Below are 56,817 nucleotides of genomic sequence, written 5' to 3'. Positions count from 1 at the left end.
TCACGAGCTGGCTCAGCGTTGCCAGCGACAGCTGGTGATGGCGGCGGGCCGACTGGCGGCGGCTGTGTCAGCATCCGAAGCCGCCTCTGCAGCAAGAGTCAGGGAGCTGTCATGAGTCAGTGGCGACTGGGATTCAAATTATTGCGCAGGGAAGGATTCAACGGCGAGCTGCGCTGGTTCGTGCTGGCGCTGGCGCTGAGTGTGGCCTGTGTGCTGAGTGTGGCCCTGGTGGCGGATCGGCTGGATGCCGGGCTCAAAGCCTCCGGCCGCGACTTTATCGGTGCCGACCGGGCGCTGCGCTCGGCCACGCCGGCGCCGGCCGCCTGGCTCGAGCAGGCGGCAAAAACGGGCCTGGCGGTGCAGACCACGGTCAGCTTCAACAGCATGCTGTTTCATGGCGATGCCCTGCAACTGGCGTCCATCCGCGCCGTGCCTGAGGATTTCCCCTTCTACGGCAAGCTGGAGCTGAGCCCCCAGCGGGCGCCGGCACCCGGCGAGATCTGGCTCTCCGCCCGGGTGATGCAACTGCTGGCGGCCAAGCCGGGGGATGAGCTGGAAGTGGGCAATACGGTGCTCAAGGTGGCGGGGGTACTGGGTCAGGAGCCGGATCAGGGCTTCAGCCCCTTCCTGCTGGCGCCACGGGCGCTGATCCACAGTGCCGATGTGGAGGCGACCGGTGCCCTGCTGCCGGGCAGCCGCCAGCAGTGGCGCTACCTGTTCAAGGGCAGCCGCGAGCAGGTGGCCGACTATGAACGCTGGCTCAAACCCAGACTCAAGGCGGGACAGAAGCTGATCAAGCCGGACGACCAGGGCTCCCAGGTGGGCCGCTCGCTGGCCAATGCCGAGCGTTTCTTCCGGCTCGCCTCCCTGGCGGGAGTGCTGCTGGGGGCGCTGGCCATGGGCATCGCGGTGCGTCACTTCGCCGAGCGCCAGACCAACATGGTGGCGCTGCTCAAGACGCTCGGCGCGTCGCGGCGCTCGCTCTGGCAGTTGATGGGCACCCTGCTGCTGTCGCTGACGCTGGTCGGCGCCTTGCTCGGTCTGGTGGCGGGCAGCGCCATGCAGTGGCTGACCCTGCATCTGCTGGGCAACCTGCTGCCAGCTGATCTACCTCCGCCGTCGTGGCGACCCTTTGCACTGGGGTTGGCGGTGGCCTTCTTCATCACCCTGCTGCTGGCCTTCGTGCCCTTCCTGCGCCTGCTCAAGGTGCCGCCGCTGCGGGTTCTGCGGCGCGAGCTGGAGGCGGGGATCCCGCCCTGGCTGGCGTTGCCGGTGGCGCTGCTCGGCCTGTTTGGGTTGGTATGGGGCTTCACCGCCGATGCGACCCTGGCGCTGGGGCTGATCGGCGGCATGGGCTTACTGATGGGGCTGCTGGCGCTGATCGCCTCCTTGCTGCTGCGGCTGGGGCGTCGGGTGCAGGGGCCCCACGCACTGCGGCTGGCCATCAGCCATCTCTCCCGCGAGCGGGGCAGCGGTCTGTTCCAGCTGGCGGGCTTTGCGCTGGCACTCATGCTGTTCGGTCTGCTGTGGGCGGCGCGGGTCGACCTGCTCGGCGAGTTCTCGGCTAGGCTGCCGGCAGATGCCCCCAACCGCTTCCTGGTCAACGTGGCAGACGGGGAGCGGGGGGGGATCCTGGCCGATCTGCGCCAGGCGGGGGCCGTGACCTCGGACTTCTACCCCATGGTGCGCGGCCGGCTGGTTAGCATCGCCAGCGAGGCGGTGCGCGACACGGATGAAGATGGCCGCGAAGGGGTCAATCGCGAGCTCAACTTCACCACCACCGCCACCCTGCCGCCGGACAATACCCTGACCGCAGGGCGCTGGCTGGATGGCCCCGGCCAGGTATCGGTAGACAAGGATCTGGCCAAACGGCTCGACATCGCCCTCGGCGACACCCTGGGCTTTACCATCGAGGGGCACAGCTTCAAGGCGCAGGTGACCAGCCTGCGGGCCATCAAGTGGGACAACATGCGGCCCAATTTCTACATGATCTTCTCGCCGGATGTGCTGGCTCCCTTCTCCCAGACCTGGCTCGGCAGCTATCGTCTGCCGGAGCAGGGGCGGGTGGCCGAAGTGGAGCTGATCCGCCGACACCCCACGGTGAGCCTGATCGATGTGGACGATTTGATCGTGCGGCTGACGGCGGTGTCGGATCAGGTGAGCCGCGCGCTGGGGCTGATGCTGGGGTTGGTGACGGTGGCGGCGCTGCTGGTGCTGCTGACCCAGACCCAGGCCAGCATGGCTCATCGGCGCCGGGAGCTGCTGCTGATGCGCACCCTGGGGGCCGGCAGCGAGCTGCTCCGGAAGATGCTGCGCTGGGAGCTGGTTGCCAGCGGCCTGCTGGCGGGGCTGTGCGCCGCCATGGTGGTCGAACTCTGCTCCCTCGGCCTGCAGTGGTGGTGGTTCGAGGGGCAGTGGCAGTTCCACTGGGCCATCTGGATTGGTCTGCCGTTACTGGGGGCCGTGCTGGTGACGCTGGCGGGGCAGGGCATGCAGCGCCAGCTGCTGGCGGGCACCCTGAGCGATCGGCTGCGTGGATTGGGGCAGGGCCTGCTCTGATCACCGCATCCTGTGCGGATGCCGCAAGGCACAATGACAATCAGCCCGGCCATTGGCCGGGCTGATTGTCATCCGGTTGGCTGATGAGCCGAGTCAGCGGGCAGTGCTCAGCAGATTGGCAAGGGCCTGGGGCAGCGCCGGGTAGGTGAAATGGAAGCCGGCCTGCTGCAGACGGGTCGGCAGCACCTTCTGGCCGGTGAGCAGCAGATCGGCCGCTTCGCCCATCAGCAACTGCAGCAGGGGGGCCGGCACGAAGAAGAGGTGCGGCCGGTGCAGGGTGCCTGCCAGGGTCTGGCTGAATTCGCGGTTGCTGACCGGCTGCGGCGCCGTGCCGTTGAACAGGCCGTCACACTCGTCGTGTTCCAGCAGAAACAGGATGGCGCGCACCAGATCCTGGATGTGGATCCAGCTCATGATCTGGTGCCCCGTGCCCATGGGGCCACCGAGACCGACGCGATAGGGAGGCAACATTTTGGGCAGGGCGCCGCCGTCGGTGCCGAGCACCAGCCCGATGCGCACGATGCAGACCCGGGTATGCTTGCTGCGGGCTTCGCGGGCCAGGGTTTCCCACTGCTGACAGAGCTGATGGGTGAATTCGTCGTGAGGGGTCTGGCACTGCTCGTCCAGCGGCTCATCGCCCTGACGGCCATACCAGCCGATGGCGGAGGCGTTGATAAGCACCCTGGGCGGCGTATCGGAGAGCTTGACCAGGTCGACCAGCTGTTCGGTCAGCAGCCAGCGGCTGTCACACAGCAACTGCTTGCGCCGCTCGCTCCAGCGGCCGTTGGCGATGGGCTCCCCCGCCAGGTTGATGACCGCGTCCACGTCGTTGAGGTTGTCGAGCCGATCCAGGCTGTCGAGCAGCTTGACGTCGTGGCCGAGCAGATCATAGGCGCGGCTGCCCTGACGGGTCAGCACCAGCACCTCGTGGGCCACCTTGAGATGGGCCACCAGACGGCGACCGATGAAGCCTGTCCCTCCCGTGATCAATATTTTCATATGCAGACTCCCTGACGCTGTTGGCTCTACTCTAGTGGGCCGGCACCAGATGAACAAGCAGCTGTTTTTGCAAAGATTATAATCGTCACAGCAGGCATCTGGCGCATCGCGCCAGGGGGCGTGCAGCGAGCACTGCGCACATGTGAAGGGATGGCTGCGACTGCCGCTGTCGCCCCGCTGCAGACGCGATATAGTGTTGGTCAGAGCGCCCCGCTCTGCCGTCAGAGTTGTCAGAAAGGGTTGTCAGAGAAGGGGATAGGAGTAGACTCGTCCGCTTTTTCACCGTTGCCGCGAGGGTGGGTATGCCGTTTCGTCGTTTGAGGTTGCGCCAGTTTTATACCAGGCTGGGGGCGGCGTTGCTGGCCGGCCTGCTCCCCTTGCTGCTCGGGGTATTGATCGTCTCCTGGCAGACCTTTGCCGGCATGAAGCAGGATGCCGAAGAGCGCCTGCTCCATGCCAGGGAGATGCTGGAGCGTACCCTGGATCACGCCCATCAGGCGGCGGCCATGGTGCAGGGCAGCGTGGGGCGCCCCTGCGAGGAGGTGGTGCAGGGGCTGCGGGATCAGGTGGCGACCGTGCCGGACGTGCGCACCGTCAACCTGGCCAAAGGGGAAGTGGTCTACTGCTCCTCGCTCTACGGCCCCTATCAGGGCCCCTTCAAGCTGGCCGATTATGCCAATGGCCAGCTGGATCTGATGCGGGGCAATCCGGTGACGCCGGGGCGGCCTCTGGTGGTCTATCGCCAACCGGTGGGGGAGTACAGCGTGCTGGTCGGCATCGATGGCTACTACCTGCACAACATCCTCGACATGCTCAGCCGCAACTCGCCGCTGACCCTGGTGATCGGGGCGCAGAGCATGCTGGCCGATGGCCAGATCCACGACGAGGTGCCGCCCGTGGCGCTGGGATCGCTGGAGCAGACCTCTGGCAAGTATCCGTTTCGGGTGGTCACCGATCTTTCCCACGACGAGTACGGCAGCCATATCTGGAACTACTCTCGGGCCAGTCTCATCATCTATCCATTGCTGGGTCTGCTGGCGGGCTGCCTGGTCTACTGGCTGGCCGGCCGTTCTACCTCGCCCTCCCAGGAGCTGCGGCGGGCGCTGGATCAACGGGAGTTCATCCCCTACTTGCAACCCGTGGTGACCGGTGACGACGCCCACTGGAGCGGCTGCGAGGTGCTGATGCGCTGGCAGCATCCGCGCCAGGGCCTCATCTCGCCGGACCGCTTCATTCCGCTGGCCGAAGACAGCGGCCTCATCGTGCCCATGACCCGGCTGCTGATGGAGCAGGTGCGCGAGCAGTTCGCAGGCCGAGTGCACAGCCTGCCCAGAGGGTTCCACTTCGGCTTCAACATCAGCGCCAGCCACTGCAAGGACATGAGCCTGCTGGAGGATTGCCGCGACTTCATCAACGCGTTTCGGGAGAACCCCATCAAGCTGGTGCTGGAGCTGACCGAGCGGGAGCTGATCGTGGCGGACGAGACGACCGACCGCTTGTTTGCCGAGCTGCATCAGCTGGGGGTCTTCATCGCCATCGACGACTTCGGTACCGGCCACTCCAGCCTCACCTATCTGCAGCAGTTCCAGGTGGATTTTCTCAAGATCGACCAGAGCTTCGTCGGCATGATCGGCTCCGATGCCCTCTCCAGCCACATCGTCGAGAACGTCATCGATCTGGCGACCCGGCTCGGTCTGCTGCTGGTTGCCGAAGGGGTGGAGAACGAGGTGCAGGCCGCTTATCTGCGGGCGCGTCAGGTGAACTTCCTGCAGGGCTATCTGTATGGCAGGCCGATGCCGATGAAGGAGTTTGCCGGCCTGCTGGCGCAGGGCTGAGCCAACTTGCGCGCATAAAAAAACCAGCGACCGAGGTCGCTGGTTTTTTTCGCCCCGAGGCTGGTCAGAGCATGCGGGCGAGGGCACGGCACAGACGCTTGACCCCCTCCTCGATGGTGGCCTCATCCACGCAGGAGAAGCTCAGGCGCAGGGTGTTCTGGATCTCGGGGCGTACGTAGAAGGGGGCGCCCGGTACGAAGGCCACCTTCTCCTTGATCGCCTCGTCAAACAGCGCCATGGCACTGACACTGGCGGGCAGGGTCAGCCAGAGGAACATGCCACCCTCGGGTCGGGTGTAGCTGACGCCGGGCGGGCAGTGACGGGCCAGGGCAGCCTCCATGGCGGCACGCTGGCGGCCATAGACCTCCTTGATCTTCTCCAGATGGGCATCCAGCGAGTTGTCGATCAGGAAGCGATGCAGCACCTGCTGGCTGAAGGCGTTGCTGTGCAGGTCGGTGGCCTGCTTGGCGATGGTGACCTTCTTGCGCAGCCAGTCCGGCACCAGCATCCAGCCGAGGCGGAAGGCCGGGACGACGGTCTTGGAGAAGGAGCCGAGCAGCACGGTATTGTTCGGCGCCAGCTTGGCGATGGGGGGCAGGTGTTCGCCCTCGAAGCGCAGCTCGCCGTAGGGGTCGTCTTCCACCATCAACAGCTCGTGGCTGACCAGTCGCTCGGCCAGCGCCTCGCGGTTGGCACGGCTGTAGGAGACGCCGCTCGGGTTCTGGAAGTTGGGCACGCCGTACAGCAGCTTGGCGTTGGAGCCGCTCGCCAGCAGCGCATCCAGCGCCGCCAGATCCAGCCCCTCTTCACCCAGGGTGATGGGCTTGAAGGTAGGTTGATAGACGGAGAAGGCCTGGATGGCGCCAAGATAGCCCGGCTCCTCTATGATGAGATCCTGTCCCTCGTCGATCAGCACCTTGCCCAGCAGATCCAGCGCTTGCTGGGAGCCGCTGGTGATGAGGATGTTGTCCGGATTGACCTGCATGCCGTGGCGGGCCAGATAGCGGTCGGCGATGTACTGGCGCAGCGGGGCGAAGCCCTCGGTGGCGGCATACTGCAGGGCTGCGGCGCCCTGTTCGCGCAGCACGTCCTGGCAGGCCTGGTCGATGGCTTTGACCGGGAACAGGTGCGGATTGGGCAGACCGCCGGCGAAGGAGATGATCTCCGGATTGGCGGCGACCTTGAGGATCTCGCGGATGAAGGAAGGCTCTACCTTCTCGAAGCGCTGGGCAAAAAACGGCTGCATAGGATTCTCTCTGGCATGGTGAGCGGTCGCTCCATTCGACCGCCAAGTTATCCGTTTGTATCAGATTTAAAAAATGAGGCAATGGCTGTAACAAAAATCGATAAAAAAGGGCAGGTTTGGCACCTGCCCGAATTTTATCGGTCGGGGACGGCCATGAGGCGCAAAAGCCCCGGCGTGACCCGTTACAGTCCCGGCTCCTTGAGGAAGCGGATCATCAGCTCGGTGTTGGCACCGAGCTGCTGTTGCACCCGGCCCGGGAACAGTTCGGCCATCTTGTCGAGGCGGTCATACTGGGTATGCCAGATCTTGCCCCACTGGGTTTCGCTGTCCCGATCGCAGGCGCTCTTGGTGGCATCGTCGTAGCAGTCCCACAGCGCCGGATTGGTGGTCTGGGAGTAGCCGTCGTAGCCATCTGCCCCGTTGATGGTGAAGTTGGTGGCCTCCACGTAGGCGATGGGCACCCCGAGGCAGGCGAACGGCGCATGATCGGACCAGCTGCCGGTCTCCCCTTCCGGGTAGCCGCTGTAGCTAGGGTGGATGGCAAACGGGGTGGCGGTCTGCTTGGAGATGGCCAGCAGGCGATCCCGTACCTTGGGATCGAAGCTGTAGCGGCTCGGATCGGCGCAGTTGTACTCGGCCACGTCGGAGTGGGCCGAGTGGACGTAGACGATGTCGCCCCCGGCGATGGTGTCGTAGTTCACCATGGCCAGCAGCTTGGCGACGGCGGTGCTGTCGAGGCTGGCGGCATAGGCTTTGGAGCCGTTGAGGCCGTTCTCCTCGGCGCCGAAGAAGGCGAAGCGCACCGTGTAGGGCAGGGTCTGCCCCTTGAGCGCTTCGGCCACCGCCAGCAGGGCGGCGACGCCGGCACCGTTGTCGGTGGCTCCCTCGGAACCCTTCTTGTCGCCGGTGCTGTCATAGTGGGCACCGATCAGGATCACCTTGTCGCTGCTGCCCTTGAGCTCGGCGACCAGGTTCTGGGAGGTCTTGCTGGCCCCGCTCTTGGTGTAGGTGAAGGGCTGGTTCTGCACCTCGTAGCCCCAGCCGGCCAGATGGTCCTGGATCCAGGCGGCGGCGCGGGTCTCGGCCTCGCCGCCGGTGGGTCTGGCGCCGATCCCCTCGGCGGTCGAACTCAGCTGCACCAGGTATTCATAGGCCTGCTCGGCGGCGGAGGGGGCCTGTGAATCGTTGCTGGAAGTGTTGCACCCGGCCAGCAGGGCTGTGATGGCAAACGCCAATGCGGTGTGTTTCATACTGCAATCCTTTGTTGTGTATGGTTTTATTTGCGCAGGTCAGCATGCACCCGGCGCCTGGCAGATTCTGTGAAGGGGGTGGCATTTGTCAATCGCAGTGGCGGAATTGGTCAGTGGCGGGGGATTTGTTGCGCGAAACACTTGCGCCCTGAGCCTATCTTGGGATAATTCGCTACCCTGTTTCGCCGAGCGATGAAATGACGAACAATTTCGCGCCTCGTCGGCGAGGTGGAACGATGAAACAACGAGCAATTCATCTCGGTCGTCTGTGACCAGCACGACGAGATAACGAGCAATCCATTTATGTGGTCTGTGACCCAGACCGATGCAATAACGAGCAATTTGATTATGCCAGTGACCCAAGATGTGTTTAACGAAGACGGCAAGTTCATGCGCAAGATCCGCAGCTTTGTCCGTCGCGAAGGCCGCCTGACCAAAGGGCAGGAGAAGGCCCTGGAAGAGCTCTGGCCGGTCATGGGTATCGATTTCGCACCGGAGCCGCTCGATCTGGTTGCCCTGTTTGGCCGCGAGGCCCCGGTGGTGCTGGAAATCGGCTTCGGCATGGGCGCCTCCCTGGTGGAGATGGCCAAGAATGCCCCCGAGAAGAACTTCATCGGCATCGAAGTGCACTCGCCGGGTGTCGGTGCCTGCCTCGGTACCGCCCAGGAGGCGGGAGTCACCAACCTGCGTGTCATCTGCCACGACGCGGTCGAGGTGCTGGAGCACATGATCCCGAACGGCTCGCTGGCCTGCCTGCAGCTGTTCTTCCCGGATCCCTGGCACAAGAGCCGTCACCACAAGCGCCGCATCGTGCAGCCGGCCTTTGTCCAGGACATTCGCCAGAAGCTGGCTATCGGTGGCGTGTTCCACATGGCCACCGATTGGGAAAACTACGCCGAGCACATGCTGGAAGTGATGAGTGCCGCCGAGGGGTATGAGAACACCTCCGCCACCGGCAACTGGGTGCCGCGTCCCGACTGGCGCCCGCTGACCAAATTCGAACAACGTGGCCACCGTCTCGGCCACGGGGTGTGGGATCTGATTTTCAAACGTGTCAACTAACTGAAGGAGCTATCATGGCCAATCGTAGCCGCCGCCTGCGCAAGAAACTGCGCGTCGATGAATTCCAGGAAATGGGCTTCGACATCAGTTTCAACTTCCCGGTCGGTACCGCCGAAGAGACCATCGATGCGGTAGTCGACGCGATGATCGATGAAGTGATCGAACCCCGCAAGCTGGCCTTCGCCGGCTCCGGCCACCTGGCCTGGGAAGGGATGATCTGCACCCAGCAGCTGGGCAAATGCAGCGAAGAAGACCGCGCCGCCGTCAAAGCCTGGCTGGAAGGCAAGGGGATGGAAGCCGTGGTGGTCACCGAGCTGTTCGACCTCTGGTACGGTGAACCGGCCTGATGACAGGCTGGCTGTGGCAGGCGCCCCGGTGTCGACAGCCTGCGACAGCAGATAGACAAGTCCCGCCGCTGGCGGGATTTTTGTCGGTGGTGATGGGATCGCCACGTTAGTTATGGAATCGCTTATGGTGTTGTCATCCGAATTACTGACCAGCATCCTGGATGAGGTGCGCCCGCTGCTCGGACAGGGCAAGGTGGCCGACTACATTCCGGCGCTGGCCCAGGTGCCGGCCGATCGGCTCGGGATCGCCGTCTGTACCGTGGAAGGGGAGCTGTTCACCGCCGGTGACGCCAGCGAGCCCTTCTCCATCCAGAGTATCTCCAAGGCCCTCAGCCTGACGCTGGCGCTCACCCTCTATCAGGAGGAGGAGATCTGGGCCCGGGTCGGCAAGGAGCCCTCCGGCCAGCCCTTCAACTCCCTGGTGCAGCTGGAATTCGAGCAGGGCATTCCCCGCAACCCCTTCATCAATGCCGGTGCCCTGGTGGTGAGCGATCTGCTGGAGACCCGCCTCACCGCGCCGCGCCAGCGTACCCTGGAGCTGGTGCGCCGCCTCTCGGGCAACCCGGCCATCATGGCGGATCAAGTGGTGGCCCGCTCCGAATATCAGCACTCTGCCCGCAACGCGGCCATCGCCTATCTGATGAAGGCGTATGGCAATTTCGAGAACGAAGTGGACAAGGTGCTGCAGAGCTACTTCAATGCCTGTGCGATCCGCATGAGTTGCGTCGATCTGGCGCGGGCATTCATCTATCTGGCCAATCGCGGGGTGCCGCTGGGCGCGACGACCCCCTTGCTGCCGGCCCGCACCACCAAACAGGTCAACGCCCTGCTCGCCACCTGCGGCCTCTATGACGAGGCGGGGGATTTTGCCTATCGGGTCGGCATGCCGGGCAAATCCGGGGTCGGTGGCGGCATCATCGCCCTGATCCCGGGGGAATTGTGTGTCTGTGTCTGGTCGCCCGAGCTCAACAAGGCGGGCAACTCGCTGGCGGGCACGGCGGCGCTGGAACTGCTGGCCGAGCGTCTGGGCCGCTCCATTTTTTAACCTTGTCACTCTGAATCGAGAGATCACCATGAAACGAATAATGAGCTTGTTACGGGCCACCCTGGCAACCTTGCTGCTCTGGCATGCCCTGCCGACCCTGGCTGCCGAACTGCCACCGCTTTCGCTGGCGGATGCCAACGCCAAGCAGGCGGTCATTCTGGATACCCGCGCCAGTTACTTCTATCAGGGCTGGCCGATGGAGGGCGAGCAGCAGGGCGGCCACGTGGTCGGCGCCGAGAACCTCTCCGCCGAATGGAAGTACAGCGATGAGGAGTGGCCGGCGGCACTGGCGACCAAGGGGCTGAAGGCCGATCGGCCGGTGGCGCTCTACGGTGCCCCGCGCGAGGTGGCCGAAGTGGCCCGCCTGCTGCGCCAGCAGGGCATCAAGCAGCTGTTCGAACTGCAGGGCTGGAAAACCGCGCCGCGCGAGCATCTGGCCCGCTGGCAGCAGCTGGTCTACCCGCGCTGGCTGGCCGACCTGCAGGAGGGCAAGCCGGTGGTGGCTGCGCCCAAGGGCGACTGGAAGCTGTTCGAGGTGGCGTGGGGTTCACCCAAGGCCTATCTGCTGAGCCACATTCCGGGGGCCGGCTACATCGACACCAACCGGCTGGAAGAGGAGCCGCTGTGGAACAAGGTCTCTGACGAGGCGCTCAAGGCGCTGCTGCTGGAGAACGGCATCCGCCACGACACCACCGTCATCCTCTACGGCCGCAACACCATGGCGGCGGCCCGTGCGGCCCACCTGATGATGTATGCCGGCGTGCAGGACGTGCGGCTGCTGGACGGCGGTCTGGATGCCTGGTTCGTGCAGCATCTGCGCACCGAGACCGGGCTGGCCAACAAGTTCACTCCGGCCAAGGAGTTCGGCGTCGCCATTCCGGTCCATCCTGAGTACTACACCACCCTGAGCCAGGCCAAGGAACTGCTCAAGCAGCCCGACGGCGCCCTGGTCAGCGTGCGCACCTGGGACGAGTTCGTCGGCAACACCTCCGGCTACAGCTATATCAAGCCGAAGGGCGACATTCCCGGCGCCAAGTGGGGTCGTGGTGGTGTCGATGCCAACAGCATGAGCGACTTCCACAACCCGGACGGCACCATGAAGCCGGCCCGCGAGATCCTCGCCATGTGGGACGAGTGGAATATCGAGCCGACCCAGCAGGCTGCCTTCTACTGCGGCACCGGCTGGCGCGCCTCCGAGGCGTTCTTCTACGCCTGGCTGATGGACTGGAAGCGGATCAGCGTCTACGACGGTGGCTGGTACGAGTGGAGCGCCGATCCCAAGAACCCCATCGTGACCGGCGAGCGCAAGCCCGCCAAGTAACGGATACAGATCGCAAAACAGGCCGGCCCCATGTCCGGCCTTTTTGTACCCGCTCGGGCCTGCGCCAGCCGGACACTACACTTTGCGAGTGACAATCAGGTCGATGCAAGGAGTGACTGATGAGACGGATATGGCTAGGCCTGCTGGTGGCAGGCGTGCTCGGACAGGGGGCGATGGCCGCCGAGCGGGATCGCTATTTGGTGCAGCTGAAACCGGGGGCGGAGGCTGCTGTGCTGGCCCAGAGCAAGGGAATGGGGGGCGAGCTGGCCCTGTCGCTGCCTGAGCAGCATGCGCTGGCGCTCTGGTTGCCGGCGGCGGCGGCCACGGCGCTGGCGCACAATCCCAACGTGCTCTGGGTGGAGCCGGACGCCAAACGCTATGCCAGCGCCGAGACCCTGCCCTACGGCATTCCCATGGTGCAGGCGCCGCAGCTCAGTGACGCGGCGGCGGGAGAAGTGCTGGTGTGCATCATTGACTCAGGCTACAGCGGCGGCCACCCGGACCTGCCCCACGGGGCCCAGGTGCAGGGCAGCAACGATGCTGGCACCGGCAGCTGGAGCAGCGACGAGAACGGCCATGGCACCCACGTGGCAGGCACCATCGCCGCCGTGGGCGGCAACGATCAGGGGGTCGTCGGGGTGTTGCCGAACCAGAGCGTGCCGCTGCAGATCGTCAAGGTGTTCGGGGCCAACGGCTGGGCCTACTCCTCCAACCTGGTGGGGGCGCTCAATGCCTGCAAGCAGGGGATGAGCAACCGGGGATTCACCCACATGGTCATCAACATGAGTCTGGGGGGCAGCGTGCCCAGCAAGACCGAGGAGCAGGCGTTCAATCAGGCCTATGGCCAGAACGTGTTGAGCGTGGCGGCGGCGGGCAACGCGGGCAACACCAGCAAGTCCTATCCCGCCTCCTACGGCAGCGTGGTGAGCGTGGCCGCCATCGATGCCAACAAGCAGCTGGCCTACTTCTCCCAGCGCAACGATCAGGTGGAGCTGGCGGCCCCCGGTGTCTCCGTGCTCTCCACCGTGCCGACCGGCTACGCCTACTACAGCGGCACCTCGATGGCGACGCCGCACGTGGTCGGGGTGGCGGCGCTGGTCTGGTCACAGCGGCTGGAGTGCAGCAACGATCAGCTGCGCCAGACCCTGCGCAGCAGCGCCCAGGATCTGGGGGCGTTGGGGCGTGACAACAGCTATGGCTATGGCCTGGTGCAGGCGAAGGCGGCGGCAGACCGAATGGCGCTCGGCTGTGGGCCGGGAACCGGTGGCAGTGGCAAGCCGGGTGGGCGCAAGTAGCTGATTGTTGACGTTGATCCCGTTGCAGCAATGGCGGCAAACGGGCTCATCTGGTTGAACTAGGCTTCAGACACCACCCTCGTGGTGAGGGTGAAGCGGGAGGCAAAACAGGCGATGAAGCAACTGATGATGATCCTGGTGTGTGCCCTGGCACTGGTGGCGTGCAGCTCTCAGTACATCATGAGCACCAAGGATGGCAAGATGATCACCACCGACAGCAAACCCAAGCTGGACGAGAGCACCGGCATGTACCGCTATTACGATACCGAAGGGCGGGAGGTGATGATCAAGAAGGATGACGTCACCCAGATCATGGAGCGTTGAGGCCCTCCTCAAGCAACAAGGGCTGCCCGTGGGCAGCCCTTGTCATTTTCAGCCCTCACACCGTCTGGGGCACCTGGCGGTTCACCTGACCCACGAACAGCTGGTGGAAGCGGGAGTGGGAGTTGGCCAGCAGGCTCACCGGCGAGCCCTGCTCCACCACGGTGCCGGCCTCCATCACCACCACCCGGTCCACCGACAGCAGCGGCTCCAGATGGTGGGCGATCACCAGATAGCTGGCCTCGGGCCGGTAGCGATAGAGCAGCTCCGCCATCTTGCGCATGCCGATGTGATCGAGATCCGAGGTGGCCTCGTCCAGCACGATGAGCGGGCGGCGCGACAGCAGGATGCGGGCGATCACCAGCAGCTGGGTCTCACCGGCGGATAACTGCAGCTTGTCGAGCTCCTCGTCCAGCCGGCCGGCACAGCGCTCGGCCAGCCCCACCCGGGCCAGCGCCTGCTCCAATGCCGCGTCGTCGTGCTTGGTCAGGGGAGCCAGATTGGCACGCAGGGTACCGAAGAAGGTGAGCGGGATCTGGGAGACAGTGTCGTAGAGATCGCGCACCGCCTCCGGTGCCAGCCGGGACAGCGGCTGTTCACCGTAGTAGATCTCCCCCTGGGAGGCGGGATACATGGCTTGCAGCACCCCCAGCAGCGAGCTCTTGCCGGCGCCGGTGCGGCCGCACACGCCAACCTTCTCGCCGGGGGCCAGCTCGAAGTTGACCTTGTGCAGTGCCCACTGACTGGCCTGCGGATAGCGCAGCCCCAGGTTGTCGAAGCGCACCGCAGGGTGAGGGGTGGCGAGGGCCTCCCCCTCCTGGCGCTCGCTCTCTATTTCGCTGTATTCGCGCACCCGCTCCACCGCGTTCATCACCTGCTCCACCTCGGCGAAGGTGCGGATGAGGGAGTTGAGCATGGCCGAAGCGGTAAAGGCGTAGGTGATGGCCACGGCCCCCAGCAGCGAGCTGTTGCCAAAGGCCACCATCAGCGCCACGGCGCCCACCAGGGCGGCGGAGAGCAGGGTCTGGTGCATGCCGAGCCAGCGGTTGATGGAGGTGGTGGTGTACCAGCTGCGCAGGTTGTTGTCATAGTGCAGCAGCACCTGATCCAGCGCGAAGCGCTCGGCCCCGGCCAAGCGCAGGGCGGGGGCGCCGCGGATGGTTTCGCTGATGCTGATGTAGAGCGGCGAGCGCAGCACCGACGCCTGTCGCCGCAGCTTGAGCTGCACCGCCCGGTAGCGGCGCTGCAGCACGTAGAGGGCCCAGCCTACCAGGGGGGCGATGAGCAGCAATAGCGGCATGTTGACGCCGATCACCACCACCTGCAGTACCACCGACACCAGCATGCCGAACAGCCCCATCAGCATCGACAGCAGGATCTCCTGGGCTTCCCCCAGATCCCGATCGAAGCGGTTGAGGATGCGCCCCTGCGGCACCTTGTCGAAGAAGGCCATGGGGGCGCGGCTGATGCGTCCCAGCATGCCGTCAAACAGGGTCCAGGCCAGCTTGAGGCCGAGTTTGTAGTTGATGACCCGCACCACCATGATGCAGGTGAGAGAGCCCGCCCCCAGCAGCACATAGATGCCGAGCAGCTCGCTCACCCCGGTCACCCCGGCCTTGCCGCCGAGCCAGAGATCCGAGGCGATGCGCAGCCCCTCCTGGCCCAGGGTGAGCAGCAGGGCGAGCAGGATGGCGCCGGGGGCGGCCAGACGCTGCCACATGAAGCCGAACAGCCCCCAGTCCACCTTGCCCTCCACCATCTTCTCCTCGCTGAACTGCTCCGCCTCCTGAGGCGGCACCGGCGGGGTGGGGCGGGGATGCTGGATGAGATCCGCCAGCTGGTGGGCATCGAGTTCCACCAGTCGGCCCTGCTCGATGCGGATCACCCGATCGCAGTGGGCCAGCACATCCGGATCGTGGCTCACCAGCAGCCGGGTCGGCCCCGGCTTGAAGGCGAGCCCCTGCTCCAGCACCTGGGCCGAGACGATGGGATCGAGCGCCGAGAGCGGGTTGTCCAGCAGCAGGATGTCGGCCTGGGCGTAAAGGGCGCGGGCCAGCGCGACCCGCTGTTGCTGGCCGCCGGAGAGGCGGGTGCCGAGCTCCCCCACCAGGGTCTGGTCGCCGTGGCTGAGCAGGGTGAGGTCGGCGCCCAGCGCACAGGCTCCCAGCACCCAGCGATAGCGCTCGCCATGCCAGGGCTGACCGAACAGGATGTTGTTGCGGATGGTGTCGTTCATCAGCCAGGGCTTGTGGCCCAGATGGGCGACCCGGCCGTGGCGACGGATGCTGCCCTCGAAGCCGTTGTCGAAACCGGCGATGAGGTGCAGCAGGCAGCTCTTGCCCGCCCCGGTGGCACCGGTGATCCCCACCAGTTCCCCCGGCTCGATGTGCAGACTGATCCCCTCTAGCACCGGCTTTTGCTGGTGCAGGGCGGTGACGTTGTCGAGCCGCAGGCCCCCCACCGGCAAGCTGGGATCGGTGAGATCCCGGTGCTGCTCGGGGCTGTTGAGGAACTCGCACAGCCGGTTGAAGCCGGTGTTGAAGTTGATCAGGGTGCGGATGAGGTAGGGCAGCCGCATCATGGGGATGCGCAGCACGGTGAACAGGGCGATGGTGGTGAACACCTGGGGCAGGGTGAGCTCTCTGCCCGAGACCAGATAGGTGGTGAAGGTGGCCAGGGTCACCAGCAGCGGGGTGCTCAGCATCAGGCTCTCGTTGATGGCATCGAGCCTGAGCACCCGCCCCAGCACCCCCAGCTCCTGCTGGCGCTTGTGGCCGGCGGCCCGGGTGAAGAAGGCGCCGAGCCCGTTCTGGCGCACCAGCCGCAGCTTCTTGATGTACTCCGCCAGGATGCCGTTGCGCTCGTCCTGTTGACGCTTGAGCTGCTGCTCCTGCTGGTTCATGCGCCTTACCACCCGGGTGGAGATGAGCAGCAGCAGGGTGAGCACGGCGAAGCCCACCAGGCCGGCGCTGCCCACCTGCCACACCAGCAGGGCGATGGTGCCGAGCAGTTGCAGCAGCATGGTGAGCGGCATGGCGGGGTCCGCAAGAATCCAGGTGATGTCCCACACGTCCCGGTTGATGAGGTTCTGCACCCGGCCACCGGCCCGGTCGTCGAAGCTCTTGCCACCCAGCTTCATCACCTTGGCGAGCAGGGACTCGGCCAGCAGGCGGCGGATGGGTACGTGCATCTTGAGTGCCAGCTGCAGCGAGTGCTCCGCCAGCATGCCGGAGGCGAGCACCGAGGCAAACAGGGCGAACGCCAGCAGCAATTTCTGCTCGGTGGGGGCGCCGGCACCGAGCTGGGTCATGCTGTGGTTGAGCAGCCAGGGGCTGGCCAGGGTGGCCAGCATGCCGAGCATCTGCAGCAGGGTGAGCAGGCCAATGCGCCCGCGGTAATGGCGCCAGATGAAGGCGGTGATGGGCCAGGGGCGCACCGGCTGGGCGGCGGTGAGGGCGAGGAAGGCGTCGGCGCGGCCATCGCGCCTGTCTTCCGGCAGCAGGGGATAGAGATCGTCGAGGTTGACCTGGGGCTCGCTCAGCCCCTTGCGCTGCAGCGGGCCGGTCCAGTGATAGAAGAGGCGGCTCAGCCAGCCGGCCGAGATTTCCGGATGATCCAATGGGTGTCCTTATTATTTTGTGCTGCTTCCAGAGGGGCGGGGCGACTCATGGGTCGCCCTCGATATTGTCGTCTTGCTGCGGGCGCGCGCCCGGCGGGATCAGCGATCCCGATTCATGCGGATGAGCCGGTCCAGGATCTGCTCACCATCGACCCGCAGGCCGTTGTGTTCGTATTCGTTGGTGATCCAGGCGCGGCTGTTGCCAAGCCCCTTGAGGGTGTCGCGGCAGTAGTCGAACTCCACGTACATGTCCTCGGCATAGACGGCGCAGGCCACCGGCACGGTGTTGCGGGCCAGCTGCGCCGGGTCGTAGAGGGGGCCCCAGTCCGCTTTCTTGGCCAGCAGGTGGGCGGCTTCCTTCAGCGGGATGAGCTCGCGGAACTGCTCGAACATCCAGGGGAAGATCATCTCGCCGGTGAAGGCGAAATCCTTGCCCGGCGCCCAGGCCAGGGCCGGGTATTCGCTTCTCACCCGCTCGGCCGCCCAGTTGCTGGCGCTCCCTTCGCAATAGATGGACTCGTGCAGGATGGCGAACACCGGGTTGGTGTTGAACGGCTGCATCACCTGCAGCTGATAGAGGAAGGCGGGGTTGAGCCGCTCGCCGATGAAGGCGTCCTCCAGCAGGTAGTAGAGCTCCTCGAAGGCGCCGCTGGCACCCAGATCCAGCCCCTGCTGCTGCAACTGCTCCACCGTCAGACGCTGGCCGTTGGGCAGGCGCACCTCATGGCTGTGCAGGTGGTTGGCCAGCCGGTTGGCGATGGCCTGGGCGTGGGGAAAACGGGCGAAGAAGGCGCGGTTCTTGTCCGCCACCCGCCGGTAGGTGGCGCGGTAGACCTCGTCGGCACGGCGACCGATGGGGGCCACCCCGCCGGTGAGGTAGACCTCGTGCAGGCTGTCCGGGAACAGGGAGAGGTAGGTGAGGCTGCAAAAACCGCCGAAGCTCTGGCCGAGCAGGCTCCAGGGGCGCCCCGGGCTCAGCACTTCGCGAATGTACTCGGCGTCGCGCACTATGCTGTCGGCGCGAAAGTGGCCGAGGTACTCCGCCTGCTGTGGGGCGGTGAGCTGGGCCAGCGCCTCGGCGCTGATGGGGCTGGAGTGGCCGGTGCCGCGCTGATCGAGCAGCAGCACCCGAAACTCTTGCAGGGCACGCTTGATCCAGCCGCTGTCGGCGGTCGGACGCGGCGCACCAAAGCCGGGCCCGCCCTGCAGGAACAGCAGCCAGGGCAGATCGTCGTGCAGCCGGTCTTGGCGACAGAGGGTGCGGCCGAACAGGGTGAGGGTCTCCTCGTCATCCGGTCGCAGGTGGTCGAGGGGCACGGTGAAGAAGCGGGGCTCGCAATGGATGCCATCCAGCACGTAACGCAACGGGCTGCTCATCTGGGGTCTCCCTGAGGGTAGGAAAATCGTCGGCCTCATCATAGCCCCGGCGTGGGAACGGGTCACGCCGGTTTTCCAAATTGTTAACATTGTCACGAAGGGAAAACGGACGGTAGCAGCGTGATGAATTTATTGTCGGCAAGGGAGTTGACGGCGCCGGGCGGCTGCACAAAGATGGCTCGCCTGCCGACGGGGCAGGGGTCGTAACAGGACGAGGTGGGCTTGATGAAGCCTAAGTGGATACGATTTCGCAAAAAAGAGAAACGGGTAAACCCGGAAGGTGTGCTGCAGACCGGCTTGCTGCTGTTCAGTGCCACCTGCGGAGCGACCCTGCTGCTGGCAACCTGCAACGGCAGCTGACCGAAATGAAAAAAGCCCGCTCGATGAGCGGGCTTTTCAAATTTGGCTCCTCCTACTGGACTTGAACCAGTGACATACGGATTAACAGTCCGCCGTTCTACCGACTGAACTAAGGAGGAATTGTGGTGCCCAGAGACGGAATCGAACCGCCGACACGGGGATTTTCAATCCCCTGCTCTACCGACTGAGCTATCTGGGCAACGGCGCGCATTAAACCCTTTCTGAACGGATGTGTCAACCGCAGGGCGCAGATAGTCGGACTGTTCGCTCGACAAGTGAGCAATCAGGGTGTTTGTTGGGCGGTTTGGCCCGTTTTCACCTCAGATCACGGGTCGACAGATGAAAAAAGGGGGCCTGAGGCCCCCTGCTCACAACTGTCGTGCTCAGTGGCGGCTGACGATGATCCGCCCGGTGCTCATGTCACGGGCCTGGCCGGTGACGCTGATCTTGAGCCCGTATTCGGGCAGCAGGCGACCGGCATCCGGGATCTCCTTGCTCTGATAGCTGCGGGAATCCTTGAACACCCGGTTCGGGGTGATCCAGAAGTCGCGCAGCAAGGAGCCGCTCGGGTGTTTGAGGTTGAGCGGCTGCTGGAAGCCCAGGCTGAAGGTGGCGTCGTGGATCTGGTAGCGGGTGCCGGCCACGGCGCCATCGCTCCACTTGAGGGTGCGCTGATCCGCATCCACCACCCCGAGGAAACCCTCACCCGGGTGGACACCCACCCAGTTGTTGGCCTGGCTGTTGTCCACGTACCAGAGCAGCATGCCCGGCTCATAGCGCATCAGCTGGTCGGCCACGTTGATGTGGGCCAGTCCCTTGTCTACCCCGGCGTGGTTGCGCCACTCGGCCAGGTAGTAGTGATCCTTGGCCTCGTTGCCGTTGCTCTTCACAAAGCCGGCCAGGGTGAAGGGAGTGCCGCCCTCGGCGCCGTCGCTCAGCAGGGTATCGCCATCGGCGAGGATCTGCAGCTCGTCCACGAACAGCCCGTTTTCGGCCACGCCGCCATCGCTCTGGTATTGCAGAGTGAGGGTGACCTGCTGACCGGCCCAGGGGGTGAGATCGAACTCGGCATCGGTCCAGCCGTTGGAGTTGCCGGTGATGCCGATCCCAAAGCCCACCCCGTTGGGATCGTCGCTGGTGGTCAGGTTGCCCGCGATGGGCTGGCCGTTGACCAGCACCCTGGCGTAGTCGTACCCCTCTTCAATCTGATACCAGGCCTTGAAGCCGAGGCTGGCGCTCTGTTTGCCGCTCAGATCCAGCTTGAGGCTCATGCGGTTGTCGAGGTTGTTGCCCTTGCCGCCATGGTATTGGTACTGGCCGGCGTAGGGCGGGTTGAGCGGGATCTGCTTGGCCGGCAGGTTGATGCGCACCACGTCGTCGTTACGCCCCTTGTCGTTGGCCTGATCCAGCATGTAGACGTTGCCGCGGGGGCTGAGATCGGCGAGCTGCACGTTGCTGCCGTGCAGCCAGTTGCCGCCAAGGGAGGCCTGCAGGAACTCCTTGGCCCAGGCGGAGAACCCGGTTGGCTCGGTGCCGCCGATGACCCCGGCCCAGGAGCCGGAGGACATGATGGACCAGGTTGCCACCGGTTCCCCCTTGCCGGTGTACTTGGTGTCGTACTCGTCCGGCAGCCCCAGATCGTGGCCATATTCGTGGGCACAGACCCCGGCCGCCGCATCGATGGGCTGGATGGTGTAGTCGTAGGCGGCAAACTGGCCGCCGAAGTTCTGGCTCGGGCTGCTGGTGCCGGGGATGGGGTAGGGGGCGCCCAGATTCCAGCGATGGGCCCAGATGGCGTCTTCGCCGAGATCGCCGCCACCGGCCTCCTCGCCGACGCTGGAGTGGAAGATCATCAGGTGGTCGATGAGTCCGTCCGGCTCGTTGCGGTTGCCGTTGCCGTTGAGATCGTAGCGATCCTCCTGGTCAAACTGCGCCAGATCGATGGATGGGTCGTTCGCCACCTGGATCAGCGCCTCCTTCACCAGCTCCCGGATGGTGTTCGGGGTAGCGTTGGCGCCGTAGTAGGCCGCGTTCTTGTCGGCGGTATACCAGCCCGCCACCTGACCACGCACGCTGTAGCTCTGGCCGGACTGCTGCTCGTAGAACTGGCGCATGGAGATGAAGCGCTCGCCGTTCGGGCCGGCATAGCCCTTGGACGAAAACAGCAGATCGTTGTAGTGCGCCGGGGTGTAATCCGGGTAGTACATCTTGGTGAGCTCGGGGCGCACGCTGTTCTTCGGGTAGTCGGGGAAGTCCACCAGGATGGCGAGGATCTTGTCCTTGCGCATCTGGCCCTGGTAGTGCTCCCGCTCGATGGCCTTGAGCAGCAGGGTGGGTACCCGATCACCGGGGCGGGAGGTGCCGTTGAGGCGGATCTTCTTGAGGATGGTCTCGCGCACCTTGCCCTCTTTCACCGCCAGGGTGCCGCTGTTGCCCTGATAGGCCCGCGACTTCTCGCGATAGTAGCTGGCGAGGGCTGCCTGCTCCTGCTCGGGGGAGGCCAGGGTGGGGATGCGGCCGCTTTTTTTAAGCATCTCCAGCACCTTCACCTCGTCGGCCAAGGGGGCATCGAACGGACCGTGGACCGGGGCGGCCATGGCCTGGTTTCCAATCATAAGGGTTGAGCCGACAAGCAGGCTCATTATTGTTTTTTTAGGCATTATCTATGTGCTCCTTCACATGATAAAAAGGGAGCCTGGCTGGCTCCTCTTTCCGTACGGGCAGTGCTCCGCCCGCGTCCCTTGATACACCTCGTTCATGGCCTTTGTCACCGGGGCACTGCTGGTGGATCCTGCTGATTTCAAACGGCTTGTTGCGGGGGTTGTGCGGTTTTCCTGCGCCCCGCTGAAGCTCCATATGGAGCAATTCATTTCCGGCAAAAGATTACGCTTTATTAACCTTTTGTGATGGCACCCCATTTGGGGTGGCCGCCGCCAGCTGCTTATCTTGGCTTGCCGCATTGAGCCAAGGTGGCTGTGCGGGTATGCTTTGCCGCAACCATGCCTGCGGGGCAGGGGCGCAGTCGATACGGCACTCGCCCGCGCGGGCATTTGATACCAACACAGTCGCATCTGGGGTTAATATGAGTCTTGATATGCAAGAGTGGCGCGAAGAGACCACCGCCATCGTCAACGAGTTGCTGGCCGATGGCAGCAACCCGGATCTGGAATACGAGATTGAGCACCACTTTGCCTGCCAGGATTTCGATCTGCTGGAGAAGGCGGCGGTCGACCTGTTCAAGGCCGGTTTCGAAGTGACCGATGCCGAAGAGATGGAGCTGGATGATGGCGCCACCATCTTCTGCTTCGACGCCACCACCGAGTGCAAGCTGGACATCGAGACCATAGTCGCGGACATCGCCAAGATGCTGCCCATCCTCGAAAAATACGGCGTGGATTACGACGGCTGGGGCACCTACTTCCAGGAGTAAGGGCGCCAGCTCATGCACGCGTTGCAAAAACAACAAGGCCACCCTCGGGTGGCCTTGTTGTTGCTGGCTTACAGCTCCGGCAGCTGGTAACTGCGGGCAAATTCGGCGGGGGGCAGGGGACGGCTGAACAGGTAGCCCTGCAGCCGATCGCAGCCGGCCTGCACCAGCCACGCTTGCTGCTCCTGCGTCTCCACCCCTTCGGCGGTGATCTTGATGCCGAGCTCGTGGCCCAGCCCGATGACGGAGCGCACGATGGCGGTGGTCGCCTGGTTGGTAGCCAGTCCCTGGGTGAAGCTGCGGTCCAGCTTGAGGGTGGCCACCTGCAGTCTGGGCAGATAGGCGAGCGAGCAGTAACCGGTGCCGAAGTCGTCGATGGCGAGCTGAAAGCCGGCCTCGATCAGGTTGGCCAGGTTGCTCTCAATCTCGTCGGCATTCTCCATCAGCACCCCTTCGGTGATCTCCAGCTCCAGCTGCCAGGGGGCGAGCCCGTGACGTTCGATGCAGGCGAAGATCTGCGGGCAGAGCTCGGGGTCGCGAAATTGCAGCGGCGACAGGTTGATGGAGAGCACCAGATCCGGCGCCGCCACCTGCCAGTGGGCCAGCTGGGCACAGCCCTGCTCCAGCATGTGGCTGCCGAGCAGGCCGATGAGCCCCAGCTCTTCCGCGAGCGGGATGAACTCGTCCGGCGAGATCATGCCGAGCTCGGGGTGGGGCCAGCGGCAGAGCAGCTCGGCCCCGTGCAGCTGGCTGGTGCGGGTGCTGATGATGGGCTGGTAGACGGCGGTCAGCTGGCCAGACTTGATGGCCAGCGGCAACTGGGCGGCGATCAGCTGGCGGCGCTTGAGCTTGGCATCGAGTTCGGGATCGAACAGGGTGCAGTGCTGCTGCTGGCGCTTGCCCTGGGCCAGCGCGGCTTCGGCGTGGCTCAGCAGGCGCTCGGCGTCGTTGGCCTTGCCGTGGGCGATGCCGAGGAACACCGGGATCTGGATCCTGTGCTCTTCCACCTGGTAGGGTACCATCAGTGCCCCCTGCAGGCGGCGGCTCCAGCTGGTCAGCGGCTCGCTCAGCTCGGGCAGCAGCATGGCAAAGTCGTCGGCGGCGACCCGGCACACCAGCGACTGGGGCGGGGCCAGCTGTTGCAGGCGGCGGGCCACCTGATTGAGCAGCCGGTCGGCGACCCGGATGCCGAAGCGGTCGTTGATCTCGCGAAAGTGCTGCAAATCGACCAGCACCAGGCTCGCCTTGCGTGCGCCGAGATGGCGGCTGGTCTGCAGAAAATGGGAGAGCTTGAGCAGGCCGGTCAGGCTGTCGTAGTGCTGCTCCTGCTGCAGCTGGGCCTGGGTGGTGCGCAGCCCGGTGATGTCGCGGCTCAGGGTGAGGATGCCGAGGGAGTTGCCCTCATCGTCCGGCACATCGACCCGGGTCACTTCCAGATGGCGGCCCTGGCCGTTGGCGTCCACCAGGCAGTATTCACCGCGTCCCATCGGCAGCTCGGTGGATAGACGGTGGGCGACCCGCTGGCCGAGCGCCTCGCTCGCCACCATGCCCATGAAGTCGAGAAAGGCCTGGTTGCAGTCGATCAGCAGCCCCTGGTGGTCTTCCAGCCGGATCGGATCCGGGATGGCGTCCAGCAGGCGGCGCTGCAGCAGCTGCTGCTGGCGGAAGGTCTGCTCCAGCTCCTTGCGCTGGCCAATTTCATTGACCATGCCAAACAGGGCCACCGGTTTGCCGTGCGTGTCGTAGAGCGGGATCTTGTGGATCTCCATCCAGCTGGTGGCATCACCGCTGCTGCAGTGCAACTGCTGATAGAGCAGCGGTTTGCCTTCCGCCAGCAGGCGCAGATCCTCTTCCCGAAAGATGTCGCCCCAGGGCATGTCGGCATCGGTCTTGCCGATGAGATCCGCCGGTTGCGACAGGCCCGCCTGCTCCGTGAAGGCGCGGTTGGCAAACAGGTAGCGCCCATCCGTATCCCGGCAGAAGATATTCATGGGTAGCTGGTCGATGATCTGCTGCAGCAGGGGCAGGGTGAGCAAGGAGTTCACACAGACACTCACGGGGGAAATTTCGAGCAAATCTATGATAGCAGGCTGGTTTTGTAAAGCTTGGGTTAAGGCTGACTCATTTCTGCCGATCCCTGCTGACAGTCTGTGTCGCTGACGCCATAATAGCCGCCGGTCGGCCGATGGCCGGATTATATGGATGAGAGAAGCAGCATGAAAAAGATTGTGGGAGTAGCACTGGCCCTGTTGATGGCCGGTTGTGCCAGCGACAACAATGGCGGCGAACAGTACCGCTATACCCCGCCGGTAGCCAAGGCGACCAACAACACCCAGGAGATGCAGATCCCGGTGGATCTGGTGTGGGCCCGTGCCGAGAAGTGGTTTGGCGATCACGGTCTTAACATCGAGAACAGCCAGCGCGGTTCCGGCCTGATGACCGCCAACGTCGAGAATTCGGCCGACGGTCTGGAGTGGCTGGATTGCGGTACCATGGGTTCCAAGGTCGCACTGGGCAACCCCAACCTGCAGATCAACCTGATCATCACCCAGAGCGGCAACAACAGCGTGGCGACCGTCAACGTCAAGGGCAACACCCAGCTCTACTTCGTCGAGTCCTCCGGCGAGCGGGTGCTGGCACCCTCCATCACCCCGGTGTGCGTCTCCCGCGGCAGCCTGGAACAGAGCCTGTTCTCCACCCTCGGCAATTAAGTCGCGCCGAGTGCCAGCAAAAACCCCGTTGCCTGCAACGGGGTTTTTGTTTGTGGGCCGTTAGCCGGGCAGGGCCGGCCAGCCCTGCTGGCGAAAGCGGCCTGGTGCCATCCCGCTCGACTGCTTGAATGCCTTGGCAAACGAGGCCTCCGACTGATAGCCGACCCGCTGTGCCACCTCGCCGAGGGGGAGCTGATCCGGGTGGCGCAGCAGCTCGGCCGCCCGCACCATCCGCACCCGCACCATGAACTCCCAGACGCTGCAGCCCAGCCGTTGGCGAAAGTGGCGAAAATAGGTGGCGCGGGACATGGCGGCCAGCGCCGCCAGTTCATCCACGCTCCAGGGGTGGGCCGGATCGGCCAGCATGGCCTGCAGCGAACGCCCCAGCCTGGGGTCCTGCAGGGCGCCGACCAGCCCGAGCGCCCCGTGCGGATCGCTGGCATGGGCGCGCAGCCCCATGGCCAGCAGCACCTGACTGAGGGCCGTCAGCACCGCCCCCGAGCCCTGCTGCTCGCGCAGCAGCTCCTGGTGGATCAGGCTGAGCACCAGGCTCAGCGCCTGTTGCGACTCGCTGGCGAGCAGCGGGATGCAGAGCGGGCTGGGCAGGGCATCCAGCAACAGCGGCCGCAGCGGCCCCTGATAGCGGTACTCGCCGCACAGAAACTCCACCTGATCGCCGCCATCGCCCCTTAGCGGCAGCAGCCCGTCGCCCGGCTCGGCCAGGGTCAGGGCATCGCCTTCGCGCCAGATGGTATGGGGCTCGCCACCGGGCAGCAGCAGCAGATCGCCCGGCCGCAGGACCACGTCATCGCCCTGCGCCGTGCTGACCCGGATCTCTCCTTTCATCAGCAGGTGAAACGGCATCACCCCGGCCGGGCTCTGCTCATGGGGCAGTCTGAAACCGCCGCGATAGAGGCAGCGCACGTCGAACGTGCCCTGGATGCCGGCCTGGCTGATCAGCTGGTCTATCTGGTTCATGATTCTATTTGACTGTTATTTGCGTCTTTAAAGTATTAAACGACTCACATCTCGATGCAATACTGGCTTCATCGAGCAGGCAAGGGCCTGTTCTGCCAAACCGGAGAGTCAAGATGCAAGACTGGGATCAATACCGTAAACAGTTGATGGGCCGCGTCATGGAGCTGGGCACCTTGAGCCCGGATACCCTCAAGGGCTATCAGCAGCTGTCGGCCGCCGGCAGCAAGAGCGGCGTGCTCGATGGCAAGACCCGCGAGCTCATCTCGCTGGCGGTGGCCGTCACGACCCGCTGCGATGGGTGCATCGCCGTCCATGCCGATGCCGCCCTCAAGCAGGGTGCCAGCCGGGCGGAGATCGCCGATGCACTGGGCGTCGCCGTTGCCATGAATGCCGGGGCCGCCATGGTCTATTCCGCCCGGGTGCTGGATGCCATCGATCGTTGAGGTTGTGCGGGGCCGGCTGCGGCCGGCCTCTGAGGAGTAAGGATGTTGATATTCAATCGCTTGCTGGCCGTGCTCGCGGGTGGTGATCGTCTGGGCGCGACCCTCTGCCGCATTGCCGTCGGGGTCGTGTTCATCTGGATCGGGCTCTTGAAGTTCATCCCCTACGAGGCGGACAGCATCACCCCTTTCGTGGCCAACAGTCCCTTCATGTCGTTCTTCTATGAACATCCGGACCAGTATCGTCAGCACCTCAATCACGAAGGGGAGCTGGTGCCGGAAAACCGGGCCTGGCACGAGCAGAACAACACCTATGGCTACTCCCATGGCCTGGGTGTGGTGGAACTGGTGTTCGCCCTGCTGATCCTGGCCAATTTCCGCTTTCCCCTGCTGGGATTGATCGGGGCCCTGATGGCGTTTTTGACCCCCTTCGTCACCTTCAGCTTTCTGGTGTTCACGCCGGAAACCTGGGTGCCGGCGCTGGGCGATGCCCACCACGGTTTCCCCTATCTGTCGGGAGCGGGGCGGCTGGTGCTGAAGGACATCATGATGCTGGCGTGTGGTTACATCGCCATGGTGGATTCGGCCAGAACCCTGCTGGCCAGACGTGGATGAGTGACCCTGCCTGCCGTTTGCCGCACCCTCTCGGGTGCGGCTTTTTTATGGGGCGCGAGGCATGCATAAAAAAGCCCCCGGCGGGGCCGGGGGCTTGCAGAAGGTTGCCGCGTTAGCGGGCGACGTCGCCGTGAAACAGCGTCTGCTCGCCGGCTTTGAGCACATAGCCCTTCCAGGGGAAGAGGGCATAGCCGCCGCCTTGCCACGACCAGTTGCCTTCCACCCCCTGGCGGGTGAGCAAGTGCTGCTTGCCGCTTGGCAGGGTCAGCTCGGCCTGGCTCTGATCAGCGTTGAACAGCACGAAGGCGCTGCTGGTCTGGCCGGCATCGGTCGGGTTGAGCCGGATGCCCTGCTCGAACAGCCGCACGCACTGCTTGGTCAGCGCCGACCACTGATAGCCCGCACTGCCGATGCAGCCGTGGCTGTCGCGATCACTGCCAACCAGATGTTGTTCCGGGGTACTGCAGGCCGCCAGCAACAGGGAGGCGGCCATCAGGGTCAGGGTGCGCATGCTTACTCCTTGGCGTCCCGCTCGATGACGATGTTGGAGAAGCCCAGCTCCTTGAAGTAGTTCTCCCGGTAATCCTTCACGCTCTTCTTGTCGCGCCGGCACACCTGGGCCAGCTGCTCTTCCATGGCGTGGAAGCTGGCCAGGTTGATCCCCTCGGCAGCGGCAATGGCATCGTAGATGCTGTTGAACTTGTCGTTGGCGTAGCCAATCTCTTTGGTTTTTTTGCCGTAGGTGTAGGTAATCTTGAACGCCATGGCGTTATTCCTTTGATTTGGCCTGCTTGCGCTGGACGTACAGATAGAGGCTCTCGACCTTCTCTCTGGCCCAGGGGGTCTTGCGCAAGAACTTCAGGCTGGACTTGATGCTGGGGTTATCGGTGAAGCAACGGATATTGATCTGCTGCCCCAGCTCTTCCCAGCCATAGTGCGCGACCAAGGCGGTGACGATGGCTTCCAGCGTCAGCCCGTGCAGCGGGTTGTTCTTCTGCGAGGAGACGGGCTGCTCGCTCATGCCTGCGCCGCCAGCTTGGCAAAGGGCTGACCCATGCGGGTGGTGACCCCGTTGGCCAGATGAGGCTCGAAACCGGCCAGCATGCCCGGGCCAAACAGACAGACCACGGTACTGCCCAGTTTGAATAGACCCATCTCGGCACCTTTTTGCAGGGTGATGGCCTCGTCGCCGCTGTAATCCCAGCGCACGACGCGCTTCTCTTTGGTCGGCGCTATGTTGCCGGCCCAGATGGTCTCGATGCTGGCTACGATAGTGGCACCGACCAGCACCAACGCCATGGGGCCGTGGGGGGTGCGGAAAGTGGCGACCACCCGCTCGTTGCGGGCAAACAGGTTGGGCACGTTCTCGGCGGTGAGCGGGTTGACGGAGAAGAGATCCCCCGGCACGAACACCATGCTCTCCAGCACGCCGTCCAGCGGCATGTGGATGCGGTGGTAATCCTTGGGTGCCAGGTAGATGGTGGCGAAGTCGCCATCCTTGAACGGTGCCACCAGATCCTCATAACCGCCCAGCAGCTCACGGGCGCTGTAGTCGTGGCCCTTGGCCTGGATGATGCGGCCCTGCTGGATGGGGCCGAGCTGGCTGACGGTGCCATCCACCGGCAGCGCCAGGGTCATGGCATCCTCGACCAGGGGGCGGATCCCAGGCTTGAGTTCACGGGTGAAGAATTCGTTGAAGCTCTTGTAGTGGGCCGGACTCTCGTGCAGCGCCTCGCTCATGTCGACCTGGTACTGCTTGATAAAGGCCTCGATCACCCTGGTGGTGAGGTTGCCTGCTTCGGCAGCCGCTAGTTTGCCGACCAGGCGAGAGAGGGCGTGTTTGGGCAGACAGTATTGACCGGCAATTTTCAGGTTGTCAGTAATGCTCATGTTCATCATCAAGGTAGGTTGAATAGGGTCACAGCCGCGCCTGTTGGCGACCGTGACGGGCTTCCTGCATGGTTTCCAGGATGCGGTGATAGTTGTGGAAGCGATCGGCGCTGATGGCGCCACTGTCGACGGCGGCCCGCAGGGCGCAGCCGGGATCGTCCTTGTGGGTGCAGTCGCGGAACTTGCAGCCACCCAGGTAGTCGCGAAACTCGATGAAGCACCAGGTGATGCGGTCGGCTTCCAGATGCCAGAGGGCGAACTCGCGGATCCCGGGGGAGTCGATCAGATCGCCGCCGCTCGGGAAGTGATAGAGTCGCGCCGTGGTAGTGGTGTGCTGGCCGAGCCCCGAGTTCTCGGAGATCTCGCCGGTGAGCACATCCAGCCCCGGCATCAGGGCATTGGTGAGTGACGACTTGCCGACCCCGGACTGGCCGACGAAGATGCTGATCTTGTCGGTCAGGGCGGCTTTCAGCTCATCGAGCCCTTCGCCGCTCTCGCAGCTTACCAGCAACACCTCGTAACCGAGCTTGCGGTAGGTTTCGAGCTGGCGCTCGATACGGGCACGGGCCGCGTCATCGAGCATGTCGACCTTGTTCAGCACGATCAGGGGGCGGATCTCCACATCTTCGGCGGCCACCAGATAGCGGTCGACGATGTTGGTGGAGAACTCGGGCATCACCGCCGAGACGATGATGATCTGGTCGATGTTGGCGGCGATGGGTTTGACCCCGTCGTAGAAGTCCGGCCGGGTCAGCACCGAGTGACGCGGATGCACCGCCTCGATGACGCCGGCAGTCGCGGCATTGAGGCCGGGACGCCACACCACCTTGTCGCCGCACACCAGGCTGCTGATGCTGCTGCGCCGCAGGTTGCTGCGGTGGATGGCACCATCGCTTGCCTCGACGTCTGCGTGCTGACCAAAACGGCTGATCACCACCCCTTCGATGGCCGGGCCAAACAGGGTGTCATCCACGACCGTGGTGTGCTCTTTTTGCAGCCGCCGCTCGCGGTTGGCCTGGACGCGCCTTTGTTGACCCAGATTGAGTTTTGCTTTCTTTGCCACTCGATTCGCCAGTTTATGAACAGATCCAAAGCCAGTATGATACATGCAAATTGGCAAAATTCCGCCATTCCTCCCAATAGAGAGAGCAATCATGACAGTCAGCGCGCAGAACCTGGTATGGATCGACATGGAGATGACGGGTCTGGACCCCGAACAGAATGTGGTACTGGAGATCGCCACCATCGTCACCGACAAGGACCTGAACGTGCTGGCCGAAGGGCCGGTCATCGCCATTCACCAGAGCGACGAAGAGCTGGCCAAGATGGACGACTGGAACGTCAACACCCATACCAACAGCGGTCTGGTGGCCCGGGTCAAGGCGAGCCAGCATGACGAGGCGCAAGCCGTCGCCGAGACCCTCGACTTCATTCGCCAGTGGGTGCCGGAGCGTACCAGCCCGTTGTGCGGCAACAGCATCGGCCAGGATCGTCGCTTCATGGTCAAGCACATGAGCGATCTGGAAGCCTTTTTCCACTATCGCAACGTCGACGTCAGCACCATCAAGGAGCTGGTACGCCGCTGGCAGCCGGCGCTGCTGGATCAGTTCAAGAAGAGCGGTACTCATCAGGCGCTGGACGACATCCGCGAATCCATTGCCGAACTGCAGTTTTACCGCAGCCACGTCTTCAAGATCTGAGTCTGCGGCAAGGGCTTGTGCTCTCCCGGTTGCTAAAATCGACAGTTCGACCAGCTTTTGAGCGAACGCGCGCAACCAGACAAAAAAGCCCTTGCAATTGGAATGTCTGCTCTTATAATTCGGCTCCCGTACAGTAGCGCAAGCAACCAAATGCTGTACGGCCGTTTTAAGGTAGTTGCGGGAATAGCTCAGTTGGTAGAGCACGACCTTGCCAAGGTCGGGGTCGCGAGTTCGAGTCTCGTTTCCCGCTCCAAAAAGTTTGCTGATGATGTTCCGATGCGGGAATAGCTCAGTTGGTAGAGCACGACCTTGCCAAGGTCGGGGTCGCGAGTTCGAGTCTCGTTTCCCGCTCCAATCATCAGCACAGCCTCAAGACAACCTAATGTTGCGGGAATAGCTCAGTTGGTAGAGCACGACCTTGCCAAGGTCGGGGTCGCGAGTTCGAGTCTCGTTTCCCGCTCCAAAAATTTGTAAGTGATATTCCGATGCGGGAATAGCTCAGTTGGTAGAGCACGACCTTGCCAAGGTCGGGGTCGCGAGTTCGAGTCTCGTTTCCCGCTCCAATCACTTGCAGATGACATCCTGTTGCGGGAATAGCTCAGTTGGTAGAGCACGACCTTGCCAAGGTCGGGGTCGCGAGTTCGAGTCTCGTTTCCCGCTCCAAAAATTTGTAAGTGACATTCCGTTGCGGGAATAGCTCAGTTGGTAGAGCACGACCTTGCCAAGGTCGGGGTCGCGAGTTCGAGTCTCGTTTCCCGCTCCAATCACTTGCAAATGACATCCTGTTGCGGGAATAGCTCAGTTGGTAGAGCACGACCTTGCCAAGGTCGGGGTCGCGAGTTCGAGTCTCGTTTCCCGCTCCAATCTCTCTTCAAATTCAATCTCTTTCCCCCCCAAGCTCACGAATCCAGTTTCTCAATACAATCGCTGCCATATTCAGTTGGTAGAGCATGATCCGCGCTTGCCAAGGCTGGGGTCGCGAGTTCGAGTCTCGTTTCCCGCTCCAATCTCTCTTCGAAGTCCTCATCATCCCTTTGAATTGCACATCACATCGCGCCGAGATGATGTGTCGTATCCGGCGTTCAGCCAGATCATGCCCATGTCTTCTGTGCCTGCGTGGTACACAGGTGCTGGGGAGGTCTGTGGTTATAGGCAAGCTTATGATTGTCGGGAGGAGAGGTGCTGGGCAGGCTTATGAGCGTGGCGGGGAAGGGGAAATGGTGGGCAAAAAAATAGGAGGGCCGATGGCTCCTCCTACAGGCTCACTGGCGTGGCTTAGAGCAGGGTAACGTTCTCAGCCTGAGGGCCTTTTTTGCCCTGGGTCACAGTGAACTGGACTTTTTGACCTTCAGCCAGGGTCTTGAAACCGGCACTCTGGATGGAGGAGAAGTGAACGAAAACGTCCGGTCCCTGGGATTGCTCGATGAAGCCAAAACCCTTGGTCTCATTGAACCATTTTACTTGGCCGGTGCGAATGTCAGACATGTGGTAAGTCCTATCTATAACAAAATGAAACTAAGCCTTGTTGGGCAGCATTTGCCTAGAAATCAGGGGTTGAAGCATGACTGACCACGTCAATTTGTCCCAGTAGCATGTAGAACAATCCCTGTCTAAAGCACAAACGATTGTACGTGAGCGCGATCCCTTGTCAATTTGGCACTTTTCATTTTTTGAGCAAGCTAAAAATATTGTGAACTCAGCGGCTTATTTCATGGATTCAGGTCAAAAAAACGGGAGGCACCAGGCCTCCCGTTGTTTCATTCCTTGAGGGCGAATCCTTCACCCTGTCGGTCGTAGCGGTAGATGGCCTGACCATAGGAGCGGATCTCGACCCGCTGGATGCGGCGGGTGTCATCGATCAGGATGAACACGGCCCGGCCCGATTGCAGGCGGGTCAGCGGCCGATCAGGCCCTTCGATGGCGATCAGGCGGCTCAGCTCTGCGCCCGGCAGCTCGAACTTGCGGAAGATGGAGTAGAGGGTCTCGCCGGCTTGCACGTCGTGCTGCAGCCAGGTGCCATCCACCTTCTCTTCGACCGGTTTGGCAGCAGCCGGTGCACTGCCTGCGGCGCCATTGCCGACGGTGAGGGCCTGCGCCGGTACGGCTATGGGGACCGCCAGCGAACCGGACGGTGCGGCTTTGGGCGCGGGGACAGCCGGCTCCCAGGCCAGCACCAGCAACCAGAGCGGGATCAGGATCAGCAGTCCTATGGTGTGCTTGCGCGGCAGCGGGCTCGCCAGCTTGAACTTGCCTGTTTTGGCTTCCTGGCCGCGTTGGCCAAGCCCGCTCATGCCCTGGCCGATGCGTTGACGCAGGGGCAGGGTGGCGGCATTGATACGATGGAGCAGGGATCCTTGTGATTCGTCTTGGCGACGCTGCTGGGCTCGTCTGTTGTGGCCACGGGGGCGACGGTCCGGGGTGGGCACGGCATTTACCTCTCACTACATTGCCTGCCATCAGGCAAATTCGTGCCTATGGTAAACGGACTCGCCCCCGAGGGGGAGAGTCCTGAGGTGGAAAATTATCAGCTGAGACGAAATTGTCCCAGTAATTGCTGTAAACGCTCGGCCGCCTGGCGCAACGCCTGGCTGGCTTTGGCCGTTTCGGTCGCATCCAGTGCGATGTCGTTGGCCAGTGCGTTGGTTTTTGACAGGTTGCCGGAGACGGTCTCGGAAACCGAGCTTTGCTCTTCGGCGGCGGAGGCGATCTGGTAGGTCATGTCGTTGATGGTGGAGATGGCCTGATAGATGCTGCCGAGCGCCTCTTCCGCCAGATCCGCCTCGCCCACTGCCTGATGGGTCAGCTGCTGGCTCTGGTTGATGGCATTGACCGCGTTGGCCGAGCTGTGGCGGATCTTCTCGATCAGCTCCTGGGTATTCTGCACCGCCTGCTGGGTGTTGCCCGCCAGCTTGCGTACCTCGTCGGCCACCACCGCAAAGCCGCGGCCCTGCTCGCCGGCCCGGGCCGCCTCGATGGCGGCGTTGAGCGCCAGCAGGTTGGTCTGATCGGCGATCCCCTGAATGACGGTGAGGATGCTGGTGATCTGCTCGCTGTCGTGGGCCAGCCCCTCGACCACCTCGGCCCCCTTGCCGGCCTCGGCGGCCACCTTGTGCATCGACTGGATCACCTGCTGGAAGCGTACCTTGCCCTGATCTGCCGCCCCCTGGGCCTGCTTGGCCGAGTCGGCGGTGTTGTTGGCGTGGGTGGCTACCTCCTGGCTGACGTAGGACATCTCCTGCACCGCGGTCAGCATCTGCTCCATCTCCGCCTGGTGGTGCTGCAGGTTGGTATCGGTCTGGCCGGCGATGCGATCGGTGTCGCCGGCGTGACGGTTGACCTCGCTGGCGGTCTTGAGCACATCCCCCAGCAGCACCTGCAGCTTGTCGATGAAGCGGTTGATGCCCTTGGCCAAGTCCCCCAATTCATCGCGGGACTGGGTATTGAGCCGCTTGGTGAGATCCCCCTCGCCATCGGCGATGTCATCCACCAGGCTGACCATCTGGCGGATGGGGCCGGTGATGCTGCGGGCAATGACCAGCATGGTGGCCAGCGCTAGCACCAGCACGACGACAGCGCCCACCAGTTGCTGGGTCATGGCGGCTCGGTTCATGTCGCTCAGCTGGGCTTCCAGCTGGTCGGCCCCGGCCAGCACCACCTTGTAGGGCAGGGTGACGATGATGGCCCAGTTGCGGCTCATGCCTGGCACCGCGATGGGCACCGAGATACGGAACGCATCGGTGAGCTCCTGGCGCTGCACCTCGGGTTTGAGGTACTGCTGCCAGCCGTTGCCAAGCAGCTTGTCGGCGCGGCTGCCGAGCAGGCTGGCATCGCCGCTGGTGCCGGTGATGACGCCGGCGGCGCTGACGATCAGGGTCTCGCCCTTGCCGTCATAGATGTTGCTGTTGAGGGACTGGGCCTGACGGCTGATGGAGTCCACCGCCAGATCGAGCGCGGCGATCCCCTTGAACTGGCCGCCCACCATGATGGGGGTGGTGATGGTGCTTACCAGCACCTGCTGGCCGTTGATGTCCACCTTGAAGGGGTCGATCAGGCAGGAGCGTCCCTCCCGTTTCGGGCAGGCATAGTAGTCGTTGGCCGGATTGCCAAACTCATCCGGATCGCTCTTCTCGATGGAGAGCAGCAGGTCGGTGCCGATGCTCTCCTTGTCGCGATAGAAATAGGGCACGAAGCGCCCCTTGCTGTCACTGCCCAGCGCCGTCTGGCCGGCGAAGCTGGCATCCTGGCCGTCGAAACCGTTGGGTTCGAAGCCGGCGAAGGCGCCGTAGAGCTGGGGTTCGAGGGCGAGCTGGGCCTTGAGCAGATCGGTGGCCTGCTGGCGATCCAGCGGCAGCTTGCCCTCCTGCTGCAGGGCGAGGGCGCTGGCCATCTGCTGGGTATAGGAGAGCCCCTTTTGCAGCAGCTGGGTGATGGTGGCGGCCTCGGCACGGGCGTTGGCGCTGACCTTCTGCCATGCCTCCTGCTGCAGGGCGGCGCGGCTGGAGCTGATGGTCAGCTTCTGGGTCTGTTGACCCGAGTACTGGTTGAGCAGGATCAGGATGACCAGGGCGGCGGTCATGGCGATCCCGGCCATCACCAGAATGCGATTCTGGATAGAACGGAACTGCATCGTCTCTTCCTTGTTGGTGAGCGTTATTTGGATATCGGCCGGAGGAGGCAGCTCTCCAACACTTGTCATAGCAAAACGGAAACCGGGATTTTGTTTTGCGATCCCCTTCAAATATCAGGCGGCAAGCGGCCGGGACGCCTGTTCAACCCCCTACTTTTGCCCGCTGCGGCTGCATGGTTTTCCCATCCGTCATTGTCGGTGCTAAAATGCGACGGTTTTTTTAACGAATTGGCCCAAGGCCCTCTACACAAGGCTTAAAGATGAAAGTCAAAACCCGTTTTGCTCCCAGCCCGACCGGCTTTTTGCATGTCGGCGGTGCCCGTACCGCACTCTATTCCTGGTTGTTTGCAAAGAATCAGGGCGGTGAGTTCGTGCTGCGTATCGAGGATACCGACCTGGAACGTTCCACTCAGGAGGCGATCGACGCCATCATTGAGGGCATGGAATGGCTGGAGCTGAACTGGGATGAGGGCCCCTACTACCAGACCAAGCGCTTCGATCGCTACAACGGGCTGATCGACGAGATGCTGGCCGACGGTCGTGCCTACAAGTGCTACTGCTCCAAAGAGCGGCTGGAAGCGCTGCGCGAAGGCCAGATGGCCAACGGCGAGAAGCCCCGCTATGACGGCAAGTGCCGTGACCATGCCCACGATCACCCGGCCGATGCGCCGCACGTGATTCGCTTCCGCAACCCGACCGAAGGCTCCGTAGTGTTCGATGACCACGTCCGTGGCCGCATCGAGTTCGCCAACACCGAGCTCGATGATCTGATCATTCGCCGTACCGATGGCGCGCCGACCTACAACTTCTGTGTGGTGGTCGATGACTGGGACATGGAGATCACCCACGTGGTGCGTGGCGAAGACCACATCAACAACACCCCGCGCCAGATCAACATCTACAAGGCGCTGAACGCGCCGGTGCCGGAGTTTGCCCACGTCTCCATGATCCTGGGTGACGACGGTGCCAAGCTCTCCAAGCGCCACGGTGCGGTCTCCGTGATGCAGTACCGCGATGACGGTTACCTGCCGGAAGCGCTGTTGAACTATCTGGTGCGTCTGGGCTGGTCCCACGGCGATCAGGAGATCTTCAGTCTGGAAGAGATGATCAAGCTGTTCAGCCTGGATGCCATCTCCAAGTCCGCCTCCGCCTTCAACACCGACAAGCTGCTGTGGCTGAACAACCACTACATGCGCAGCCTGGATCCGGCCTATGTGGCCAAGCATCTGGCCTGGCACATGGCCGATCAGAAGATCGACACCAGCAAGGGCCCGGCCCTGGCTGATGTGGTGACCCTGCTGGCCGAGCGCTGCAACACCCTGGTCGAGATGGCCGCCCAGAGCCGCTACCTGTTCGAAGAGTACGAAGCGATTGACGAAGCGGCTGCCAAGAAGCACCTGCGCGGCGTGGCTGCCGAGCCGCTGACCCTGGCCAAGGCCAAGCTGGCTGCCCTGGATAGCTGGACCACCGAAGCGCTGCATGAGCTGATTGAAGCGACCGCCGCCGAGCTGGGTCAGGGTATGGGCAAGGTCGGCATGCCGCTGCGCGTGGCGGTCACCGGTCTGGGTCAGTCCCCCGGCATCGACGCCGTGATGGCGCTGGTGGGCAAGGAGCGGGTACTCGCTCGTATCGACCGCGCTCTGGCGTACATCGAAGCGCGCATGGCCGCCGAATAAGCGCCAGCCAGTGCTTGAGAAAGGGCTCCCGTACGGGGGCCCTTTGTTTTTGGCCAAAGGCCGGTTTTGTGACATAAAACAGCGAGATAGCTGTGTCATTGCCGGTTAAATCGGCTAACTGCTTGAATTTTGACTAAACGCGCGAATAGGCGTTATTTTGGGGTTGACAGCAAAGCGGTCGGTGCCTATCATGCGCCTCCGTTGCCGGAGATAACTTTGGTAGCGCCGAGGTGAGTTGGGGTTATAGCTCAGCTGGGAGAGCGCTTGCATGGCATGCAAGAGGTCCGCGGTTCGATCCCGCGTAGCTCCACCAAATTCTCCTCGAACAATCTGGAATCCAAGGGGTTATAGCTCAGCTGGGAGAGCGCTTGCATGGCATGCAAGAGGTCCGCGGTTCGATCCCGCGTAGCTCCACCAGGTTCCTGATTGAAATGAAGTACCCAGGGCAGTGCGGTGTGTATCACCCAGGCCGACCTTTGTGGGGTTATAGCTCAGCTGGGAGAGCGCTTGCATGGCATGCAAGAGGTCCGCGGTTCGATCCCGCGTAGCTCCACCATTATTTAGGATGAATGGCCGCCAGAACCATTCATTCAGTGCCGAATTTGGGGTTATAGCTCAGCTGGGAGAGCGCTTGCATGGCATGCAAGAGGTCCGCGGTTCGATCCCGCGTAGCTCCACCAAATTCAGAGTGATTCAGCGTCACTCACACACATCGGGGTTATAGCTCAGCTGGGAGAGCGCTTGCATGGCATGCAAGAGGTCCGCGGTTCGATCCCGCGTAGCTCCACCATCTTTCGTAATGAAAGTAGAAAAGGCCACCGCACTGCGGTGGCCTTTTTGTTTTGCGCTCCGTTCACCGGTCGTGCCAGCCGGCCGATAAAAAGCCCGCATCGCTGCGGGCTTTTGGTTTGATGGCGATGGGTCATCAGCCGTGGCGACGACGCCAGGCCAGCGGCAGCAGCGCCAGCAGCAGAGCGCCCATGGCACCACCACCGCCGTTGCTCTCCTCTTTCAGCTTGAGGTCGACGATGATGGGATCGTGGTCGGAGGCGCTGAACGGATTGTCCGACTTGATCATGTCGCCGGTGAAGTCCCGGCCGTACTCGAACAGGTTGCTCTCGAACGAGTTGATGTGCCAGTCGGCCACGGCGATCACCTTGCCGGCCAGCGCCGGGTTGGCGAGGGCATAGTCCAGGGTGCCGAGCTCGGCCTCGTAGCTGTAGGAGATGGCCTTCTCCTTGTTGAACTTGACGTTCATGTCCACCAGGCCGTAGCTCTTGGCCACTTCGCTACCGGTCTGCTCAAAGACCTGGTCGCCGAGGAAGGTCTGGGAGGCGGAGACTATCTTGCGCTGACCGTCGGTCGGCACATAGTCGGTCAGCACCCGGATCGCATCTTCCCGGGCGTAGGAGTTGAAGTCGCCCACCAGCAGCACCTGGCCGGGCAGCTTGCTCACCGCCTCGCCCAGCACCTTGGCGGCGCTGACCCGGAACTCGGTGCACTTGCCCTGCAGATCGGCCGGCTCCTTGCCGTCCAGGTTCTCCAGGCAGCCTGAACCCTTGGACTTCAGGTGGTTGACCACCAGGGTCAGCGGATCCTTGCTGCCTTCAACGGTGAAGGTCTGTACCAGGGAGTCACGCTGGGAGGCCTGTTTCTCGACCCCTTTGGCATCCAGATACTTTTGCACCGGCAGGGTGATGACGTTGGCGTCCCCTTGCGGTGCCAGCTTGGCCGGCCGGTAGATCATGGCCACCATGATGGCGTCGCCACCGAAGTAGTGCTCGCCCTGCAGCAGCGCCTTGGGCAGGGTGACGAAGGCGTACTGCTTGTCCGCCTCTTTCTGCTGGGCGTTGAGAGCCAGTACCAAGTCGCTGATGGCTGAGTGGCTGTCAAAGCCGTTGTTCTCCATCTCCATCAGGCCGAGCAGGTCGGCATCCATCTCGGTGATGGCGTTGACGATCTTGGCGCGCTGCTTCTGGAAATCTTCCAGGTTCTTGGCGCCGCGGTTGCAGCCCTTGGCGCTGTCCGCATCCGCCTGATCCTTGCACAGTACGTTGAGGGCACCGCCCACGCTGGAGTGGCTGGTGAAGTAGTTGAGCACGTTGAAGCTGCCGACGCGCAGATCGGTGCCGTCGGCACGGGCCGGGGTGCTCTGGCGGTCGTTGTCGCTGGTGCGCAGCAGATCGCCGGCGGTGATCTCCTGATCCTGCGGCACGATCAGCCGGTACTCGTTGTAGCTGTAGCCCACCATGGCGTCCAGGTTGACCGGGGCATCGCCGATGCGCAGGTAACCCTGCTCCGGCTCCCAGGCCGGCAGCCAGGGCAGTTTACCGTCGGCGGCCTTGAAGTCCGATTCGAGGAACACCCGGTTGCCGGCGTTGGCCTTGGCCAGCGCCTTGGCGGCCTTGCTGTCGGCATCGTGCAGCTGGGTCGGTTTCATCAGCGGTGCCTGGTGGGAGAGCACCAGGTTGTTGCGCCGGGCGGCGTAGTCATAGCTGAAGTTGCGGCTGATTTTGAGCGCGCTGTCGGCGTCGAGCCGTACCCGCATCCCTTCGTGGCGCTCCAGCGCCCGGGCCAGGGTCTCGTTTTCCAGCACCCGCAGCGGGATGGCGGCCGGGACCGCCCCCTGGGCGACGACCTGCAGGCGCGGGGCGCCGCTGTCAAACACCGGCTTGAGCTGGGTGTGGTTGTAATACTCTTCGACCTTGGCCTCCAGGCAGACTTCGGCACCCGGCTTGATGTCCGGGTACTTGCTGGCGAAGTTCTTGTCGTTCAGGAAGACGAAGATGCCGTCCGAGGTCTGGGGATTGCCGTCGCCCTGCACATCCAGCAGGTAGAACCCCTTGTTGAGGCTCTCGCCAAGACCAGAGACCACCGCCTTGACCATGACGCTCTGGGGGCTTTCGAACTTGTCGGCGGGAATGAGCGGGCTCTTGTCGCCGCTGCCCTGAATGACCGGGATCGGGGTGAGGGCACTGTCGGCCGGGCAGCTGAAGCCGGCGGCATAGACGGACGGAGAGGCGAGCGCAAGCCCCACGGCCAGCGACAGCAGGGTACGTGTTCCTTTCATAACTGTTCCTTTTTTATTTTTTGCCAGTGTTTCCATAGCCTTGGCGCATTGGCCAAGGGCGCGCATTGTCACATTTCTGGCATGTCATACCAGTGAGCCAACGCACATTACGGGGATACAAATGAGGGCAATGCCGGTTTTTTTGACTTGGCTAACAGTATGAAATTAATGACAAAACAGTTATTTCGTCACATCAGTGAAAATGTGATCTGGCTGGCATCCACATATTTTTCCTCGAGAATGAAGATTGAGACTCGGCTGGTTGATTCCTATACTCGGCTTGTTCCTCACGGAACCCAGGTAAAGGGCAAACCGGTCGAGATGCCGGGACGCAATGCCTCCGGTCTTCAGATCGTGCGATCCAGATAGCGGGGCTTCCCAGGGTGAGGGTGACGTTTGTGGCAGGTCCATTGCCAGTTGTCTGCGCCCATCACGCAGGTTGCGCTTGTTCTTTGCCTTGGTGACCAATGCCAAGACAAAACAAGGAAGATAACAATATGCAACAGACCCTAAGGCCCAGCAGGCTTGCCATGCTGGTGGCTTTGGCTGCCATGCCCGCCTGGGCACAGGCCGCCTATCCCGCCTATCAGGCCGGTACCGCCTACAAGGCCGGCGACATCGTCAGCAACGTCGGCAATCTCTATGAGTGCAAAGAATTTCCCTACTCCGGCTGGTGCGGGGCTTCGCCCTATCACTACGCCCCCGGGGTGGGTGTGGTCTGGGCCGATGCCTGGAAACTCTATGGTGGGGACGTGCCGCCCCCGGCACTCGGCGTAGCCGTCAGCTCGCCGGCTGCCGGCGCCAGTTTCAACGAGGGGGCCAGCGTCGCGCTGGCGGTGACCCTGAGCGGCCCGGTGACGGCGCTGGTTCGGGTGGAATACCTCATCGACGGCACGCTGGTGGCCACGGCGAGCGCCTCGCCCTGGAACGGCAGCTGGAGTGCCGCCGGTGTCGGCGCCCACGCCCTCAAGGCACGGGCACTGGATAAAGATGGCAAGGTGCTGAGCGAGGCGGATTCGAGCTTCAACGTCGCCGCCGTGGTGGCGCCGGAGGCGCCCAAGGTGAGCATCAGCAGCCCGGCCAGCGGCGCCAAGGTGACCCTGGGTCGCAGCGTGGCGGTGAGCGGCAATGTTACCGATGCCAACAACGACGTCGCCAAGGTCGAGCTGTTCGTCGATGGCAAGAAAGTGGGCGAAGACACCAGTGCCCCCTGGCAGGTGAACTGGACGCCCCAGAGCAAGGGGCTGGCCGGCCTCAAGCTGGTGGCGACCGACAAGGAGAACCTGAGCGGCGAATCGAGCCAGGTCGACGTACAGGTGGAAGAGGCTGCCCTGCCGCCCACCGGCGGCAACCTCTCCTGCGATATTCGCCAGATCTACCGCCCGGACGGCTACGAGTGCATGGGAGATGACCATGCCCGTCGGGTCATCGGCTACTTCACCTCCTGGCGTACCGGCAAGAACGGCTTGCCCTCCTATCTGGTGAGCGACATCCCCTGGGACAAGATCACCCACATCAACTACGCCTTCGCGGCGGTGGACGAGCAGAGCCACACCATCAAGGTGGACGACTCGGCGACCAAGATGACCTGGGATGGCGTGCCGGGTGCCGAGATGGATCCGGAGTTTGCCTACAAGGGCCACTTCAACCTGCTGTCGAAGTACAAGAAGCAGTATCCGGACGTGAAGACCCTGATCTCGGTGGGGGGCTGGGCCGATACCCGCGGCTTCTATACCGCCACCACCAAGGGTGACTGCTCGGTCAACAGCGACGGCATCAACGCCTTTGCCAACTCGGCGGTGAGCTTCATCCGTCAGTACGGCTTTGACGGGGTCGACGTCGACTACGAGTACCCCACCTCCATGAAGGATGCGGGCAACCCCAACGACTTCCCGCTCTCCAACCAGTGCCGCGGCAAGCTGTTTGCCAACTACAAGGTGCTGATGCAGGCCCTGCGCAGCAAGCTCGACAGCGCCGGCAGCGAGGATGGTCGCAAGTACATGCTGACCATCGCCTCGCCAGCCTCGGCCTACCTGCTGCGCGGCATGGAGAACTTCCAGGTCACCCAGTACCTCGACTACGTCAACCTGATGACCTACGACTTCCACGGCGCCTGGAACAACTTCGTCGGTCACAACGCCGCCCTGTTTGACAACAAGGCGGATGCCGAACTTGCCCACTGGGGCGTCTATACCCAGAGCCAGTTTGGCGGCATCGGCTACCTCAACGCGGCCTGGTCTGCCCACTACTTCCGTGGCGCCCTGGCGGCCGGCAAGATCAACGTGGGCGTGCCTTATTACACCCGCGGCTGGCAAGGGGTCAGCGGTGGCACCCACGGCCTGGCCGGCAAGGCAGCCCTGCCGAGCCAGAGCGATTGTCAGCCGGGCACCGGTGGCAGCACCATTCCGTGCGGCAACGGGGCGGTCGGCATCGACAACATCTGGCATGATCTGGACAAGAACGGCAAGGAGATCGGCGGTGGCGCCGTGCCCATGTGGCATGCCAAGAACCTGGAGAACGCCGCCAGCCTGGGTATCACCACCATGCCGAGCTACGGCCAGGCCTGGGGTCTGGATTCCAACAACCCGGCTCACGTGATGCAGGGCAAGTACGTGCGTTACTACGATGACAAGGCGCAGGCGCCCTGGCTGTGGAACGAAGAGAAGAAGGTGTTCCTCTCCACCGAAGATGAAGAGTCCATGGGACACAAGCTCGACTACATCATCAAGCGGGGCCTGGGCGGGGTCATGTTCTGGGAGATGGCGGGTGACTATGCCTTCGATCCGGCCAAGAACGAGTACGGCATGGGCAGCACGCTGACCACGCTCGCCTACGAGAAGTTCGCCAAGGCAGCCAAGTACAACACCCAGCAGAACGATCTGGCGGCGCCAACCGCCCAGCTCGACATCGCGGTGAGTCTCTCCGGCTTCAAGGAGGGGGATTCCAACTACCCGATCAACCCGATCCTGAAGCTTACCAACAACTCGACCCAGACCATTCCGGGCGGTACTCGCATCGAGTTCCTGGTGCCCACCTCCACCTCCGACACCATCACCGACCAGAGCGGGATGGGGCTGAAAGTGGTGGAGAGCGGTGGCAACCAGAACTCCGATGGCATCGCGGGCGAGAAGGACTTCCACAAGGCGGCCTTTACGCTGCCGACCTGGAAGGCGTGGGCGCCGGGCAGCGACGTGGAAGTGGCGATGACCTACTATCTGCCGGCCGCCGGTGTGCCGAGCGGTATCCGCATCATCAGCGGCACCCAGACCGCCGGCCTCAAGGCCGAGTTCCCGACCCTGCCGGAGGCCGTGCTGGGCAGCAGTGGTGGCGGTGAGAACCCGGGCGGCGCCACCTGCAGCAGCCAGAACGTCAACCCGGCCGCCTACAAGGCCTATCCGACCTGGCCGCAGGGGGATCACGCCAACGGCGGTGACCGGATGACCAACAACAAGGCGGTGTGGCAGGCCAACTGGTGGACCAGCAGCGAGCCCAAGGCGGGCGATGGCAGCTGGAAGCTGGTATGCAGCTACTGATTTGTCCAAGCTGCTGTACCAGCAGCGAGCTCAGAGCGGGCGACGGCAGCTGGAAGCTGGTGTGCAGCTACTGAGTTGTCCAGGCTGCTGTACCAGCAGCGAGCTCAGAGCGGGCGATGGTAGCTGGAACTGACATGCAGCTACTGATGACCGTTTGAGGGGCAGGCCGGCACTCTGCATGGCCTGTCCTCTCGCAAGGCAATGACCCAATCCGGAGCCCAGGCTCCGGATTTTTTTATGGCGGGATAATAAAGGTAGGAACATAAAAAAGACCGCTCCGGGGAGCGGCCAATTGCCACCAAGGCAATCTGCGGGGTGACCCCCTTGTTGCTGATCGGCAGGGCGGGGAGGGTGCCCGTCCTGCCGGGTGTCATTGCGTGCCATGCCGGGAACAAATGCCACCGGGCCGGCACGCCTGGGTTGCTTATTGGGTGACGGCGCCGCCCTGCTGCTCTTTCAAGAAGCTGATCCAGGGTGACGCGCGGCCACTGACGTTGCCGTTCTGGGCAGCCTGAGTGAAGGCGGAGAGCGCCTCCTTCGGTTTTTGCTGCTCAAAATAGGCGACCCCGGTCAGGAACTTCAGATCCGCCCGCTGCTCGCCGCTGGCATTGGCGGCAGGCTTGGCGGCCAGGGCCACCAGATCCTGGTAGCGCTTGCTCTGGATCATCATGCGCGCCATCTTGAGCTGCAGCTCGGCGTTGGGGGCCAGCTTGTAGGACTTGGCCAGGGTATCGATGGCCGGGTTCAGCTCCTTGGCCTGGTGCCAGTAGTTGGCCAGCGCCTTGTAGTTGGCCGCGTTGCTCTCGATGGTCCCCTCCTTCATCGCTTTCTCCATCACGCGGGCGGCGCGGTGGGGAATGCCGGCGAAGGCCAGGTAGTTGGCCAGACGCTGCAACTCGGCCGCCTCGGTCAGCATGCCGAGGTTGTAGGCCCCCTCCAGCGCCGCCAACGCCTTGCCATCGTTGCCTGCCTGCATGTGCATGGCCGACAGCTGGGTCCAGTACTTCTTCTTCTCCGGATAGCGGTCGACCAATGCGGTCAGCACCTCGGTGGCCGGCTTGTACTGTTTGAGCTCGTAGTGGGCCGCCATTTTGAGCAGATACCAGGACTCCGGCGCCTTGCCCGCGGAGAGCTTGATCGCGTTGTCCACCGCCGGTATGGCTTCCCGATACTGCTTGAGCTGCACATGGGCGTTGGCCAGCGTGATGTAGGCGTGCGGGGTCGGCTTCTCGTCCTTGCCCAGGCTCGCGAACCACTGGTTCATGGTGCTGATGGAGGCCTTGAAGTTGCCCTCCGCCATGTAGAGCTGGGCCAGGTTGTAGCGCACCTGCTGGGCCACCGGTTGGGGCAGCCCGCCGGTGGCGATGGCGTCGGCGAAGTACTTGGTCGCCTGACCGTACTTCTCCTGCTGCGCCGCCACGAAGCCCAGGGTCTGCAGAATGACCCCCTTGTCGTAGACCCGCTCGCCGGCGCCGGACAGCGCCTCCTGCAGCTTGGCATTGGCCTCGCCGTATTTTTTCTCGGTGATCAGTGCCTGCGCCTTGTTGACCGCGCGGTAGGCGCGATCAGAGAGAGCAGGCTGCTCGGCGGCCCAGCCGGCGGTGCTGAGCAGCACCGCCATGGCGACCGGGGCGAGGATCAGGGTATGTAACTTTTTCATCGCCACCTTCCTTAGTTGACCGCAAACTCGATTTCTTGCTGCATGCGGGTGGCCTGCGGCTTGCCATCGACCATGGCCGGCTTGAACGTCCATTTGGCGATGGTCTTGCGGGCCTCCTTGCCGAGGTCGTAGCTGCGGGGATCCTCTTTGACGATCCGCACGTTGCTGACGGTGCCGCGCTCGGTAACGGTGAACTCCACCAGCACCTTGCCGGAGGCAAGGCCGGCCAGCGCCGCCTTGCGGGGCATCATGGGCTCGAAGGTCGCCAGCGGAATGGCGCCGTTGTTGCCACCCATGCCGCCACCACCGCCGCCGGTGCTGTAGGCACCGAGGGCGTTGCCGCCACCGATGTTGACCGGGATGTCGAGTTTGGGCATGTCCATCGGCGAGCTCTCCATCTGCGGCCGATCCGTGCTGGCCACTTCCATCTCGGGAGGGGGAGGGGGCCGGTTCGGGGGCGGCGGCTTGGGCAGCTCGCGTTGTCTCTCTTGCAGGGTCTCCTGAGGCTTGATGCGGATGAAGTCGGTCATGCTGACGTCCTCCTTCTCCACCAACTCCCGGTGATCCGGTGTGATGAGCTTGTTCATTCCCAGAAACAGGAAGAACACCACCACACAGGAGACCGCCAACGATATCAGGTATCTCATGGTGCTCGCTCCGGCATCAGCTGCTCTTGCTCGCCGCGATGGAGATGTTCTGGACACCGGCCATGCGGATCTGATCCATGACCTGGACCACCAGACCTGAACGGGATTCGGTATCGGCCTGGATCACCACGGCGCTCTCCGGGTTTTCGGCCCGCAGCCGCTCGATGTTGGCGCGCACGGCGCCGACTTCGACGATGCGCTTGTCGACCCAGACCTGGCCGTTCTCACGGACCGCGACCATGATGTTCCCCTTCTTCACCGTCTCGGCCGTGCTGGCGCTCGGGCGGTTGATCTCCACGCCGGACTCCTTGACAAACGAGGTGGTGACGATGAAGAAGATTAGCATGATGAACACTATGTCCAGCATGGGGGTCAAATCGATGGCCGCCTCATCAGCACTGCTGTCGCTGTGACGTTTTCTCATGGCAAAAACTCCTTGCTTGTTCTGTGCCCCCACCAGAGCCGGGCCCGGCGGGGGAGTGCATCCTGCATCAACCGTGTTTCAGGTTGTCTTCCAGCTTCTCGACCGCCAGCTTGGCCTTGTGATCGAGCTGGTTGACAAAAAACAGGCCGGAAAGGGCGGCAATCATGCCCGCCATGGTCGGTACCGTCGCCTTGGAGATCCCCGAGGCCATCGCCCGCGGTGAGCCGGTGCCGGTGATGGCCAGGGTGTCGAACACCTGCACCATGCCGACCACGGTCCCGAGCAGCCCCATCAGCGGGCAGAGGGCGATCAGCACCTTGATGACCGGCATCCCCTTGTCCACCGCCATGGCCACCCGGGAGACCAGCTCGCGCCGGATCTGCTTGGCGGACCAGGAGAGGTGATCGCTGCGGGCCAGCCAGGCGGCCTTGGTCTGCTTCACCTGCTTGGGGTAGACCGCCATGAAGTAGATCCAGCGCTCCAGCAGCAGGGCCCACATCATCAGGGTCAGGAAGAACAGGGCGACCAGTACGTCGCCCCCCAATCCCAGAAACCGGCGGACCGACTCGACTTCTTCAATCAACCAGAACCACATGGGTGACTCCTTACGCTGCGGCTTTGGAGGCGTGCAGACGTTCCTGGTAGCGGGCGACGAAACCGGCGCTCTGCTCTTCCAGCACCTGGATCAGACGACGGCTCTGGGTCTGTACGATGGTGTAGAGGAACAACATGGGCACGGCGACCACCAGACCCTGCATGGTGGTGACCAGGGCTTCGGAGATACCGCCCGCCATCAGCTTGGGATCGCCGGTACCGAACAGGGTGATGGCCTGGAAGGTGGCGATCATGCCGACCACGGTACCCAGCAGACCCAGCAGCGGCGCGACCGAGGCGATCAGCTTGATGATGCTGATGCCCTTCTCGAACTTGGGCACGTTGCGCAGGATGATCTCGTCGAGCTTGGACTCCAGATCCTCGATGTTGTCGCCACGATGGCTCTGGTAGGCCCCCAGCATCTCGCCGATGGGATTGCCCTTGATGATCTGATCGGATTTCAGCTGCTTGCGCATGGATCCGCCGATGAGGGAGAGGCGAGCGCCGCAGAACAGCGCCAGCAGGGTGCCGAGCACGCCGAGCACCATGATGACGTAGCCCACTTCACCCCCCTGGTCGATCCGCTCCTTCAGGGTCGGCGACTGCACCAGCAGGGAGAGGATCACGCCGCGGGACGGGTCGACGAAGATCGGCTTGACGCCACCGCCACCCTGTTCAAACTCGGCGATGGGCTCCAGCACCCCCTTGTCGGGCTGGCGGGGCAGCTGTTCGAACTTGCCGGTCTCCGGCACGAAGGTCAGGTACTTGCCTTCGGAGACGGTGTTGAACTCGCCGATCTGGGTGACGGTCTTCTCGGCCTGGTTGCCTTCGCCATAGACCACGGTGGCCGGTATCTGGCTGACCTTGCCACCGTCGACCATGCGGCTGAGGGTGGTGGTCCAGAAGGCGGTCAGGTCATCGCTGGAGGGCAGCTCTTTGCTCTCGGCCAGGCGGGTCAGCAGGGCGGTCTGCTCCGGATGTTCGACCCGGCGGGCAGAGGCGTTGAAGATCCCCTTGAACTCGCCGGCGAACTGGCGCAGCACCCCGAACATCTCGCCCATGTTGCCGGCACGCTGGCGCAGGGTCTCGGTCAGCTCGGTCAGCTGCTTGTCGTTGGCATCGAAGGTGGCCTTGAGCCGCTCACCCTTGGCTGTTTCGGCGGCCAGTTCTGCCTTGGCCTTGGCCAGCAGGGCGGCCTGCTCGTTCTTGTCGGCCAGGAAGCGGGCTTCCCGCTCCTTGTTGAGCTGGGATTCGGTGGTGCTGGCGGCCTTGACCTGATTGAGCAGGGCGTTCAAGTCCACCGGTTTCTCGGCGGCGGTCACCGGCAGGGTGATCAGGGTCGCGCCCGCGATCAGCGAGGCGATGGCAAGTTTGATTCCTTTCATGATGCTTTCTCCGCAGTTTGAACCGGCAGCTTGATGAGGGCGGGGGGCGCCTGCTTCTTGGCGATGCGAAGGCCCTGTTCCACTGCACTGCGATACTCCTGGGGCAACTCTTCCCACTGACGGGTCTTCTTGTTCCACATGCCGGTCTCATTGCCGTCCGGGGACTGGTAGAGCAGGGCGATGCGGCCGACGCGCAGGAACTCGTAGGTCTTCTCGCCGCCATCCTTGGCCAGGCTGGCCTTGTAGGATTCGATGGTGCGGCTGAAGCCCTCCTCGATCTGGTAGGCCTCCAGGATCTTGCGGTACTTCTCGGAGATGGTGACGTCGGCCCGGTTCATCAGGTCGGTCAGGGCCGCGACGCGATCCTCCCGCTCGACCTTCTGGAACGGCAGATCCAGCGCCACGAACTGCTCGAGGGAGTCGATCATCTTGAGCATCAGCGGCACCACTTCGGTGCTGGTCTGATCGATCTGGGCGATCTGGCGCTGCATCGAGGCCAGTTCGCTGCTCTGGGAGTCGACCATCTTGCCCACCTGCTCGTTGTAGGTACGCAGGCTGTCGACCTGACGCAGGGCGGCCTTGTACTGGGCGAGGGCGGATTCGGCAGAGTCGGCGTAGCTGTCGATCTTCTGCTGGGACACTTTGGATGCATTGTCGGTGGCGGCTTGAGCGTCCACTGCCTGGCTGGCAGAGGCGGCACTCAGATTGAAGCTGGTCAGCAAGGCAGCGGAAACCAGGCTGCCGAGGAGCGCTTTCTTCATTGTAATTGTCCTTGTTTTCATAGGATTACCCTATCTCCGTAACTTCCTTGGACGTTGGGCAAAGCCGGCCCGACCGGGCCGGCTTGGGTTTATATCTCAACGGGAGTTGATTAGAACTTCTGGGTGTAGTCGAGGTAGACGATGCGCCCGTCGATGCTGTAGAGATCTTCGTCGTAGGTGAAGCCGTCGCTGGAGAGCGAGGGGCCTACGTTGAACATGTTCTTCACACCGGCTTGCAGCTTGCCGTTCCAGGGGGTATCCACACCGACGTTCAGGTTCCAGGTGGTCTGGGAGGCGATATGGCCCTCTGTCTGACCGTCCACGTAGTCCTGGCTCTGGGAGTCGATGTAGTTGGCACTCAGGTAGGCATCCATGTTCCACCACTGCGGTACATTGACCCCGACGCCGGAGTTGAAGCGCAGTTCAGGCTTGGCGTTCCAGCCTTTCTTGTCGACCATGGGACCGCCGGCAAACAGACCCTCTTCGTATTTCAGAATGTAGGTGCTGCCGAAGTCATAACGCACGGTCACGACGTCGAAGTCGTACTTGTAGTCAGCCTTGAAGTCCAGACCACTGGTCTTGAGCTGGCCCAGGTTGACCATGCCGGCGTAAACCTGTTCCACATCGCCGTTGGCATCGCGAATGACGTTCGGGTTGCTGCCGGTGTTGAGCTCCTGATAGAACTGGGTCTGGGTGGTGGCCAGCTGGATCACGTCATCAATCTTGATGTAGTAGTAGTCCAGCGAGAGGTTGAGATCGTCGATCGGGCTGTAGGCCGCGCCGATGCCGAAGGTGTCAGCCGTCTCTTCCTTCAGGTTCTTGTTGGATTGACGCACCGTGGTGTACTGCTCTTCCGGACAGTTGGCGACACCGTTGGCCTGGCAGGAGACATAGTCCTTGGCGAAGTCGGCGGAGTCGGCATCGGCTGCATACAGATCTTCCAGGCCCGGGGCGCGGAAGGACTGTGACCAGGAGGTGCGCAGCAACAGGTTGTCCAGCGGCTGGTAACGCAGGCTCGCCTTGGGCGAGAAGGCGCTGCCAAAGTCGCTGTACTTGTCGAAACGACCGGCCAGGTTCAGCTCGATCTGCTCGGTGATGGGGATCAGGCTCTCGATGTAGGCGGCGAAGACATCGCGCACGCCACCGCCGGAGTTGCCGGAAGAACCGATGACGTTGCCGGCAGCAGACTGGCTGTCATAGGTGTCGGAGTAGACCCAGTCGTTGTACTCGGCCCCCAGGTACCAGCCGATGGGGCCGGCAGGCAGTTCACCCATGCTCCAGCCCAGACCACCGTACCACTGGAAGAAGTCCATCTTGGAGGTGCGGCTGGTGTCGTAGGAGAGGCTGTTGGTGGCGTCACTGGAGAACTCGCCGTTCTTGAAGTTGCCGCTGTCGACCTCCTGCTGGACCGCCGGGTTCAGCACATAGCCTGTGCCGCGGCTCTTGTTGTCGGTCTTGGAATACATGTAACCCGCATTCCACTCCACATCACCCACCGCTTCGGTCGGCAGCGTGCCTTCGAAGCCCAGGTTCATGCTGCCGGTCAGGTCGGTGACGTCATTGTCACGGGGCCCGACGTTGCTGAAGCGGTAGTAGACGGTGGCCTTCTCACCGATGAAGCCGTTGTCGGCCAGCAGCTGGGCGCCGCCCGGAGTGGTGCCGTCGATGGAGAAGGGGCCGGCGGCCGGAGCGAAGCGGCCAAAGCTGGTGACCCGCGAGCCGATCAGCTGGGGAACGAAGTCGACGCTGTCATTGATGTGATAGCGGCCGTTGACGTAGACGGTGTCCCGGGTGCGGGAAGCGGTCTTGGCGGCGACCTGGGCAAAGTCGAAGCGACAGGCGCTACCGACCGGCACGAAGCCGGGGCCGGTATTGGCACAGTCGATGCCTTCCAGGGTACGGGTAACTGTCTTGCCGGTGGCGGCATCGATGCCCTTGATGTTGCGGCCATACAGGCTGGGGGCAGAGGCACCTTCACGAGCCATGTAGTCGCGATCCTTGTAGTAGATCTCGTCCTTGACGTCGTGCTCGTAGACCATCATCAGGGCGCCTTTCTCCCCGGTGATACCGCTGACGATGGAGCCGCTCTTCTCGTCGCCACCCTCTTCGGTTGGAGAGCCGATACGGCCCTGGAATTCCAGCCCTTCATAGTCCTGTTTCAGGATGACGTTGATGACGCCGCCGATGGCATCGGAACCATACAGGGCAGAGCCGCCGTCCAGGTTCACTTCCACCCGCTCGACCGCCGCCATGGGGATGGAGTTGAGGTTGATGGAGCTACCCCCCATGGAGGGAGAGCCGGCGACCCGCTTGCCGTTGAGCAGCACCAGGGTGCGCTCGGAGCCAAGGCCGCGCAGGCTGACGGTGGCCTGGGATTGGGCTGAGCTGCCGGAAGAGGGGGAGATACTGCCGAAGGAGTTGTAGGAGGCCTGCTTCAGGTAGTCGGCCACGGTCTGCTGACCGGATTGCTCGATCTTGGCCTTGCTGATGGCGACGACCGGGGTGGCGCCCTCCACGTCGACGCGCGAGATACGGGAGCCGGTAACCTTGATCTTCTGGAGTTTTTCGACGTTTTGGCCCTCTTCGGCCAAGACAGGGGTGGCCACTACTGCCGCGCTCGCCAAGGCAAACGCTACGGCAGCAGAGAGTCTGCTTTTCCTAAGCATCGCTTATATCCTTCCTGGTTGTTTTTTTGTTTGCTTCCATACCGCCCTCGTTGGAGCGATGCGTAAGGCTTATCAAGCTTTGACGGTTGACGTCAATTGAGGCGGTGTGGATGGGGAAGGGGGGCGCAATAAGCTGACTATGTTTTAATACTTCCGGTTTCGCAGCGGTTTATTCTGATTTGATGATATTTTACGATGTGAAATCGATGTTAAAATGAGTGGTTTCCATTTTATTGATTAATTTTGAACTTATCGATAAGGGGGATGTCCCGCTAGTTTTTATATTGTTAACCAAGACTTTTTTAGCATTATTTTCTGTTTTGGTAGCGTGTTCGGCTGAGGTTCAGATTGCATTGTCGAGCCGGATTTCAGCTTGCCCATATAGAGAAGGGTGATTTAATTCTGATTTATCATATCTTGTTGTTTTATATGTGAAAGATGTTTTGGTGATGCTGTTTTTGTAGGTTTGATTGAAAATTTAAACGTTATTTAAATTGTTCATGTCGCAGTTTTTTATCTTGAAGTTGGCTTTTTCATAAAAAACTCACAGTAAATTCCACGGTTTGCCAAAGGGGCATGTCATGCCCTTCGTTCTACTTGATTTTTGTTGCAGAGCTTTTACAGTGACCGAGCGGATAGTCTGTCAATAACCGGCTATCCAGTGAGTAATGCCAGGAAGGACAGGCCCGTCACCGGATGTGACTGGCCATAAAAGAACAACAAGGACGAGGTTCCACCATGCTGTCGTATTTCTTACGTCGGATGCTTTTGATCATCCCGACGTTTCTCGGTATCACCCTGCTCGTCTTCACCATCACCCGTTTCGTACCGGGCGGCCCGGTCGAACGCATGCTGCTGCAAGCCCAGGTTTCTCAGAACGAATCGGGCCGATCCAGCGGCAGCAAGGGGGCGCAGGCGCTCTCCGACGAGCAGATCGAGGAGCTCAAGGCCTTTTACGGGCTCGACAAGCCCATGCTGGTCGCCTATTGGGAGTGGCTGCAGAAGCTGGCGGTGCTGGATCTTGGCGAATCGACCCGCTATTACGAGCCGGTTTGGGGCCTCATCAAGGACAGGTTGCCGGTGACCGCCTTCTTCGGGCTGGCGACCTTTCTGCTCAGTTATGCTGTTTCCATTCCGCTCGGGGTGGCCAAGGCGCTCAGGCACAACAGCCGCTTCGATTCGCTCAGCTCCATGCTCATCTACATGGCCTATGCGCTGCCCGCCTACGTGGTGGGGATCTTCCTCATCACAGTGTTCGCGTTCCATCTGGAGTGGCTGCCCATGGGGGGCTTCCCGGGGGACGAGTTCGACGGCATGGAGAGCAGCTGGGATCAGATCCGCACCGTGTTCGCCCATGCCCTGCTGCCGCTCATCGCCTACGCCATCGGTGATTTCGCCATCCTCACCATGACCATGAAGAACAGCCTGATGGAGAACCTGTCGGCCGATTACGTGCGCACCGCCGTGGCCAAGGGGCTGCCGTTTCGCAAGGCGGTGACCGATCATGCCATGCGCAACAGCCTGATCCCCATCGCCAGTCACCTGGGGTCGGTGCTCACCGTCTTCTTCGGCGGCTCCTTTCTCATCGAGACCATCTTCAACATCGACGGCATCGGTCTGCTCGGTTACGAGGCCATCGTCGAGCGGGATTACCCCACCGTGATGGGCATTCTGGCCATCACCTCCATGCTGATGCTGGTGGGCAATATCGTCTCCGACATCTGCGTGGCCCTGGTCGATCCCCGCGTACGGTTCGGAGAGTGAACATGAACCCTGTCACCTTAAAAAAACTCAAGCGTTTCAAATCGATCAAGCGCGGTTACTACTCCTTCATCATCTTCACCACCCTGGTGCTGCTCTCCCTGCTGGCGGAGCTCTTGGTCAACAGCCGGGCGCTGATGGTGAGCTATCAGGGGGAGCTCTATTTTCCCACCTATGGCGACGTGATCCCGGGTCAGCAGTTCGGGCTCGATTACGAGTACGAGACCAACTATCGCCAGCTAAAAGACAAATTCGCCGCCGATGGCAAGGGGGATTGGGTGGTGTTGCCACCGGTACCCTGGAACCCCTATGAGCAGGATTTCAAGCAGGATGCTTACCCACCCTATGCGCCCAGCCTGGCCGAGCGTCACCTGCTCGGCACCGACACCAGCGGCCGCGATGTGCTGGCACGGCTGGTCTACGGCTTTCGCATCGCCATCGGCTTTGCCTTCATCGCGCTGGTGGCCAGCTATGCCATCGGGGTCACCATCGGCTGCATGATGGGCTTCCTCGGTGGGCGGTTTGACCTGGTGCTGCAGCGCTTTATCGAGATCTGGTCCCAGGTGCCGTTTCTCTACGTCATCATGATCCTGGTGTCGCTGGCCAAGCCCAACTTCGGCCTGTTCGTGGCCATCAACGTGCTATTTGGCTGGATGGGCATCACCTGGTACATGCGCACCCTCACCTACAAGGAGCGGGCACGGGACTACGTGATGGCGGCGCGGGCCCAGGGGGCCGGCACCGGGCGGATCATCTTCCACCACATTCTGCCCAACACCCTGATGATGATCGTCACCCTGGCGCCGTTTGCCGTGGTGGGCAACATCTCCACCCTGACGGCGCTGGACTATCTGGGCTTCGGCCTGGCTCCGCCCACCCCGAGCTGGGGGGAGCTGCTCTCCCAGGGCATCAACAACCTGGATGCCATCTGGATCGTGAGCTCGGTGGTGGCGGCGGTGAGCCTGGTGCTGATCATGGTCTCCTTCATTGGCGAGGCGATCCGCGAGGCGTTTGATCCGCGTAAATTTACCCGTTATCAGTGACCTGGGGCGGGCTTATGGCCCCGGGTTGCTCACCCTTGAATCGACAAGCCCCCAGTGCAGGGGTATGACCTGGAAGTCAAACATGAAAAATAAAATCAAATGGATAGGTGCTCTCTTTGTGCTGATGAACGGATCCTGGGTGTGGGCGGCCAGCCTGCCTGCGGATCTCAAGTGGGAGACCAACGACACCGACCCCGTGTTCGCCTCGCCCAAGGCGCTGCCTGGTGGCAGCATCACCATGTTCGTGGACAGTTTCCCACTGACGTTTCGCACCGTGGGGCCCGACTCCAACGGCGCGTTCCGCTCCTTCATCATGGACAACCAGCTGAGGCTAATCAGCTTCCACCCCAATACCGGCAACCCCATTCCGTCGCTCGCGACCCACTGGGCCATCGCGCCGGACAACCAGACCGTCTACTTCAAGCTGGATCCGCGTGCCAAGTGGTCCGACGGCAAGCCGGTGGTCGCCGATGACTACACCTTCGGCTACGAGATGATGCGCTCCAAAGACATCCAGGGGCCCTGGTTCAACAACTACTACACCACCGAAGTGGTGGCGGTGGAGAAGGTTGACGACCATACCATTTTGGTCAAGGCGGGTACCCGCAAGGCCAAGCTGGACCTGCTCAACACCACCGAGCTGTGGCCCCAGCCCAAGCACTACTACAAGCTCACCCCCAACTGGGTGAAGCAATACAACTGGGCCGTGGTGCCCAACACCGGCCCCTACGTGATGAGCGACGTGAAGAAGGGCAAGTCCATCACCTTCAGCAAGCAGAAGGAGTGGTGGGCAAAGGACGATCGCTACAACCAGCACAGGTTCAACCTCGACACCATCAAGGTGCAGGTGATCCGCGATCACAACATCGCCTTTCGTCACTTCCTGAAAGGGGAGCTCGATACCTTCGAGATGATCCTGCCCAACTGGTGGCATGAAAAAGCGGTTACCCCCGAATACAAGCAGGGATACGTGCAGAAGGTGATGGCCATGACCGACACCAAGCAGGGCGGGCAGGGGGTTCACCTCAATGTCGCCAATCCCAAGCTGGCTGACCTCAACGTGCGGCTCGGCATCCAGCACGCCTTCAACATCGACAAGATGATTAAAACCGTGCTGCGCGGCGACTATGACAGAGCCACCACTTTCGGCTCGGGCTTTGGCGAGTTCACCGACATGCAGCTGCCGGAGCGGGCCTATGACATCGCCAAGGCGCGCGACTACTTTGCCAAGGGCGGTTACGCCAAGCCGGGGCCGGACGGCATCCTGCAAAACGACAAGGGGGATCGGCTGACCCTGGCGCTCACCTACACCAGTCAGGAGCACTCCAAGCGCTTGACTGTGCTCAAAGAAGAGGCCAAGAAGGCGGGCCTGGATCTGGAGCTCAACCTGGTGGATGGCGCCACCGGCTTCAAGGCGATGCTGGAGAAAAAACACGAGGCGGCCTGGCTTGGTTGGGGCGGCGGTGGCCTCTACCCGCAGTACTGGGAGTCGTTCCACTCGGCCAATGCCAACAAGCCGCAGACCAACAACCTGTTCAACGTGGCTGACAAGGAGCTCGATGGGCTGATCGATGCCTACAACGTCGAGTTCGACATGACCAAGCGGGCCGAGCTCTCCCGCCAGATCCAGCAGCGTATCTATGATCTCGCCATCTTCGTGCCCGGGGTGCAGCTCAACTACGTGCGGGCCAGCAGCTGGCGTTACGTGATGCTGCCCGAGGTGCCCGCCACCAAGAACACGCCGGATCTGCTCTACTGGCCCATGGACGGCTATCCCCACAGCAGTGGCGGCCTGCTCTGGCTCGATCCCAAGGTGAAGGAAGAGACCCTGAAAGCCAAGGAGGCAGGGGAGGCGCTGGCGCCCATCAACCTGCTCGACAAGACCTATGCACGTCACTGATATGGCGCAGAAGGGAGCAGCAGTCATGTCCAACACACAGGCTCCTCACCCCGGTGTCCGGGAGCATGGGAAGGATGGCCAGAGCAAGGCCCCCATTCTGGAGGTGCGCGATCTGGCGGTGGAGTTTGCCGTCGATGACGGCAAGATCAAGGTGCTCGACGGAGTCAGCTTCCAGGTGGCCCCCGGTCAGACGCTGGGGGTGGTCGGCGAGTCCGGCTGCGGCAAGAGCGTCACCTCGCTCGCCATCATGGGGCTGCTGCCCAAGCCCCATGGCCAGGTGGTAGGAGGCTCCATTCGCTTTCAGGGGGAGGAGCTGCTGTCGCTTGCGCCGGATCAGATGTACAAGGTGCGCGGCAACCGCATCTCGATGATCTTTCAGGAGCCGATGACGGCGCTCAACCCGGTGCAGACGGTCGGCGATCAGCTGATGGAGGTGTTTCGCCTCCACCGCCCCGACTACAGCAAGGCCCAGCGCAGGGAGGCGGCCATCGCCATGCTGCAGAAGGTGGGGATCCCCGAGCCCGCCCAGCGCTTTGCCGTCTATCCCCACAACCTCTCCGGCGGCATGCGCCAGCGGGTGATGATCGCCATGGCGCTCGCCTGCGAGCCGGCGCTGCTCATCTGCGACGAGCCGACCACGGCGCTCGATGTGACCATTCAGGCCCAGATCCTG

Annotated in this window: 45 protein-coding genes, 14 tRNA genes and 1 riboswitch (2 of these 60 only partly in view); of the genes, 33 read left to right on the top strand and 26 right to left on the bottom strand. The window is 62.7% G+C overall.

Annotation, left to right across the window (positions count from 1 at the left end):
• On the top strand, positions 1-115 hold the end of the coding sequence (locus AHA_RS17630) for an ABC transporter ATP-binding protein (protein ID WP_011707237.1). It extends 611 nt beyond the left edge of the window; the window shows 115 of its 726 coding nt (coding positions 612-726); the start codon falls outside the window, past its left edge; the stop codon is at positions 113-115.
• Positions 112-2,559: an ABC transporter permease gene (locus tag AHA_RS17625; protein WP_011707236.1), complete on the top strand. Its 2,448-nt coding sequence runs from the start codon at positions 112-114 to the stop codon at positions 2,557-2,559. The genes AHA_RS17630 and AHA_RS17625 overlap by 4 nt, the downstream gene beginning before the upstream one ends.
• Before the next feature lie 93 nt (positions 2,560-2,652).
• Here the strand turns inward: AHA_RS17625 and AHA_RS17620 are convergent, their stop codons facing one another.
• The gene (locus AHA_RS17620; protein WP_011707235.1) at positions 2,653-3,558 is read right to left on the bottom strand and encodes a TIGR01777 family oxidoreductase; all 906 of its coding nucleotides are present in this window, start codon (positions 3,556-3,558) and stop codon (positions 2,653-2,655) included.
• Between the two features lie 302 nt (positions 3,559-3,860).
• Here AHA_RS17620 and AHA_RS17615 point away from each other — a divergent pair, with 302 nt between their 5' ends.
• A complete protein-coding gene (locus tag AHA_RS17615) occupies positions 3,861-5,393 on the top strand; it encodes an EAL domain-containing protein (protein WP_011707234.1) in 1,533 nt (510 codons plus the stop codon).
• 64 nt (positions 5,394-5,457) lie between these two features.
• Here AHA_RS17615 and AHA_RS17610 read toward each other — a convergent pair whose 3' ends face one another.
• Together AHA_RS17610 and AHA_RS17605 are read right to left on the bottom strand one after the other, a co-directional pair.
• On the bottom strand, positions 5,458-6,639 hold the full coding sequence (locus AHA_RS17610; RefSeq protein ID WP_011707233.1) for an aminotransferase-like domain-containing protein: 1,182 nt from the start codon (positions 6,637-6,639) through the stop codon (positions 5,458-5,460).
• Between the two features lie 182 nt (positions 6,640-6,821).
• Complete coding sequence (locus AHA_RS17605) at positions 6,822-7,889, bottom strand: M28 family metallopeptidase (RefSeq protein ID WP_011707232.1); 1,068 nt, start codon at positions 7,887-7,889, stop codon at positions 6,822-6,824.
• Between the two features lie 348 nt (positions 7,890-8,237).
• Between AHA_RS17605 and trmB the strand changes: the two genes are divergently transcribed.
• The 6 genes from trmB to AHA_RS17575 all read left to right on the top strand — a co-directional run bounded on the left by trmB (position 8,238) and on the right by AHA_RS17575 (position 13,283).
• The gene (gene trmB, locus AHA_RS17600) at positions 8,238-8,951 is read left to right on the top strand and encodes a tRNA (guanosine(46)-N7)-methyltransferase TrmB (protein ID WP_164927735.1); all 714 of its coding nucleotides are present in this window, start codon (positions 8,238-8,240) and stop codon (positions 8,949-8,951) included.
• Between the two features lie 14 nt (positions 8,952-8,965).
• The gene (locus AHA_RS17595) at positions 8,966-9,298 is read left to right on the top strand and encodes a YggL family protein (protein WP_011707230.1); all 333 of its coding nucleotides are present in this window, start codon (positions 8,966-8,968) and stop codon (positions 9,296-9,298) included.
• A gap of 124 nt (positions 9,299-9,422) precedes the next feature.
• A complete protein-coding gene (gene glsB / locus AHA_RS17590) occupies positions 9,423-10,343 on the top strand; it encodes a glutaminase B (RefSeq protein ID WP_164927734.1) in 921 nt (306 codons plus the stop codon).
• Positions 10,344-10,371: 28 nt separating this feature from the next.
• Positions 10,372-11,664 (top strand): sulfurtransferase, encoded by a 1,293-nt coding sequence (locus tag AHA_RS17585; RefSeq protein ID WP_011707228.1) that lies wholly within the window; start codon positions 10,372-10,374, stop codon positions 11,662-11,664.
• Positions 11,665-11,783: 119 nt separating this feature from the next.
• Complete coding sequence (locus tag AHA_RS17580; RefSeq protein WP_011707227.1) at positions 11,784-12,959, top strand: S8 family peptidase; 1,176 nt, start codon at positions 11,784-11,786, stop codon at positions 12,957-12,959.
• A gap of 114 nt (positions 12,960-13,073) precedes the next feature.
• Positions 13,074-13,283, top strand: coding sequence for a YgdI/YgdR family lipoprotein (locus AHA_RS17575; protein ID WP_016351843.1), 210 nt, complete (start codon positions 13,074-13,076; stop codon positions 13,281-13,283).
• 55 nt (positions 13,284-13,338) lie between these two features.
• Here the strand turns inward: AHA_RS17575 and AHA_RS17570 are convergent, their stop codons facing one another.
• Positions 13,339-16,899 carry an ATP-binding cassette domain-containing protein gene (locus AHA_RS17570; RefSeq protein WP_011707225.1) on the bottom strand — a complete coding sequence of 1,187 codons (3,561 nt, stop codon included), beginning with the start codon at positions 16,897-16,899 and terminating at the stop codon, positions 13,339-13,341.
• A gap of 99 nt (positions 16,900-16,998) precedes the next feature.
• Positions 16,999-18,276 (bottom strand): alpha/beta hydrolase, encoded by a 1,278-nt coding sequence (locus AHA_RS17565; RefSeq protein ID WP_011707224.1) that lies wholly within the window; start codon positions 18,274-18,276, stop codon positions 16,999-17,001.
• A 225-nt stretch (positions 18,277-18,501) separates the two neighbouring features.
• Between AHA_RS17565 and AHA_RS21980 the strand changes: the two genes are divergently transcribed.
• Positions 18,502-18,636 carry a hypothetical protein gene (locus tag AHA_RS21980; RefSeq protein ID WP_011707223.1) on the top strand — a complete coding sequence of 45 codons (135 nt, stop codon included), beginning with the start codon at positions 18,502-18,504 and terminating at the stop codon, positions 18,634-18,636.
• Between the two features lie 43 nt (positions 18,637-18,679).
• Here the strand turns inward: AHA_RS21980 and AHA_RS17560 are convergent.
• The 3 genes from AHA_RS17560 to AHA_RS17550 all read right to left on the bottom strand — a co-directional run bounded on the left by AHA_RS17560 (position 18,680) and on the right by AHA_RS17550 (position 21,233).
• A tRNA-Asn gene (locus AHA_RS17560) sits at positions 18,680-18,755 on the bottom strand.
• 4 nt (positions 18,756-18,759) lie between these two features.
• Positions 18,760-18,835 (bottom strand) — tRNA-Phe (locus AHA_RS17555).
• A 184-nt stretch (positions 18,836-19,019) separates the two neighbouring features.
• Positions 19,020-21,233: an immune inhibitor A domain-containing protein gene (locus AHA_RS17550; RefSeq protein WP_237701919.1), complete on the bottom strand. Its 2,214-nt coding sequence runs from the start codon at positions 21,231-21,233 to the stop codon at positions 19,020-19,022.
• Positions 21,234-21,718: 485 nt separating this feature from the next.
• On the opposite strand from AHA_RS17550, the gene rraB reads away from it, so the two are divergent.
• Positions 21,719-22,066: a ribonuclease E inhibitor RraB gene (rraB, locus tag AHA_RS17545; RefSeq protein ID WP_076360509.1), complete on the top strand. Its 348-nt coding sequence runs from the start codon at positions 21,719-21,721 to the stop codon at positions 22,064-22,066.
• Positions 22,067-22,134: 68 nt separating this feature from the next.
• On the opposite strand, the gene AHA_RS17540 is transcribed toward rraB, so the two are convergent.
• The gene (locus tag AHA_RS17540; protein ID WP_011707220.1) at positions 22,135-24,108 is read right to left on the bottom strand and encodes a sensor domain-containing protein; all 1,974 of its coding nucleotides are present in this window, start codon (positions 24,106-24,108) and stop codon (positions 22,135-22,137) included.
• Positions 24,109-24,279: 171 nt separating this feature from the next.
• Here AHA_RS17540 and AHA_RS17535 point away from each other — a divergent pair, with 171 nt between their 5' ends.
• Positions 24,280-24,774, top strand: coding sequence for a hypothetical protein (locus AHA_RS17535; RefSeq protein WP_017410927.1), 495 nt, complete (start codon positions 24,280-24,282; stop codon positions 24,772-24,774).
• Positions 24,775-24,834: 60 nt separating this feature from the next.
• On the opposite strand, the gene AHA_RS17530 is transcribed toward AHA_RS17535, so the two are convergent.
• Positions 24,835-25,752 (bottom strand): AraC family transcriptional regulator, encoded by a 918-nt coding sequence (locus AHA_RS17530; protein ID WP_077392361.1) that lies wholly within the window; start codon positions 25,750-25,752, stop codon positions 24,835-24,837.
• A 113-nt stretch (positions 25,753-25,865) separates the two neighbouring features.
• Here AHA_RS17530 and AHA_RS17525 point away from each other — a divergent pair, with 113 nt between their 5' ends.
• On the top strand, positions 25,866-26,195 hold the full coding sequence (locus AHA_RS17525) for a carboxymuconolactone decarboxylase family protein (RefSeq protein ID WP_017410929.1): 330 nt from the start codon (positions 25,866-25,868) through the stop codon (positions 26,193-26,195).
• Between the two features lie 42 nt (positions 26,196-26,237).
• Positions 26,238-26,807 (top strand): reactive chlorine resistance membrane protein RclC, encoded by a 570-nt coding sequence (gene rclC / locus AHA_RS17520; RefSeq protein ID WP_011707216.1) that lies wholly within the window; start codon positions 26,238-26,240, stop codon positions 26,805-26,807.
• Positions 26,808-26,919: 112 nt separating this feature from the next.
• Here rclC and AHA_RS17515 read toward each other — a convergent pair whose 3' ends face one another.
• Genes AHA_RS17515 through rsgA form a run of 5 tightly spaced genes read right to left on the bottom strand, consistent with a single transcriptional unit; the run spans position 26,920 to position 29,760 of the window.
• The gene (locus tag AHA_RS17515) at positions 26,920-27,318 is read right to left on the bottom strand and encodes a hypothetical protein (protein WP_011707215.1); all 399 of its coding nucleotides are present in this window, start codon (positions 27,316-27,318) and stop codon (positions 26,920-26,922) included.
• A 2-nt stretch (positions 27,319-27,320) separates the two neighbouring features.
• Complete coding sequence (locus AHA_RS17510; protein ID WP_011707214.1) at positions 27,321-27,572, bottom strand: DUF2960 domain-containing protein; 252 nt, start codon at positions 27,570-27,572, stop codon at positions 27,321-27,323.
• A 4-nt stretch (positions 27,573-27,576) separates the two neighbouring features.
• Positions 27,577-27,828: a VF530 family protein gene (locus AHA_RS17505; RefSeq protein ID WP_011707213.1), complete on the bottom strand. Its 252-nt coding sequence runs from the start codon at positions 27,826-27,828 to the stop codon at positions 27,577-27,579.
• The gene (gene asd, locus AHA_RS17500; RefSeq protein WP_017410933.1) at positions 27,825-28,697 is read right to left on the bottom strand and encodes an archaetidylserine decarboxylase; all 873 of its coding nucleotides are present in this window, start codon (positions 28,695-28,697) and stop codon (positions 27,825-27,827) included. The genes AHA_RS17505 and asd overlap by 4 nt, the downstream gene beginning before the upstream one ends.
• A 28-nt stretch (positions 28,698-28,725) precedes the next feature.
• The gene (gene rsgA, locus AHA_RS17495) at positions 28,726-29,760 is read right to left on the bottom strand and encodes a small ribosomal subunit biogenesis GTPase RsgA (RefSeq protein WP_165444139.1); all 1,035 of its coding nucleotides are present in this window, start codon (positions 29,758-29,760) and stop codon (positions 28,726-28,728) included.
• A 91-nt stretch (positions 29,761-29,851) separates the two neighbouring features.
• Here rsgA and orn point away from each other — a divergent pair, with 91 nt between their 5' ends.
• From orn to AHA_RS17455, 8 genes are all read left to right on the top strand, one after another.
• Positions 29,852-30,397 (top strand): oligoribonuclease, encoded by a 546-nt coding sequence (orn, locus tag AHA_RS17490; protein WP_011707210.1) that lies wholly within the window; start codon positions 29,852-29,854, stop codon positions 30,395-30,397.
• 177 nt (positions 30,398-30,574) lie between these two features.
• Positions 30,575-30,650: transfer RNA gene (locus tag AHA_RS17485), tRNA-Gly, on the top strand.
• Between the two features lie 25 nt (positions 30,651-30,675).
• Positions 30,676-30,751, top strand: a tRNA-Gly gene (locus tag AHA_RS17480).
• A gap of 33 nt (positions 30,752-30,784) precedes the next feature.
• A tRNA-Gly gene (locus AHA_RS17475) sits at positions 30,785-30,860 on the top strand.
• Between the two features lie 24 nt (positions 30,861-30,884).
• Positions 30,885-30,960: transfer RNA gene (locus AHA_RS17470), tRNA-Gly, on the top strand.
• A 24-nt stretch (positions 30,961-30,984) separates the two neighbouring features.
• Positions 30,985-31,060, top strand: a tRNA-Gly gene (locus tag AHA_RS17465).
• A 24-nt stretch (positions 31,061-31,084) separates the two neighbouring features.
• Positions 31,085-31,160 (top strand) — tRNA-Gly (locus AHA_RS17460).
• Positions 31,161-31,184: 24 nt separating this feature from the next.
• Positions 31,185-31,260, top strand: a tRNA-Gly gene (locus AHA_RS17455).
• Between the two features lie 412 nt (positions 31,261-31,672).
• Here AHA_RS17455 and AHA_RS17450 read toward each other — a convergent pair.
• The 3 genes from AHA_RS17450 to AHA_RS17440 all read right to left on the bottom strand — a co-directional run bounded on the left by AHA_RS17450 (position 31,673) and on the right by AHA_RS17440 (position 35,024).
• Positions 31,673-31,882 carry a cold-shock protein gene (locus tag AHA_RS17450; RefSeq protein WP_011707209.1) on the bottom strand — a complete coding sequence of 70 codons (210 nt, stop codon included), beginning with the start codon at positions 31,880-31,882 and terminating at the stop codon, positions 31,673-31,675.
• 272 nt (positions 31,883-32,154) lie between these two features.
• The gene (locus AHA_RS17445) at positions 32,155-32,823 is read right to left on the bottom strand and encodes a LysM-like peptidoglycan-binding domain-containing protein (protein ID WP_011707208.1); all 669 of its coding nucleotides are present in this window, start codon (positions 32,821-32,823) and stop codon (positions 32,155-32,157) included.
• Between the two features lie 98 nt (positions 32,824-32,921).
• Entirely contained in the window at positions 32,922-35,024 is a 2,103-nt protein-coding gene (locus AHA_RS17440; protein ID WP_042067689.1) for a methyl-accepting chemotaxis protein, read from the bottom strand.
• A gap of 260 nt (positions 35,025-35,284) precedes the next feature.
• Here AHA_RS17440 and gltX point away from each other — a divergent pair, with 260 nt between their 5' ends.
• The 6 genes from gltX (at position 35,285) to AHA_RS17410 (ending at position 37,490) form a co-directional block, all read left to right on the top strand.
• Positions 35,285-36,700 (top strand): glutamate--tRNA ligase, encoded by a 1,416-nt coding sequence (gene gltX / locus AHA_RS17435; RefSeq protein WP_011707206.1) that lies wholly within the window; start codon positions 35,285-35,287, stop codon positions 36,698-36,700.
• 237 nt (positions 36,701-36,937) lie between these two features.
• Positions 36,938-37,013, top strand: a tRNA-Ala gene (locus AHA_RS17430).
• Positions 37,014-37,041: 28 nt separating this feature from the next.
• Positions 37,042-37,117: transfer RNA gene (locus tag AHA_RS17425), tRNA-Ala, on the top strand.
• A 63-nt stretch (positions 37,118-37,180) separates the two neighbouring features.
• A tRNA-Ala gene (locus AHA_RS17420) sits at positions 37,181-37,256 on the top strand.
• Between the two features lie 48 nt (positions 37,257-37,304).
• Positions 37,305-37,380 (top strand) — tRNA-Ala (locus AHA_RS17415).
• 34 nt (positions 37,381-37,414) lie between these two features.
• Positions 37,415-37,490 (top strand) — tRNA-Ala (locus AHA_RS17410).
• A gap of 135 nt (positions 37,491-37,625) precedes the next feature.
• On the opposite strand, the gene AHA_RS17405 is transcribed toward AHA_RS17410, so the two are convergent.
• A complete protein-coding gene (locus tag AHA_RS17405) occupies positions 37,626-39,770 on the bottom strand; it encodes an ExeM/NucH family extracellular endonuclease (protein WP_011707205.1) in 2,145 nt (714 codons plus the stop codon).
• A gap of 296 nt (positions 39,771-40,066) precedes the next feature.
• A riboswitch (cyclic di-GMP riboswitch) is annotated at positions 40,067-40,152 on the top strand.
• A 115-nt stretch (positions 40,153-40,267) separates the two neighbouring features.
• Here AHA_RS17405 and AHA_RS17400 point away from each other — a divergent pair.
• A complete protein-coding gene (locus AHA_RS17400; RefSeq protein WP_164927733.1) occupies positions 40,268-43,303 on the top strand; it encodes a glycosyl hydrolase family 18 protein in 3,036 nt (1,011 codons plus the stop codon).
• A 424-nt stretch (positions 43,304-43,727) separates the two neighbouring features.
• On the opposite strand, the gene AHA_RS17395 is transcribed toward AHA_RS17400, so the two are convergent.
• From AHA_RS17395 to AHA_RS17365, 7 genes are all read right to left on the bottom strand, one after another.
• Positions 43,728-44,963 carry a tetratricopeptide repeat protein gene (locus tag AHA_RS17395; protein WP_011707203.1) on the bottom strand — a complete coding sequence of 412 codons (1,236 nt, stop codon included), beginning with the start codon at positions 44,961-44,963 and terminating at the stop codon, positions 43,728-43,730.
• 11 nt (positions 44,964-44,974) lie between these two features.
• The gene (locus AHA_RS17390; RefSeq protein WP_024943514.1) at positions 44,975-45,610 is read right to left on the bottom strand and encodes an energy transducer TonB; all 636 of its coding nucleotides are present in this window, start codon (positions 45,608-45,610) and stop codon (positions 44,975-44,977) included.
• Positions 45,611-45,626: 16 nt separating this feature from the next.
• Positions 45,627-46,034 carry an ExbD/TolR family protein gene (locus AHA_RS17385; RefSeq protein WP_010633018.1) on the bottom strand — a complete coding sequence of 136 codons (408 nt, stop codon included), beginning with the start codon at positions 46,032-46,034 and terminating at the stop codon, positions 45,627-45,629.
• Positions 46,035-46,101: 67 nt separating this feature from the next.
• Positions 46,102-46,629, bottom strand: coding sequence for a MotA/TolQ/ExbB proton channel family protein (locus AHA_RS17380; RefSeq protein WP_011707201.1), 528 nt, complete (start codon positions 46,627-46,629; stop codon positions 46,102-46,104).
• A 10-nt stretch (positions 46,630-46,639) separates the two neighbouring features.
• Complete coding sequence (locus AHA_RS17375) at positions 46,640-48,013, bottom strand: MotA/TolQ/ExbB proton channel family protein (RefSeq protein WP_011707200.1); 1,374 nt, start codon at positions 48,011-48,013, stop codon at positions 46,640-46,642.
• Positions 48,010-48,774, bottom strand: coding sequence for a DUF3450 domain-containing protein (locus tag AHA_RS17370; protein WP_011707199.1), 765 nt, complete (start codon positions 48,772-48,774; stop codon positions 48,010-48,012). The genes AHA_RS17375 and AHA_RS17370 overlap by 4 nt, the downstream gene beginning before the upstream one ends.
• Positions 48,775-48,884: 110 nt before the next feature.
• Complete coding sequence (locus tag AHA_RS17365; protein WP_011707198.1) at positions 48,885-51,440, bottom strand: TonB-dependent receptor; 2,556 nt, start codon at positions 51,438-51,440, stop codon at positions 48,885-48,887.
• Positions 51,441-52,178: 738 nt separating this feature from the next.
• On the opposite strand from AHA_RS17365, the gene AHA_RS17360 reads away from it, so the two are divergent.
• The 4 genes from AHA_RS17360 to AHA_RS17345 all read left to right on the top strand — a co-directional run.
• Positions 52,179-53,204 (top strand): ABC transporter permease subunit, encoded by a 1,026-nt coding sequence (locus AHA_RS17360; RefSeq protein WP_011707197.1) that lies wholly within the window; start codon positions 52,179-52,181, stop codon positions 53,202-53,204.
• The gene (locus AHA_RS17355; RefSeq protein WP_026080473.1) at positions 53,201-54,244 is read left to right on the top strand and encodes an ABC transporter permease; all 1,044 of its coding nucleotides are present in this window, start codon (positions 53,201-53,203) and stop codon (positions 54,242-54,244) included. Before AHA_RS17360 ends, AHA_RS17355 begins: the two co-directional genes overlap by 4 nt.
• 82 nt (positions 54,245-54,326) lie before the next feature.
• A complete protein-coding gene (locus AHA_RS17350) occupies positions 54,327-56,144 on the top strand; it encodes an extracellular solute-binding protein (RefSeq protein WP_011707195.1) in 1,818 nt (605 codons plus the stop codon).
• A gap of 25 nt (positions 56,145-56,169) precedes the next feature.
• Positions 56,170-56,817: the 5' portion of an ABC transporter ATP-binding protein gene (locus AHA_RS17345; RefSeq protein ID WP_011707194.1), read on the top strand. The gene runs 396 nt beyond the window's last position; only the first 648 of its 1,044 coding nucleotides appear in the window; it begins with the start codon at positions 56,170-56,172; its stop codon lies off the right edge, out of view.

Origin of the sequence: Aeromonas hydrophila subsp. hydrophila ATCC 7966, assembly GCF_000014805.1 — a bacterium.
Lineage (GTDB): Bacteria > Pseudomonadota > Gammaproteobacteria > Enterobacterales > Aeromonadaceae > Aeromonas > Aeromonas hydrophila.
Note: the sequence above shows the minus strand (reverse complement) of the source record. Positions and strands in the feature narration are given on the sequence as shown.

Bases quoted from the DNA above. Each gene is read 5' to 3' on its own strand.
- rclC (WP_011707216.1), top strand. From the start codon at position 26,238: ATGTTGATATTCAATCGCTTGCTGGCCGTGCTCGCGGGTGGTGATCGT.
- AHA_RS17610 (WP_011707233.1), bottom strand. From the start codon at position 6,639: ATGCAGCCGTTTTTTGCCCAGCGCTTCGAGAAGGTAGAGCCTTCCTTC.
- AHA_RS17360 (WP_011707197.1), top strand. From the start codon at position 52,179: ATGCTGTCGTATTTCTTACGTCGGATGCTTTTGATCATCCCGACGTTT.
- AHA_RS17510 (WP_011707214.1), bottom strand. From the start codon at position 27,572: ATGGCGTTCAAGATTACCTACACCTACGGCAAAAAAACCAAAGAGATT.
- rraB (WP_076360509.1), top strand. From the start codon at position 21,719: ATGAGTCTTGATATGCAAGAGTGGCGCGAAGAGACCACCGCCATCGTC.
- AHA_RS17405 (WP_011707205.1), bottom strand. From the start codon at position 39,770: ATGAAAGGAACACGTACCCTGCTGTCGCTGGCCGTGGGGCTTGCGCTC.
- AHA_RS17505 (WP_011707213.1), bottom strand. From the start codon at position 27,828: ATGAGCGAGCAGCCCGTCTCCTCGCAGAAGAACAACCCGCTGCACGGG.
- AHA_RS17620 (WP_011707235.1), bottom strand. From the start codon at position 3,558: ATGAAAATATTGATCACGGGAGGGACAGGCTTCATCGGTCGCCGTCTG.
- AHA_RS17595 (WP_011707230.1), top strand. From the start codon at position 8,966: ATGGCCAATCGTAGCCGCCGCCTGCGCAAGAAACTGCGCGTCGATGAA.
- AHA_RS17400 (WP_164927733.1), top strand. From the start codon at position 40,268: ATGCAACAGACCCTAAGGCCCAGCAGGCTTGCCATGCTGGTGGCTTTG.
- AHA_RS17530 (WP_077392361.1), bottom strand. From the start codon at position 25,752: ATGAACCAGATAGACCAGCTGATCAGCCAGGCCGGCATCCAGGGCACG.
- AHA_RS17625 (WP_011707236.1), top strand. From the start codon at position 112: ATGAGTCAGTGGCGACTGGGATTCAAATTATTGCGCAGGGAAGGATTC.
- AHA_RS17515 (WP_011707215.1), bottom strand. From the start codon at position 27,318: ATGCGCACCCTGACCCTGATGGCCGCCTCCCTGTTGCTGGCGGCCTGC.
- AHA_RS17370 (WP_011707199.1), bottom strand. From the start codon at position 48,774: ATGAAGAAAGCGCTCCTCGGCAGCCTGGTTTCCGCTGCCTTGCTGACC.
- AHA_RS17365 (WP_011707198.1), bottom strand. From the start codon at position 51,440: ATGCTTAGGAAAAGCAGACTCTCTGCTGCCGTAGCGTTTGCCTTGGCG.
- AHA_RS17525 (WP_017410929.1), top strand. From the start codon at position 25,866: ATGCAAGACTGGGATCAATACCGTAAACAGTTGATGGGCCGCGTCATG.
- AHA_RS17375 (WP_011707200.1), bottom strand. From the start codon at position 48,013: ATGAAAGGAATCAAACTTGCCATCGCCTCGCTGATCGCGGGCGCGACC.
- AHA_RS17535 (WP_017410927.1), top strand. From the start codon at position 24,280: ATGAAAAAGATTGTGGGAGTAGCACTGGCCCTGTTGATGGCCGGTTGT.
- AHA_RS17615 (WP_011707234.1), top strand. From the start codon at position 3,861: ATGCCGTTTCGTCGTTTGAGGTTGCGCCAGTTTTATACCAGGCTGGGG.
- AHA_RS17605 (WP_011707232.1), bottom strand. From the start codon at position 7,889: ATGAAACACACCGCATTGGCGTTTGCCATCACAGCCCTGCTGGCCGGG.
- AHA_RS17395 (WP_011707203.1), bottom strand. From the start codon at position 44,963: ATGAAAAAGTTACATACCCTGATCCTCGCCCCGGTCGCCATGGCGGTG.
- AHA_RS21980 (WP_011707223.1), top strand. From the start codon at position 18,502: ATGAAGCCTAAGTGGATACGATTTCGCAAAAAAGAGAAACGGGTAAAC.
- gltX (WP_011707206.1), top strand. From the start codon at position 35,285: ATGAAAGTCAAAACCCGTTTTGCTCCCAGCCCGACCGGCTTTTTGCAT.
- orn (WP_011707210.1), top strand. From the start codon at position 29,852: ATGACAGTCAGCGCGCAGAACCTGGTATGGATCGACATGGAGATGACG.
- AHA_RS17450 (WP_011707209.1), bottom strand. From the start codon at position 31,882: ATGTCTGACATTCGCACCGGCCAAGTAAAATGGTTCAATGAGACCAAG.
- trmB (WP_164927735.1), top strand. From the start codon at position 8,238: ATGCCAGTGACCCAAGATGTGTTTAACGAAGACGGCAAGTTCATGCGC.
- AHA_RS17575 (WP_016351843.1), top strand. From the start codon at position 13,074: ATGAAGCAACTGATGATGATCCTGGTGTGTGCCCTGGCACTGGTGGCG.
- AHA_RS17550 (WP_237701919.1), bottom strand. From the start codon at position 21,233: ATGGCCGCCCCGGTCCACGGTCCGTTCGATGCCCCCTTGGCCGACGAG.
- AHA_RS17580 (WP_011707227.1), top strand. From the start codon at position 11,784: ATGAGACGGATATGGCTAGGCCTGCTGGTGGCAGGCGTGCTCGGACAG.
- AHA_RS17390 (WP_024943514.1), bottom strand. From the start codon at position 45,610: ATGAGATACCTGATATCGTTGGCGGTCTCCTGTGTGGTGGTGTTCTTC.
- asd (WP_017410933.1), bottom strand. From the start codon at position 28,697: ATGAGCATTACTGACAACCTGAAAATTGCCGGTCAATACTGTCTGCCC.
- AHA_RS17565 (WP_011707224.1), bottom strand. From the start codon at position 18,276: ATGAGCAGCCCGTTGCGTTACGTGCTGGATGGCATCCATTGCGAGCCC.
- AHA_RS17385 (WP_010633018.1), bottom strand. From the start codon at position 46,034: ATGAGAAAACGTCACAGCGACAGCAGTGCTGATGAGGCGGCCATCGAT.
- AHA_RS17380 (WP_011707201.1), bottom strand. From the start codon at position 46,629: ATGTGGTTCTGGTTGATTGAAGAAGTCGAGTCGGTCCGCCGGTTTCTG.
- AHA_RS17440 (WP_042067689.1), bottom strand. From the start codon at position 35,024: ATGCAGTTCCGTTCTATCCAGAATCGCATTCTGGTGATGGCCGGGATC.
- AHA_RS17350 (WP_011707195.1), top strand. From the start codon at position 54,327: ATGAAAAATAAAATCAAATGGATAGGTGCTCTCTTTGTGCTGATGAAC.
- AHA_RS17585 (WP_011707228.1), top strand. From the start codon at position 10,372: ATGAAACGAATAATGAGCTTGTTACGGGCCACCCTGGCAACCTTGCTG.
- glsB (WP_164927734.1), top strand. From the start codon at position 9,423: ATGGTGTTGTCATCCGAATTACTGACCAGCATCCTGGATGAGGTGCGC.